This window comes from Streptomyces sp. NBC_00239 (assembly GCF_036194065.1).
Lineage (GTDB): Bacteria > Actinomycetota > Actinomycetes > Streptomycetales > Streptomycetaceae > Streptomyces.
This window is the reverse complement of sequence record NZ_CP108095.1, coordinates 4,117,729-4,173,220: the sequence shown is the minus strand read 5'-3', so window position 1 is coordinate 4,173,220 and position 55,492 is coordinate 4,117,729. Positions and strand designations below refer to the sequence as shown.

The following is a 55,492-nucleotide window of genomic DNA, read 5'->3' as shown; positions in this document are numbered from 1 at the left end:
CACGCGGACCTGGTGGCGGCGGTGCGGGCGGGCCGGGTGGCGGCGGAGGAGGGCGTCTGAGGAAGGTGCCCGGGGAAGGTGCCGGAGACGGGTCCGAGGAACGTGCCGGAGACGGGGGCTGGGGAAGGTGTCCGAGGGGTGGCGTCCGAGGAAGGTGCCCGGGGGGTGGCCGGGGGTCTGCCGGGGGCGGGAGGGCCTAGGCTGGACGGGTGAGTGACGAGGAGCAGCCCGAGGCGCGGCTGGGGCGGGCCGTGCGCGCCGCCGAGCAGGCGCTGATCGAGTTCGAGATCGCCGTGGAGACCTTCCGGGTGGAGGTCGAGAACTTTTCCCGGCTGCACCACCAGAAGCTCGGCCCCATGTACACCCGGCTCGACGAGCTGGACGCGCTGATCGCGGAGGCCCGGGCCGCCCGTACCGGCGATCCGGAGGACGTGCGCAAGGCCGCCGAGGCCCGGGCGCTGGTCATGCCCATGCCCGGCGTGGACGAGCTGTTCCAGGACTGGCTGGGCTCCGACGGGATCCCCGACGACGCCGCGGCGATGCTCGCGGGGAGCCCGGTGCGGCCGCCGGAGCGGGTGCGGCCCTCGGAGGAGGCCCGCAAGCTGTACCGCGAGCTGGTCCGCCAGGCCCATCCCGACCTGGCGCGGGACGAGCCGGAGCGGCAGCGCCGTGACGCCTTCATCGTGCGGGTCAATGCCGCGTACGCCCGGGGCGGCGAGGCGGAGCTGCGCGAGCTCGCCGAGGAGTGGGCGGCCGGGCCGGAGCCGGAGCAGCCGCAGCCGACCGAGGCCGAGGAGCTGTACGCCCGGCTGGAGTGGCTGGCGCGGCGCAAGGAGCTGCTGACGATGGTGGCCGCGGAGCTGGAGGACAGTGCGATCGGCGCGATGCTGAAGATGGCGCCCGACGACCCGGACCGGCTGCTGGAGGAGATCGCCGAGCAGCTGCTGGCGCAGGTCGCGGAGCGCGAGAGCGAGCTGGCCGGGCTCACCGGCTGACCGGTGGGCCGGGCGGCCGTCGGATAGGTTCGGACCGGCTGCCGAGCCCGGGATCCCGGGAGCCGGGGAGCCCCGGGTACGCAGCACAGGCTTCGAGCTACGAGCTACGAGAGAAGGCGTTATGAATTTCGGTCCGCTCCCCTCGGTGGACGCCGCCGCCGTGCCCGCCGACGGGTTCGTCCTGGACGTCCGTGAGGACGACGAATGGCAGGCCGGTCACGTCGAGGGCGCCCTCCACGTCCCGATGAGCGGTTTCGTGGCCCGCTTCGGCGAGCTGACGGAGGCCGTCGAGGACGGCCGCCGGGTGCACGTGATGTGCCGGGTGGGCGGCCGCTCGGCGCAGGTCACGCAGTACCTGCTCCAGCACGAGATCGACGCCGTGAACATCGACGGCGGGATGCAGGCCTGGGAGGCCGCCGGGCGCCCGATGGTCACCGACAGCGGCAGCCCGGCCTTCGTGCTGTAGGTCTGTCCCGCCTCGTCACGGGCCCGGTCGGCGCAGGTGCCGGCCGGGCCCGCGCGCGTGTCGGGGGCGGGCCCGCGGGCGTGGCGGGGGTGGGCCCGCGGGCGTGTCGGGGGCGGGCCCGCGGGCGTGGCGGGGCGGCGGTGTCAGGCGAGGGGGTGGGCCGCCAGGAGGTCGCCCAGGGCCTCTTCGTGGGCGGCGGCCGGGCCCAGCGACAGCTCCAGCTGCTTGGCCCAGGCGTGGTAGCGGTGCAGCGGGTAGTCGGTGTCCGCGCCGAAGCCGCCGTGCAGGTGCTGGGCGGTCTGCACGACCCGGCGCACGCCCTCCGAGGCCCAGATCTTGGCGACCGCGACGTCCCCGGCGGCGGGCAGCGGGCCGCCCGCGCCGCTGTCGAGGCGCCAGGCGGCCTGCCAGAGGGTGACCTCCATGGCCCGCAGGTCGATGTAGCGGTCCGCGGCCTGGACGGCGACGGCCTGGAAGGTGGCGACGGGGAAGCCGAACTGTTCCCGCTTGGCCGTGTACGAGCCGGTCATCGCGAGGACCCGCTCGCCCAGGCCCAGGGCCAGCGCGCAGGTGCCGGTGGTGAGCAGCAGGCGCAGCCGCTCCCACGCCCGGGCGTCCTCGATGACGTACGCGGCGGGGATCCGTACGGCGTCCAGGGTCAGCTCGGCCAGCCGTTCCCCGCTGGTGGAGAACTGGTCGGCGAGGTGCGTTCCGGGGGTGTCCCGGCGGACCAGGGCGAGGACCGCCGCGCCGTCGCCGGTGTGTGCGGGGACGGCCGTGAAGTCGGCGCCGTGCGCCCAGGGGACCGCGGTCTGCGCGCCGTCGAGCAGCCAGTGGTCGCCGTCCCGGCGGGCGGTGACGGCGAGCTCGGCCGGGTCGTGGCCGGTGCGGCCGGCGGCGGCCGCGGTCAGGACCAGTTCGCCGCGGCCGGCCCGGGGCAGCAGATCTCCGGCGAGTGCGGGGCCCGCGTGGGCCTGGACGGCCAGGGCGGTGGCGCAGTGCTCCAGCAGCGGCACCCGGGCCAGCACCCGCGCGGATTCGCGCAGGACCAGGCAGAGGGCGACGGTGTCGAGGCCGGCGCCGCCGTGCTCGGGGGCGAGGCCCAGGCCGAGCAGGTCGGAGCCGGCCAGCCGGGCCCACAGCGGCCGGTCGAAGTCGTCGGCGACCGCGCCGGGTGACAGCGCGGGGCTGGGGACCCGGTCGGGGGCGACGTCCGCGAAGACGGCCTTCGCCGCCTCGACGGCGGCCTGCTGCTCCTCGGTGAAGGTGAAGTCCACTGCCTGTCCTCCCGCGCGCACCGGAACCTGCTCCGTCGTGGCCTGCCCGTCGGGCGCACTGCGCCTGACGGTGCGTCAAGATAGAACAGGTTCTGGAAAAAGCACAGGGCCGGTGCGGCGGTCGGGCGTGGGGTCAGCGGTCGAAGTCGAGCTCCACCTCGTCCGTGAGCGGGTGCGACTGGCAGGCCAGCACGAAGCCGGCGTCGGTCTCCTCGTCCTCCAGCGCGAAGTTGCGGTCCATGCGGACCTCGCCCGAGACCACGAAGGCCCGGCAGGTGCCGCACACGCCGCCCTTGCAGGCGTACGGCGCGTCCGCGCGGTTGCGCAGCACGGCGTCGAGCAGGGACTCGCCGTCCTGGACGGGCCAGGTGCCGGAGCGGCCGTCGAGCCGGGCGGTGACCGTGCTGCCGACGGCGGCTGCGGCGCGCTCCGCCGGGGCCGGGGTGGCGGCGTCCGCGACGTGGAAGATCTCCTCGTGGATGCGGGTGCGGTCCACGCCCAGGCCGCGCAGGGCCCGCTCGGCGCCCTGCACCAGCCCGTAGGGGCCGCACAGGAACCAGCCGGCGACGGAGTCGACGGACAGCAGCGCGGGCAGCAGTGCGGTCAGCCGGTCCTCGTCGAGGCGCCCGGAGGGCAGCCCGGCCTCCTGCTCCTCCCGGGAGAGCACGGTGACCAGCTGGAAGCGGTCGGGGTAGCGGTCCTTGAGGTCGGCGACCTCCTCCAGGAACATCGTCGAGGCGGCCGTGCGGTCGGCGCGGACCAGGCAGAACCGGGCCTGCGGCTCGGCGGCCAGCAGGGTCGCGGCGATCGACAGCACCGGGGTGATGCCGCTGCCGCCGACGATCGCGGCGAAGTGTCCGGGGCGGGGTTCGAGGACGAACCGGCCGGCGGGGACCATCACGTCGAGGACGTCGCCGGCGGCGATGTCCTTGTGCGCGTACGTGGAGAAGGCGCCGCCCTCCACCAGGCGCACGCCGACCCGCAGGGTGTGCGGCCCGTCGGCGCCGGGCGCGGGCGAGCAGATCGAATACGTCCGGCGGACCTCGCCGCCGAGGGCGTCCTCGGCGTCCTTGCGCAGGGTGAGGTGCTGGCCGGGGGCGTGCCGGTACTCCTCGCGCAGCTCCGGCGGGACCCGGAGGGTGAGGGCCACCGCGTCCTCGGTGAGCCGGTCGACCGCGGCGACCGTCAGCTGGTGGAACGCGCCGTGGCGGGCCGCAGCCATCTACAACTCCTTGAAGTGGTCGAACGGTTCGCGGCAGGACGCGCAGCGTCGCAGGGCCTTGCACGCGGTGGAGGAGAAGCGGCTGAGCAGCTCGGTGTCGGTGGAGCCGCAGTGCGGGCAGCGCACCGACAGGGTGACCGGTACGGGTCCCTCGGCGCTGTGCGGGCGCGGCGGTGCGATGCCGAACTCGGCGAGCTTGCGCCGGCCTTCCGCGGTGATGTCGTCGGTGGACCAGGCCGGGGCCAGCACGGTGCGCACCGAGACCTCGGGTATGCCGTGGTCGTGCAGGACCCGCTCGATGTCGGCGGCCATGGCCTCGATGGCGGGGCAGCCGGTGTAGGTGGGGGTCAGGTCGACTTCGGCCCGGCCGTCGCCGAGGACCCGCACGCCGCGCAGGACGCCGAGCTCGGTGAGGGTGAGGACGGGCAGCTCGGGGTCGGGGACCGACCCGGCGAGCGCGGCCAGCTCCTCTTCCAGGCGGGTCGCGGTCACCATGTCGCGCCCGGGTGGCTGCGGTGCAGGTGCTGCATTTCGGCGAGCATCCGGCCGAAGGACTCGGTGTGCAGGCCCTGCCGGCCCGCGCCCGCGGCCCAGGCGCCGCTGCGCGGCCCCTCGGGCAGGGTCAGCCCGGCCCGCTCGACGATGTCGGTGACGGTGGCGAGCCAGCCGGCCTCCAGGGCGGCGAGGGCCGCCTCGTCCAGGCCCAGGCCGTCGACGGGCCGGAACATCTCGCCGGTGAACCGCCACAGCGCGGCGAGTCCGGCCTGCATGCGCCGGCTGCTCTCCTCGGTGCCGTCGCCCAGCCGCAGCGTCCACTGCTCGGCGTGGTCGACGTGGTAGGCGGTCTCCTTGACGGCCTTGGCCGCCAGCGGGGCGAAGGGTCCGTCGCCCGCGGCCAGTTCGGTGAACAGCAGCCGCTGGTACACGGAGAAGTAGAGCTGCCGGGCGATGGTGTGCGCGAAGTCGCCGTTGGGCTGCTCGACCAGCTGGAGGTTGCGGAACTCCCGCTCCTCCCGGAGGAAGGCGAGCTCGTCCTCGTCGCCGGCGAGCGACAGCAGGATCCGGGCCTGTCCGAGCAGGTCCAGCGCGATGTTGGCGAGGGCCACGTCCTCTTCGAGGACGGGGGCGTGGCCCGCCCACTCGCCGAGGCGCTGCGCGAGCACCAGGGCGTCGTCTCCGAGCGCGAGCGCGGCCCGGTCCACGGTGGTGGTCACAGGTGCCGCACCCCCTCGGGGATGTCGTAGAAGGTCGGGTGCCGGTACGGCTTGTCGCCCGACGGGGCGAAGAACGGGTCCCGTTCGTCGGGGGAGGAGGCGGTGACAGCGGTGGAGGGCACCACCCAGATCGACACGCCCTCGTTGCGCCGGGTGTAGAGATCGCGCGCATTGCGCAGCGCCATCTCCGCGTCCGGTGCGTGCAGGCTGCCGGCGTGCGTGTGCGAGAGCCCGCGCCGCGAGCGGACGAACACCTCCCACAGCGGCCATTGCGACGTGCTCATGCCTTCACCCCTCCGTGCTTGCGGGCGTACTCCGCCGCTGCTTCCCTCACCCAGGCGCCCTCTTCGTGGGCCCTGCGGCGCTGCCCGATCCGCTGCTCGTTGCAGGGGCCGTTGCCCTTGATGACCTCCCAGAACTCCGTCCAGTCGATCGGGCCGAAGTCGTGGTGTCCGCGCTCCTCGTTCCACCGGAGGTCCGGGTCGGGGAGGGTCAGGCCGAGGGCCTCGGCCTGCGGTACCGCGATGTCCACGAACCGCTGGCGCAGTTCGTCGTTCGAATGCCGCTTGATCTTCCAGGCCATCGACTGCGCCGAGTGCGCCGACTCGTCGTCCGGCGGGCCGAACATCATCAGCGAGGGCCACCACCAGCGGTCCACCGCGTCCTGGGCCATCGCGTGCTGGGCCTCGGTGCCCTGCGAGAGGGCCATCAGCAGCTCGAAGCCCTGCCGCTGGTGGAAGGACTCCTCCTTGCAGATGCGGACCATGGCGCGGGCGTACGGCCCGTAGGAGCAGCGGCAGATCGGGACCTGGTTGGTGATCGCCGCGCCGTCCACGAGCCAGCCGATCGCGCCGACATCGGCCCAGGTCAGCGTCGGGTAATTGAAGATCGACGAGTACTTCTGGCGGCCGCTGTGCAGCTTGTCGAGGAGTTCGTCGCGGCTGGTGCCGAGGGTCTCGGCCGCGCTGTACAGATACAGCCCGTGCCCGGCCTCGTCCTGCACCTTCGCCATCAGGATCGCCTTGCGCCGCAGGGAGGGCGCGCGGGTGATCCAGTTGGCCTCGGGCTGCATGCCGATGATCTCGGAGTGCGCGTGCTGGGCCATCTGGCGGACCAGGGTCGCGCGGTACTCCTCGGGCATCCAGTCCCGCGGCTCCACGCGCTCGTCGGCCGCCACGGCCGCGTCGAACGCGGCGACGAGCGCCGGGTCCGGCGCCTGTCCTGCCGCCGCGTCCTGGGTCATTGCCACCATGCCGGCCCCCTGCCGCTGTCCTGCCGAGTCCTGCGACCGGCCCTACCGACCGATCGTTCGGTTCATGCTCTTCAATGGTGAGTCGGCGGCCCGTAGGGTGTCAACCTCTGTGGATGGCTCTGTGGACAGATGAACGATCGGGGCGGGATGGATTCGAACGAGCACGAGGCCCCGCGCGGGCCCGTGACGGAGGGGGCGGAGGCGGCGGAAGGGGCTGAAGTTGCCGCCGACGAGGCCGCCGACGAGGCCGCCGAAGACGGCGTGCCCGCGCCGCGCGCTCCCGGGCTGGCCGGGCTCTCCGGGCCGTACCGGATCGCGGCGGCACTCGTCCTGGCGGCCGTCGCCGTCGCCGCCTGCTGGCACCTCGCCCTGGTCTTCCTGCACGTGGCACCGTCGAACACGCTGACCAAGGAGTACGGGCAGACGGTGGACGAATGGGTCTATCCGGAGTTCGAGCAGAACTGGAAGCTGTTCGCCCCCAACCCGCTCCAGCAGAACATCGCCGTCGAGGTCCGCGCCCAGATACGCACCCGCGGCGGCGACCGGGTCACCACCGGCTGGCGCGACCTCTCCGCCGAGGACGGCGCCGCCATCCGCCACAACCTGCTGCCCAGCCACGTCCACCAGAACGAGCTCCGCCGCGCCTGGGACTTCTACACCGGCTCGCACGACGACCAGAACCGCGCCACCGGCGACCGCGGCGAGCTCGCCGAGGCGTACCTGCGGCGGATCGTGCTGCGCCGGCTGACCGACCCGCGCCCCGGCGGCGCCCTGGACCAGGGGGGCGAGGTGCTGCGCGTCCAGCTGCGGTCCGCGACCGCCTCCGTCGCCGCGCCCCCGTGGAGCGACGAGAAGATCGACACCCAGACCTACCACCGCCAGCTGCCCTGGTGGCTCGTGACGGAGGCCGACCGATGAGCACCCGTCCGCCCGGAAGCGGGCCCGCCCCCGCCGCCCGCCCCCACGGCACCCTCCAGAGCCGCGCCCGTACGGCCTCCGCGGCCCTCGCGCGCGCCGTCGGGCAGATCACCGGCCGGGCGCTGGGCCCCTACCAGAGCGCCGTCATACGGATCGGCTTCGCCGCCACCTGGCTGTTCTTCCTGCTGCGCGAGTTCCCGCACCGGCACGAGCTGTACGGCCCCGACGGGCCGTGGAGCTGGGAGCTCGCCGAGCGGCTGGTCGCCTCCAACAACGCCTTCACCGTGCTGCTGTGGGGCAGCGGCGGCCTGTGGTTCGAGCTGGTGTACGCGGTGGCCGTGGTCTCGGCCCTGCTGCTGGCGCTGGGCTGGCGCACCCGCGCCACGTCCGTGTTCTTCATGATCGGCGTGCTGTCGCTGCAGAACCGGTCCGTCTTCATGGGCGACGGCGGCGACAACGTCATCCACCTGATGGCGCTCTACCTGGTGCTGACCCGCTGCGCGCAGGTCTGGTCGCTGGACGCCCGCCGGGCCGCCAGGGCCGCGGAACGGGAGGTTCCGGCCCGGGACGCGGCCGGTCCGCTGCTGTGGTTGGTCCTGGGCGTCGTCCTGGTGGTGACCGCGCAGAAGGGCGCCACCGGCAGCCTGCTGATCGTGCTGTTCGCGGCGCTGTGGACCGCGCACGCGGTGTGGTGGGTGGCGGACCGCAACGACCCGAAGGGCGAGGCCCGCGCCCTGTTCGACGTGATCGGCAACCTCGTCCACAACGCCGCGATGCTGATCATCATGGCCGAGGTCTGCCTGATCTACGCGACCGCCGGCTGGTACAAGATCCAGGGCTCCCGCTGGCAGGACGGCACCGCGCTCTACTACCCGCTCAACCTCGACTACTTCTCGCCCTGGCCGGCCCTGTCCACGCTGCTCGGCAGCAGCGGGGTGCTGGTCATGCTGCTGTCGTACGGGACGGTCGCCGTGCAGGTGGCGTTCCCCTTCACGCTCTTCAACCGGCGGGTCAAGAACGTCCTGCTCGCCCTGATGATGCTGGAGCACGCGGGCATCGCGCTGGTGCTCGGGCTGCCGTTCTTCTCGCTGGCGATGATCACCGCCGACGCGGTGTTCCTGCCGACGGCCTTCCTGCTGTGGCTCGGCTCGCGGACGGCCGCGGTCCGCGACCGGCTGCCGGCGCCGCTCCGCCGCCGGAACGCGGCAGCGGACGAGGACAGGGGCACGGACAGGGGCACGGACCCGGACGGGGAACCGGCGTCCGCGGAGCCGCAGCTCCCGGCCCCGTCCGCCCCGCCGCACGCCGAGGCCGGCCGGTCCGTGTCCTCGTAGGGTGGGGGCATGAGCGAGTACGGCGGGCGGCCGCAGCACGGTGACGGGGGCGCGGTCGCGGAGACCGTGCTGAGGTGGCGGGCGACCGCCGACGAGGGCGCCGTGCTGCTGGACGGCTTCCACGCGCTCAAGCACGCCCTGCGCTTCGGCGCGCAGGTGCGGACCGCGATCGCCGACGACCGGGCCGCGCTGCTGAGACTCGCCGCCGAACTCGCCCCGGACGTCGCCGACGAGGTCTCGGCCGTCGTCCGCGAGGTGCCCACACAGGTGCTCCACGAGCTGCTGCTGCGGGTCCACCCGACCGGGGTGGCCGCCCTGGCCGCCCGCCCGGACCGGGCCGCGAACCTCGACGCCCTGGCCCGGCTGCCGCGGCCCGCGCCGGTGGTCGTCCTCGACAACCCGCGCCACCTGGGCAACGTGGGCGCGGTGGTGCGCCTGGCCGCCGGATTCGGGGCCACCGGGGTGGTCACCACCGGCGACCTCGACCCCTGGCACCCCAACGTCGTGCGCGCCGGGGCCGGACTGCACTACGCCACGGCCGTGGAGCGGCTGGTGCTCGACGAGCTGCCGCCCGGGCCGCTCTTCGCCCTCGACCCGGAGGGCGCGAGCATCCGCTCCTTCACCCTCCCCGACGACGCGGTGCTCGCCTTCGGCTCCGAGCGCCACGGCATCTCGCCGCAGCTGCGGGCCCGCGCCGACCACCTGGTGTCCCTGCCGATGCGCCCGCAGGTCTCCAGCTACAACCTGGCCACCAGCGTGGCCATGACGCTCTTCCACTGGGGAGGTCCGGCGGAGCTGCCGCCGGACCTCCCGTAGTGCGGCTACGCCTGCCGGCGCACCTCGACGACCCGGAAGCGGTTGGCCACGAACGCCCCGTCGCACAGAGCGGCGTTCGCGGCCGGGTTGCCCCCGGAGCCGTGGAAGTCGGAGAAGGCCGCGGTCTGGTTCACGTACACCCCGCCGGTGAGGTTCAGCGAGAGCTGCGCCGACTCCTCCAGACAGACCTCCTCGACGGCCCGCTCGGTGTCGGGGGAGGTGGTGTACGCGCCGACGGTCATCGCGCCCTTGTCGCGGACGGTACGGCGCAGCAGGTCCAGCGCGTCGGCGGTGGAGTCCACCGCCACGGCGAAGGACACCGGGCCGAAGCACTCGGACATGTACGCGGCCGCGTCGTCCGGCTTGGCGGCGTCCAGCTTGACCATGACGGGCGTACGGACCACGGCGTCCGGGAACTCCGGGTTGGCGACCTCGCGGGAGGCGAGGGCGACCTCGCCGAGCCCGGCGGCGGCCGCCAGCCGCTCCTTGACCCCGGGGTTGACCAGGGCGCCCAGCAGCGCGTTCGCCCGGGCGTCGTCGCCGAGGAGCTTCTCCACCGAGCCGGCGAGGTCGGCGACGACCTCGTCGAAGGACTTGTGGCCGCCGTCGGTGGCGATGCCCTCGCGCGGGATCAGCAGGTTCTGCGGGGTGGTGCACATCTGGCCGCTGTACAGGGACAGCGAGAAGGCCAGGTTGGAGAGCATGCCGCGGTAGTCGTCGGTGGAGTCGACGACGACCGTGTTGACGCCCGCCTTCTCGGTGTACACCTGCGCCTGGCGGGCGTTGGTCTCCAGCCAGTCGCCGAACTCGGTCGAGCCCGTGTAGTCGATGATCTTGATTTCGGGGCGCAGGGCCAGGGTCTTGGCGATGCCCTCGCCGGGCCGCTCGACGGCCAGCGCGACCAGGTTCGGGTCGAAGCCGGCCTCCGCGAGGACCTCGCGGGCGACCTGCACGGTCAGCGCCAGCGGCAGCACGGCCCGCGGGTGCGGCTTGACCAGGACGGGGTTGCCGGTGGCCAGCGAGGCGAACAGGCCGGGGTAGCCGTTCCACGTCGGGAAGGTGTTGCAGCCGATCATCAGCGCGATGCCGCGGGGCACGGCGGTGAAGGTCTTGCCGAGGTTCAGCGGGTCCTTCTTGCCCTGCGGCTTGGACCAGTCGGCCGACCCGGGGACCCGGGTCTGCTCCGCGTACGCGTACGCCACCGCCTCCAGGCCGCGGTCCTGCGCGTGCGGGCCGCCGGCCTGGAAGGCCATCATGAAGGCCTGGCCGCTGGTGTGCATGACGGCGTGCGCGAACTCGTGGGTGCGGGCGGAGATGCGGGCCAGGATCTCGACGCAGACGAGCGCGCGGACCTCGGGTCCGGCGTCCCGCCAGGCGGCCATGCCGGCCTTCATCGCGGGCAGCAGCACGTCCGGGTCGGCGTGCGGGTACTCGACGCCGAGCTCGGGGCCGTACGGGGAGACCTCGCCGCCCGTCCAGCCGTCCGTGCCGGGCTGGCCGAGGTCCAGGCGGGTGCCGCGGACGGCCTCGTGCGCCGCCAGGCCGTCGGCCGGGGCGCTCTCGCCGTAGGCCTTGGGGTGCTCGGGGTGCGGGGACCAGTAGGCGCGGCTGCGGATCGCCTCCAGAGCCTGGTCGAGGGTGGGCCGGTGCTTCTCGGTGAGCACGGGGACGGTGAGCTCGGCGGCCATCAGGGACCAACTCCTCGTTGAGCCGGGCGGGATCGGGCCTGCTGCGGGCCGACCCCGGACCGGGCTGCGGGCTGAGATCAGGCAAGAGCAGGGTCGGCAGAGCAGACTGGAGTTAGAGTAACCGAACGATCGGTCGGGACAAGAGGGCCTGCCGCTCCTTGTGGACAAGTCATGCGAGAGGATCGGGGTCATGACAGGAATCGAGCGGTCTTCCACCGTGGCGGTCGTCGGCGCCGGAACGATGGGCCAGGGCATCGCCCAGGTCGCCCTTCTCGCAGGTCACCGCGTGGTGCTGTACGACGCGGCGGCCGGCCGCGCCCACGACGGCCGGGGCGAGGTGGCCGCCCGGGTCGAGCGTCTCGCCGCCAAGGGCCGCCTCGACCGCGCCGAGGCCGACGCCGCGATCGGCCGGATCACGGCGGTCGGCGACCTCGCCGAGCTGTCCGGGGCCGCGCTCGTCGTCGAGGCGATCGTCGAGGACGCCGCGGTCAAGCGCGAGGTGTTCGCCGCCCTCGAAGCCGTGGTCGCGCCGGACTGCCTGCTCGCCACCAACACCTCCTCGCTGTCGGTCACCGAAATCGCGGCGGGCCTCAAGCACCCCGGCCGCTTCGTCGGCCTGCACTTCTTCAACCCCGCGCCGCTGCTCCCGCTCGTGGAGGTGGTCAGCGGCGACGCGACCGCGCCCGAGAGCGCGCAGCTCGCCTTCGAGACCGCCGCGCAGTGGGGCAAGACCCCGGTCCGGTGCGCCGACACCCCCGGCTTCATCGTCAACCGCATCGCCCGGCCCTTCTACGCCGAGGCCTTCGCGGTGTACGAGGAGCGGGCCGCCGACCCGGCCACCATCGACGCCGTGTTCCGCGAGAGCGGCGGCTTCAAAATGGGCCCCTTCGAGCTGACCGACCTGATCGGCCAGGACGTCAACGAGGCCGTGACCCGCTCGGTGTGGGAGTCCTTCTTCCGCAGTCCCAAGTTCCTGCCGTCGCTGGCCCAGCGCCGCCTGGTGCAGTCCGGCCGGCTCGGCCGCAAGGCGGGCCGCGGCTGGTTCGCGTACGAGCCCGCCGCCGACGCGCCCGCCCCGCACACGGCCGGCCCCGAGGCGGCCCCGGCGGAGGTCACCGTCGTCGGCGACCTCGGGCCCGCGGCCGACCTGGTCGACCTGATGGAAGAGGCCGGCATCTCGGTGGCCCAGACCCCGTCGGGCGGCCCGTACATCCAGCTGCCGGGCGAGGGCCAGCTGGTGCTCGCGGACGGCAAGACCTCCGTCGAGTTCACCGACGTCGTCTACTTCGACCTCGCCCTCGACTACCGCGGCGCCACCCGGATCGCGCTGTCCGCCTCCGAGGACACCAGCCCGCAGACCCTCGCCGAGGCCGTCGGCCTGTTCCAGAAGCTCGGCAAGAAGGTCAGCGTCATCGGGGACGTCCCCGGCATGATCGTCGCGCGGACCGTGGCCCTGCTGATCGACCTCGCCGCCGACGCCGTCGCCAAGGGCACCGCCACCTTCGAGGACATCGACACCGCCATGCGGCTGGGCGTCAACTACCCCCTCGGACCCGGCGAATGGCACGCCAAGCTCGGCCAGGACTGGGCGTACGACCTCCTGCACCACCTCGACGAGCGCTGCCCCGGCGGCCGGTACGCGCCCTCCCTGGCGCTGTTCCGGCTGGGCTACGCGGCCGGCCCCGACGACGCGTACGAGGGCGACGAGAACGCGTACGGCGGCGGGGGCGCCGGGGGCGGGGTGAGCGCGCCGTGACCACCGTGAAGCGGGACACGTACACCCCCGAGACGCTGCTCACGGTGGCCGTGCGGGTCTTCAACGAGCGCGGCTACGACGGCACCTCGATGGAGCACCTGTCCAAGGCCGCCGGGATCTCCAAGTCCTCGATCTACCACCACGTCGCCGGCAAGGAGGAGCTGCTGCGCCGGGCCGTCAGCCGGGCGCTCGACGGCCTCTTCGGGATCCTCGACGAGCCGGGTGCCGGCCGCGGCCGGGCCATCGAGCGGGTCGAGTACGTGACGCGCCGCACCGTCGAGGTGCTGGTCGCCGAGCTGCCGTACGTGACGCTGCTGCTGCGGGTGCGGGGCAACACCCGCACCGAGCGGTGGGCGCTGGAGCGCCGCCGCGAGTTCGACCACCGGGTCGCCGACCTGCTCAAAGCCGCCCAGGCCGAGGGCGACCTGCGGGCCGAGGCGGACATCCGGCTGGCCACCAGGCTGCTCTTCGGCATGGTGAACTCGCTGGTCGAGTGGTACCGGCCGCACCCGGAGTCGGGTGCGGACACCGAGCAGGTCGCCGAGGCCGTCGTGGCCCTCGCCTTCGACGGCCTGCGCACCGCCTCCTAGCGCCGTCGGACGCCCATGACGCGCCTGCCCCCGCCCGGTTCCCCCGGACGGGGGCACGCGCGTCTCAGGGGCGCCCCGGGCAGCCCGCCGGCGGCCGCCCCCCGGGGCGCCCGGCGGCGGGGTCAGCCGGCCGTGAACGGGTCGAGGTCCGTCTCCTCGAAGACCAGCAGGGTGCGCGTCGACAGCACCTCCGGGATCGCCTGCAGCCGCGTCAGCACCAGCTCGCGCAGCGTCCGGTTGTCCGGCGTGTGCACCAGCAGCAGCACGTCGAAATCGCCGCTGACCAGCGCGATGTGCGCCGCCCCCGGCAGCTCCTGGAGCTGCTCGCGCACGGTGCGCCAGGAGTTCTGGACGATCCGGAGCGTGATGTACGCGGACGCGCCCTGACCCGCGCGCTCGTGGTTGACGCGCGCCGAGAAGCCGCGGATCACGCCGTCGTCGATCAGGCGGTTGATCCGGGCGTACGCGTTCGCCCGCGAGACGTGCACCTGCTCGGCGACCGACCGTATGGAGGCACGCCCGTCGTTCTGCAGCAGGCGCAGGATCGCCCGGTCGATGGAGTCCAGCGGACGCGGCGGCGCGGCCGGGACCGGGGCGTCCGCCGCCGGAACCGGCAGCGGAGCGTCGGGGCCGTTCCCCGCCGCCTCGGCCATTTGTTCATCGGTCACGGCCCCCGGCCTCCCTGTCCTGGACGTCCTGCACCCATCACAGGCTGTGGACATCCGTTTGTCCACAGCCTGAAGCCGCCTGTAGCCAAAATGCGTCCACGACCGAACAATCGGTAGGTGAGGCGCCTCACACAGCGCGCCGCCCTGCCCGCTTCCCACGAGGAGGTGTACGCCGCCATGACGGTCCAAGAGCTGCCCGGTGCCGGTGCGGACTACCGCCCGACCCCGCCGCCCGCCTGGAGGCCCCGCATCGACGCCGCCCCGCTGCTCCCGGACACCGAGCCCCACCGTGTGCTCGGCACGCCGGCCGCGGACCGCCTCGACCCGGCCCTGATGCGCCGGCTGTACGCGGAGCTGGTCCGCGGCCGCCGGTACAACGCGCAGGCCACCGCGCTGACCCGGCAGGGCCGCCTCGCGGTCTACCCCTCCACCGTCGGGCAGGAGGCGTGCGAGATCGCCGCCGCGCTCGTCCTGGAGGAGCAGGACTGGCTCTTCCCGAGCTACCGCGACACCCTCGCCGCGGTCGCCCGCGGCCTGGACCCGATGCAGGCCCTCACCCTGCTGCGCGGCGACTGGCACACCGGCTACGACCCGCGCGAGTGCCGGATAGCCCCGCTGAGCACCCCGCTCGCCACCCAGCTGCCGCACGCGGTCGGGCTCGCCCACGCCGCCCGCCTCAAGGGCGACGACGTGGTCGCGCTGGCCATGGTCGGCGACGGCGGCACCAGCGAGGGCGACTTCCACGAGGCGCTGAACTTCGCCGCCGTGTGGCAGGCCCCGGTGGTCTTCCTCGTGCAGAACAACGGCTTCGCGATCTCCGTACCGCTCGCCAAGCAGACGGCCGCCCCCTCCCTGGCCCACAAGGCCGTCGGGTACGGCATCCCCGGCCGGTTGGTCGACGGCAACGACGTGGCCGCGATGCACGAGGTGCTGTCCGAGGCCGTGCGCAAGGCGCGCGCCGGCGGCGGCCCGACCCTCATCGAGGCCGTGACGTACCGGATGGAGGCGCACACCAACGCCGACGACGCCACCCGCTACCGCACCGACGCCGAGGTCGAGGCCTGGCGCGCCCACGACCCGATCATGCTGCTGGAGCGCGAGTTGACGGAGCGCGGCTTCCTCGACGACGAGGGCATCCAGGCGGCCAAGGACGCGGCCGAGAGCATGGCGTCGGACCTGCGCGACGCGATGAACGCCGACCCGGTGCTGGACCCGATGGACCTCTTCACCCACGTGTACGCGGAGCAGACCGGTCAGCTCCGCGAGCAGGCCGCGCTGCTGCGGGCCGAGCTCGAAGCCGAGGAGCAGTGATGGCGACCGCGACCGCGGCCAAGCCCGCCACGATGGCGCAGGCCCTGAACCGGGCCCTGCGCGACGCGATGGCCGACGACCCGTCCGTGCACCTCATGGGCGAGGACGTGGGCGCACTCGGCGGCGTCTTCCGCATCACCGACGGCCTCACCAAGGAATTCGGCGAGGACCGCTGTACGGACACCCCGCTCGCGGAGGCCGGCATCCTCGGCACCGCCGTCGGCATGGCGATGTACGGGCTGCGGCCGGTCGTCGAGATGCAGTTCGACGCGTTCGCCTACCCGGCGTTCGAGCAGCTCTTCAGCCACGTCGCGAAGATGCGCAACCGGACCCGCGGCGCGATGCCGCTGCCGATCACCATCCGCGTGCCGTACGGCGGCGGGATCGGCGGCGTCGAGCACCACAGCGACTCCTCCGAGGCCTACTACATGGCCACCCCCGGCCTGCACGTGGTGACCCCGGCGACGGTCGAGGACGCGTACGGCCTGCTGCGCGCGTCGATCGCCTCCGACGACCCGGTGATCTTCCTGGAGCCGAAGCGGCTGTACTGGTCGAAGGCCGACTGGAACCCGGCGGCTCCGGCTCCGGTGGCCCCGATCGGCCGCGCCGCGGTGCGCCGCACCGGCGCCAGCGCCACCCTGATCACGTACGGGCCGTCGCTGCCGGTCTGCCTGGAGGCGGCCGAGGCCGCCCGCGAGGAGGGCTGGGACCTGGAGGTCGTCGACCTGCGCTCGCTGGTGCCCTTCGACGACGACACCGTCGCCGCGTCGGTCCGGCGGACCGGGCGCGCGGTGGTCGTCCACGAGTCGACCGGCTTCGGCGGGCCCGGCGGGGAGATCGCCGCCCGGATCACCGAGCGCTGCTTCCACCACCTGGAGGCGCCGGTGCTGCGGGTGGCGGGCTTCGACATCCCGTACCCGCCGCCGATGCTGGAGAAGCACCACCTGCCGGGCGTGGACCGGATCCTGGACGCCGTGGCACGCCTGCAGTGGGAGAACTGATGCCTCAGGTGCTGGAGTTCAAGCTGCCCGACCTCGGTGAGGGGCTCACCGAGGCGGAGATCGTGCGCTGGCTGGTCGAGGTCGGCGACGTGGTCGCCGTGGACCAGCCGGTGGTCGAGGTCGAGACGGCCAAGGCGATGGTCGAGGTGCCGTGCCCGTACGGCGGGGTGGTGACCGCCCGCTTCGGCGAGGAGGGCACCGAGCTGCCCGTCGGCGCGCCCCTGATCACCGTGGCCGTGGGCGCCTCCTCGGTGCCGGAGGAGGCGGCCGGTACGGCCGCCGCCGAGTCCGCGTCGGCGGGTTCGGGCAACGTGCTCGTCGGCTACGGCACGGACCACTCCCGGCCGGCCCGGCGCCGCCGGATCCACCCGGCGGGCGTCGCCCCGGCAGCCGCCCCGGCCGCAGCCGCCGCCGTCACGGCAGTGGCCGCCCCGGAGCCGGCCGCGGCTCCGGTCCGCACCCCCGCCGGGCGGACGGAGCCGGTCGCGGTGATCTCGCCGCTGGTGCGCAAGCTGGCCCGGGACCACGGGATCGACCTGCGGGCCCTGGCCGGCAGCGGGCCCGACGGCCTGATCATGCGGGCGGACGTCGAGGCGGCCCTGAAGGCCCCCGAGACGGTCGCCCCCGCCGCACCGGCCGCTGCCGCCGCGCCCGCGGGGCGCGCCCTCACCGGGGAGCGCATCCCGCTGAAGGGGCTGCGCGGCGCCGTCGCCGAGAAGCTCTCCCGCAGCCGCCGCGAGATCCCGGACGCCACCTGCTGGGTGGACGCCGACGCCACCGAGCTGATGGCCGCGCGGGCCGCGATGAACGCGGTGGGCGGGCCGAAGATCTCGGTGCTGGCGCTGCTGGCCCGGATCTGCACGGCCGCGCTGGCGAAGTACCCCGAGCTGAACTCCACTGTGGACACCGTGGCGAAGGAGATCGTCCGGCTGCCCGGCATCCACCTGGGCTTCGCCGCGCAGACCGAGCGGGGCCTGGTGGTTCCGGTGGTCCGCGAGGCGCACGGCATGAACCCGGAGGAGCTGTCGGCCGAGTTCGCACGGCTGACCGAGCTGGCCCGCACCGGCAAGCTCGCCCCCGCGGACCTGACCGGTGGCACCTTCACCCTCAACAACTACGGGGTGTTCGGGGTCGACGGCTCGACGCCGATCGTCAACCACCCGGAGGCGGCCATGCTCGGCGTCGGCCGGATCGTCCCCAAGCCGTGGGTGCACCAGGGCGAACTGGCGGTCCGCCAGGTCGTCCAGCTGTCACTGACGTTCGACCACCGCGTCTGCGACGGCGGCACCGCGGGCGGCTTCCTCCGGCACGTCGCGGACTGCGTCGAGAACCCGGCGGTGCTGCTGCGCTCGCTGTAGCCGAGGGCATCGCGCGTCCCAGCCCGCGCGGCGCTTGAGCGCACCGGCGCGGAGCTCCGGCCCGGGGGCCGGGGCGGAGCCCCGGGGAACGGCGGAAGGGCGGGTAGGGGAAGGCCCGGCAGGGCGCCCCCACCCGCCCCGCCGGGTCACCGCGTCAGCAACAGCTTCCCCACGTGCGTGCTCGCCTCCAGCACCCGGTGGGCCTCGGCGGCCTCCCCGAACGGGAAGGCCGCGTGCACCACCGGCCGCACCAGCCCGCTCTCGACCAGCGGCCAGACGTGCTCCCGTACGGCGGCGACGATGGCCGCCTTCTCCTCCAGAGGACGCGAGCGCAGGGTCGTCGCGGTGATCGCGGCCCGCTTGGCCAGCAGCGCCCCGAGGTTCAGCTCGCCCGTGCGGCCGCCCTGCAGGCCGATGACGGCCAGCCGCCCGTTGACCGCGAGCGCCCGCACGTTCCGGTCGAGGTACTTGGCGCCGATGATGTCGAGGATCACGTCCGCGCCCGCACCGCCCGTCGCCTCCTTGATCTCGGCGACGAAGTCCTGCTCGCGGTAGTCGATCAGGATGTCGGCGCCCAGCTCCGCGCAGCGCGCCAGCTTCTCCTTGCCGCCCGCCGTCACCGCCACCCGGGCGCCGACCGCCTTCGCCAGCTGGATCGCCATGGTGCCGATGCCGCTCGATCCGCCGTGCACGAGGAAGGTCTCGCCCGGACGCAGGTGCGCGATCATGAACACGTTCGACCACACCGTGCAGGCCGCCTCCGGCAGCGCGGCCGCCGTGGCCAGGTCCACCCCGGCCGGCACCGGCAGCAGCTGGCCCGCGGGCACGGCCACCTGCTCGGCGTAGCCGCCGCCGACCAGCAGGGCGCACACCTCGTCGCCGACCGCCCAGCCGGTGACGCCCGGTCCCAGGGCCGTGATGCGGCCCGAGCATTCGAGCCCGGGGTAGCGGGAGCTGCCGGGCGGCGGGTCGTAGAAGCCCTGCCGCTGGAGGAGGTCGGCGCGGTTCACGGCGCCGGCCGCGACCTCCACGAGGACCTCGCCGTCGCCGGGCACCGGGTCGGGCACCTCGGCCCACACCAGGGCCTCGGGCCCGCCGGGCTGGGGAATCGTGATCGCATGCATGGCCCGGAGGGTACGCCAGCCCGGCCCCGACTCCCGGCTCCCCCGGACCGGTTGGCCGGACCGGACGTACGGGCCGGACGCACGACCAGGATCCAGGAGCCGGACGCATGGCCGTAGACGCGAGCCGTGCACGAGCCGTGCGCACGAGCCGTATGTACGGCCGTCCCCACGCGCCGGACGCGCGGGAGCGGCCGGGGCTCGTACGCGCGGGAGCGGCCGGGGCTCGTACGCGCGGGAGCGGCCGGGGCTCGTACGCGCGCCCGGTCGCGCGGGCTACTCGGCCGGGCCCAGGGTGGTGGCGGGCGGGGCGGCGCGGACCACCGCGATCACCCGGTCCGTCAGCTGGAGCGGGCTCGCGTGCGGGTCGTCGTACGGCAGCAGCCGGTGGCCGCGCACCACGCTGACCACCAGGTCCGCCGTCTCCCGCACCCCGCGTCCGGCCTCCGCCCGGGTCACCGGGCGTTCGATGAGGTCGAGGCCGCTGCCCTGCTGGATCAGGTCCTCCATCACCGCGCCCGCGCTCGGGCTCAGCACCGACAGCCCCAGCAGCCGGCCGGCCGCACTCGCGCTCGTGATGACGGCGTCCGCGCCCGACTGCCGCAGCAGCGGGGCGTTCTCCTCCTCGCGCACCGCGGTGACGATCTTCGCGCCGCGGTTCAGCTGCCGGGCCGTGAGCGTGACCAGCACCGCCGTGTCGTCGCGCTGGGTGGCGATGATGACCTGGCGGGCCTTCTGCACCTCGGCCCGGATCAGGACGTCGGAGCGGGTGGCGTCGCCGACCACCCCGGTGAGCCCCTCCGCGTTGGCCATGTCGATGACCTTGGAGCTGGGGTCGACGACGACGACGGACTCCTTCTTCAGCCCGGTGGCCAGCAGGGTCTGGAGCGCCGAGCGGCCCTTCGTGCCGAAGCCGACGACGACGGTGTGGTCACGCAACTGCTTCCTCCAGCGGTTCAGCCGCCACTCCTCCCGGGTCCTCTCGGTGAGGACCTCAAGGGTGGTGCCGACCAGGATGATCAGGAACAGCACCCGCAGCGGAGTGATCAGCAGGATGTTCATCAGACGGGCGCTGTCGCTGTACGGGACGATGTCGCCGTATCCGGTCGTCGACAGGGTCACCGTGGCGTAGTAGACGCAGTCGAGGAGGTCGACGTTGTCGTTGGCGTTGTCGTGGTAGCCGGCGCGGTCGGCCCAGACGATCAGGACCGTCGTCAGCAGCACCATCAGGGCCATCACCAGCCGTTTGGTGACCTGCCGCAGCGGCCTTTCGACCTCGCGTCGGGGCAGTTTCACCCGGCGGGTGACGAGGCTCTCGTCGGCCTGGCGGGCCATCGCGTCGTGGCCGGGAAGTTTCACGTGAAACATCCCCCCGGCGCCCACGGCAGGTCGAGCACGTCCAGCTCCTCTCCCTCGTGCGCACCGTGCGGCGGCACCACGGCCATCGCGTCGGCGGCGGCGATACCGCGCAGCATCGCGGGCCCGTTGTAGTGCAGCGGTACGCAGCGGTCGGCGTGCAGCATCACGGGGATCAGCCGGGTGTCGTGCGGATGCCCCTGGACGTCGTCGTGGACCGGCGCCGGGTACGGGTCCCGGGGTGCGAGCCCCGCCCGGACCCGCAGCAGCGGCTCGGCCAGCGTGAGAAGTCCGGACACGGCGGCCAGCGGATTGCCCGGCAGCCCGACCAGATGGCGGCCCGGACCCAGCCGGGCCAGCAGCATCGGATGGCCGGGGCGTACCGCCACCCCGTCCACGAGCAGCTCGGCGCCGACCCGGCGCAGTACGGGGTGGACGTGGTCCACCGGCCCGGCGGCGGTGCCACCGGTGGTGACGACCAGGTCGGCGGTGGAGGCGGTGACGGCCTTGTAGAGCGCCTCGGCGTCGTCGCCCAGCCGGCGGGTGGCGACGACCTCGGCGCCGAGCGCGGCCAGCCACGGGCCGACCATCGGGCCGAGCGCGTCGCGGATCAGGCCGTCGTGCGGCAGCCCTTCGGTCAGCAGCTCGTCCCCGAGTACGAGGATCTCGGCGCGCGGCCTCGGCAGGGTCTCCAGGGCGTCGTAGCCGGCCGCGGCGGCCAGGCCGAGCACGCCGGGGGTGATCAGCGCCCCGGCGGGCAGCAGGACGTCACCGGACCGGCACTCCTGGCCGCGCGGCCGGATGTCCTGCCCGGTGACTACCTCGCGCTCCGGGTAGAGCTGCCCCTTGGCGTCGGTGCGGGAATGCTCGCTGCGGATCACGGCGGTGGTGTCGGCGGGGACGCGGGCGCCGGTCGCGATCCGGACGGCCTCGCCGTCGGCGAGCGGGGCGGGGCGGCTGCCGCCCGCGAGGACCCCGCCGTCCCGGACCCTCCAGGGGCCCGGTCCCGCGACGGCCCAGCCGTCCATGGCGGAGGTGTCGAAGGAGGGCAGGTCGGTCAGGGCGGTCAGGGGGGCGGCGAGCACTTCGCCCAGCGCCCGGTCCAGCGGCACCGACCGGGGCTTCGCCGGGTGCGCCTCGGCGCACCGCGCGGCGATGGCGCGGGCCCGGGGCCAGGGCGTGGCCCGGTGCGGGGTGGCGGCGGCCGGGGGGCGGGGGCCGCGGCTGACCAGGGCCAGGGCCTCCAGCACGGCGTCCTCGGCGTCGCCGGCGGCCGGGGACGCGTTCTGTCCGGTGCGGCCGTCGGCCCCGGCCTCCCGGCCCTGTGCGGTCATCCGGTGCCGGGCCCGGACTCGGCCGCCCAGCGGCCGGCAAGTGCGGCGGCGCGGCGGGTGGCCTCTTCCAGTGACAGGCCGCCCTGGCCGGCCGCGTATCCGACCAGGAAGGTCGTCAGCGGGGCGGCGGGGCGGGCCACGCCGTGGGCGGCGTCACGGGCGAGGTCGAGCAACGCGGGGATCTCGACGTCGAGGTCGATGCCCAGCTCGGTCTTGACTGCGGTCATCCATTCGTCCAGCACGTGCCCATGCTCCCTGATGCGGGACCGGGCGGCCGCGAGATCGTCCCAGGTGTCGCAGTCGAACGAGGCGAGGGGTGCCGCGGCGGAGGTCCAGCCGAGGTCCAGCTCCGCGGTCAGCAGCCGCAGCGGCAGGCCGCTCAGGGTGCCGTGCTCGGTGGCGATCAGCGCCAGTTCCCGGCGCAGCGGCTCCGCCCGGTAGGCGGCGACCAGCGGCTGGTCGCGGCCCTCGGCATCGGTGAGGAGCACCCCCTCCCGGCCGGACGGGCCGGCGCCGCCGGGCGCGTCGAGGGAGTCGAGGGAGTCGAGGAGGGTGCGTACGGTCTCCGGGCCGAGGAAGGGCAGGTCGGCGGAGAGGACGAGCACCCGGTCGGCACCGACGTGCCGCAGGCCGGCGTGCAGGGCGGCCAGCGGGCCGCCGCCGGGCGGCTGCTCCAGGGCCCAGGTCACCGGGCGGGCGGTGGCCCGGCGGCCGCCGACCACGACGGTCACGGCGGCGCCGCGGCAGGCGTCGAGCACCCGGTCCAGCAGGGCCCGGCCGCCGACGCTCAGGCCGGGTTTGTCGGCCCCGCCGAGCCGCCGGGCCGCGCCGCCGGCCAGCACGATCGCGTCAAAGGTCATGCCCCCGAGTATGCGGGTCCCGTCTGCCGCCCCCGCGGGCCGGTTCGGCCGGCCTTCGATCCGGCCCCCGCGCCCGTCACCAGGCCCCGGGAAGGACGAAGCCGGGGCCCGCACACGGCGGACCCCGGCATGATCGGTGGGACGGCCGGCCCGGGCGGGCTGACGGCCGGCTGCTGCTCGCTTACAGGTACGGGCCGGAGCGGATGGCGCCGTGCTGCCCGTCCTCGTCGTCGTGCGACGTACCGGGCGGCAGTGCGCGGCGCATCTGCTCCAGCTGGGCCCGCGCGGCCATCTGCTGCGCGAACAGGGCGGTCTGGATGCCGTGGAACAGGCCTTCCAGCCAGCCCACCAACTGCGCCTGGGCGATGCGCAGTTCCGCCTCCGAGGGGATCGCCTCGTCGGTGAACGGGAGCGACAGCCGCTCCAGTTCCTCGACGAGCTCGGGAGCGAGCCCGTCCTCCAGCTCCTTCACGGAGCTGGCGTGGATGTCCTTGAGCCGGACCCGGCTGGCCTCGTCGAGAGGAGCCGCTCGGACTTCTTCCAGAAGCTGCTTGATCATGCTGCCGATCCGCATGACCTTTGCGGGCTGTTCGACCATCTCCGTCACGGGGACCTCGCGCGACTCGTCATCGGCGCCGCCGACCTGCATCCCGTCCTGGCCCACGATCAGAACCTGCGGGGGGCTGTCCTGCGACCGTTCACTCCTCGGCATCTCCATGCCGCCATTGTCTCGCACACCTTCGTCAAGACACGGTGTGCCCCCGCGCGGGTGTGATCCACCCTGCACGGGGGCACGAGATCGTGCGCCGGCGGCTCAGGCGGCCGCCCGGCGGGCCAGTGCCCCGCCGGAACGCGTCACCAGGGCCGCGAGCACGGCCGCGCCCACCGGAACCGCGACGAGCAGCAGCGCCAGCGTCGACCAGGGCACGACCACCGGGATGTACGGCTCGCTGGTGTCCTGGCCGTAGCCCTGGGCCACCAGGTCGCGGAACCAGGCCAGCTGCTCGCGCCGTTCCGTCAGCCGCAGCCCCACCGCGGGCAGCAGGCCCGCCGCGGAGCCGAGGACCACGCCCATCGCGGCCACCACCCCGCACTGGAACCCGCTGAGCGTGCGCCGTACGCGCGGTGCGGCGCCCACCGCGGCCAGGGTCTTCAGGTCGGCCTCGGCGTCGGCCTGGGCCAGGCCCGTGGCGATGCCGGCCGCGCCGATCGTCACCAGCCCGGCGAAGATCGCCAGGGCCAGCAGGACGAGCGTGCCGGAGCTTTCGTAGCCGTTCTCGACGTACAGGTCCGGGTCGGCGCCCATCCGGTCGAACGCGCCGTCGGCCCGCTGCCGCTCCTGCGTCGACGGAGCCCGCTCCAGCGTGAAGTACGAGCCCAGGGGCACCGTCTTGAGGCCCGCGGCCTTCGCGGTCGCCGGCGGCAGGATCAGCTTCAGGCCGTACGCCTCGGCGGAGGTGGCCGCGTGCACGGCGAACTGCTTGCGCTCGCCCGGCGGCTCGCGGTCGGCCTGCCGGGCCGCCTCGGCCTTCTCCTGGTCGGCGATGACCAGCAGGCCGACCTTGCCGTTCTTGACGTGCCGTCGGTCGAAGGCGACCGGTGTGCCCGCCTTCAGCGCCCGGACGGCTGCCGGGTCGTCGATGCGCAGGGCGGCCAGCAGCTTCTCGTCCGCGACGGCGATCTCCTGCTCCGTGTAGTGGTTCACGGACGTGCAGCGCCAGTCCTTGCTGAAGTTGCGGCGCTCCTCGGGAGTGAAGGCGTCCGGGCCCTCCTTGCTGTTCCACAGCGGGCATTCCTGGTCCTTCGGGATGACCAGCTCGACCTGCCCGCAGCCCTTCGAGACCCCCCACCGGTCGCAGTCGGGCCGGCCGACGTACAGCCGCTCCACGTCCGCCCGTACGGCGACCGGGAGTTCCTTGCTGACCGCCTGGCGGACGGCGGGTATCTCCCGGTAGCCGCCCGCGTCCTTGGCCAGCACCCGGCCGCCGAGGTCGGGCAGCTGGGCGGTGTACTCGTGGCGGTACTGGGCGTCCCGGCTCTCCTGGTACGTCGCCACCGCGACGGTGCCGGCGACCGCGGCGAGCACCGCGGCCACGGCCGGAGCCGTACGGCCCCGGTTGCGGACGGCGTCGCGCAGCGCGAGCCGCGGGGACAGCGGGAGCCAGCGGCCCACCCGGCCGAACAGGCCGACCAGCACCGGGGTCAGGGCCACGACGCCCAGTTCGGCGAGCGCGCTGCCCGCCGCGACCACGGTGAAGCCCAGGTCGGTGGTGCTGCCGTAGAGCGCGATCGCGGCGCCCAGGGCGATGGCGATCAGGCCGGCCACCGGCAGTACCCGGCTGGCCCGGCGCACCCCGCGGCGGCCGGTGAGCGAGGCGAGCACGGTCTGCCGGGAGGCGGTGACGGCCGGCACGATCGCGGCGAGCAGGCCGGTCAGCACGGCGAGGCCGCCGATGCCGAGGATTTCCAGCGGGCGCAGGTCGAAGTGGCCCCAGCGGGCGCCCAGCTGCTCTTCCAGGACCGGCTGGAGGGCGAGCGTCAGCCCGATGCCGAGTCCGGTGCCGACGACCGCGGCCGCGACCCCGATGACCAGGCCGCCCGAGAGGACGATGGCCCGGATGTGCTTGCGGTCGCCGCCGTTGGCGCCGACCAGGCCCAGCTGGCGGCGCGAGCGCCGGGCGCCGACCGCGAAGGCGGGGCCGGCCAGCAGGCAGATCTCCAGCATCGCGAGGCCGACCACGGTGGCGAGCGCCGCCATCTCCGCGGTACGGCTGCCGATGCTCTGCTCGTAGCGCTGCTCCTGCCGGTAGTACGGCACCTCGGAGTCGGCGGGCGGGTCCAGGACCACGGCGCGCGAGGCGACGACGACGCCCTTGGCGTTGGCCGCCTTGACCATGTTCCACGTGAAACCTTCGCCGCCGACCGCGACGAGGTAGCTGCTGTTGAGGCCGACGCTGCCCAGTCCGGCCGCCTTGACCGCCTTGTCGAGCGGGGCGAGGAAGGTGCCGGGCGGGGCGATGAGGGCCTTGGCCTTGAGCTCGTTCGGCAGCTCGTACGCGCCGGTGATCACGTACGGCCGGTCCATGCCGCGTGCGACGACCGTGGAGCCGACGAACAGGCCGGAGGCGTCGAGGAAGGCCGTGGTCGCCGCGACCTCGCCGGCCTTGGCCGGGAAGCGGCCGCGGTCGAGCGCCGTCAGCCCCGCGGCCAGCGGGTTCGCGGTGTCGAGCTCCCGTACGGAGACCTCCAGCAGGCCGTGCCGGGTGCGGACCTTGGCGCTGCCTTCGGTGTCCTTCAGGAACTTCGCACCGGGCGGGAAGGCCGCCTCGACGTCGGTACGGCTGTCCGTGGGCGGCGTCCACTGGTCCGCGTAGCCGCCGACCGGGGCGTAGCTCTCCCCGTCGGGCTGCTGGTACACCGGCCCGCCGAGGCCGGGGTCGGAGATCCGGGCGTCGGCCGCGCCGAGCACGCGGTCCAGCTTCTGCCCGGTGGAGAGTTCGGCGCTGCGCAGGGTCAGGTCGGCGGCGCTGACGCCCAGGATGGGCAGGGCGATCATCGAGAGGACGAGGAGGCTGCGGCCCTTGGCGCGCACGGCGTCCCGCCGGGCGATCCGGATCGCGGCGACCCAGGAGTGGTACCAGGAGTTCACTGGGCGGCCGCCCGCCCGGTGAGCAGCGACTCGGCGTCGGTGCGCAGGGTCTCGTCGACGACGCGGCCGTCGCGCAGGAAGACCACCCGGTCCGCCCAGGCCGCGAAGCGGGGTTCGTGGGTGACCAGGACGCCGGCCGCGCCCGCGTCGCAGCGGGCCCGCAGCAGGGCGAGCACGGACTCGCCGGTCTCGGAGTCGAGGGCGCCGGTGGGCTCGTCGGCGAGCACCAGGCGGCGGTCGCCGACCAGGGCGCGGGCGATGGCGACGCGCTGCTGCTGGCCGCCGGACATCTCGTCGGGGAAGCGGTCGGCGAGCTGGGGCAGGTTCATCTCGGCGAGTGCCGCCAGGGCGTGGACGCGGGCCTTGCGGGCGGAGACGCCGTCGAGTTCGAGCGGCAGGGCCACGTTCTCGGCGGCGGTCAGGGCCGGGATGAGGTTGTAGTCCTGGAAGACGTAGCCGATGGAGCGCCGGCGCAGGGCGGCGAGCTGTTTGCGGTTCGCGGTGGTGATGTCGGTGCCTTCGACGATCACCTGGCCCCCGGTGGGGGTGTCGAGGCCCCCGGCGAGGGTGAGCAGCGTGGACTTGCCGGAGCCGGACGGGCCCATGACGGCGACGAGCTCGCCGGGATGGACCGCGAGGTCGATGCCGCTGAGGGCGTGCACCTCGGTGGCGCCGCTGCCGTGGACCCGGGTGAGCTGTCGGAGCTCCAGGACGGGTGAGCGGTGGGGCTGGTCGGGCATGAGGGGTCCCCCCTGGGACGTGGGTCAGCTCTGTGCGGGTCGGGTGGCGGCCGGTGCGGACGCGTGGGCCGGGTGCGGGCCGGCGGGCGGGGCGGCCGGAGGCGGCTCGGTGGTGGCTCCCCGTTCGGCCAGGACGGAGAGCCGCACCAGCCGGGATTCGGAGTGGTCCAGCCACCGTGCTTCGGCCTCGGTCTGGAAGATCAGCTGTTCGATGACGAGCAGCCAGGCCACGTCGTCGCGCTCGCGGGCCTGCCCGTTCTCGATCGCGGTGAGGGCCTGCGCCTTGAGGCGCGTGTAGTCCTGCATGGCCCGGATGGTGGCGACGCGCTGGGCCTGGATGACGGCGCGGATGTCGACGCCGGGTGCCCCGACGGCCATCGCGAGCTTGATCGACAGCTCGTCGCGGGGCGGGTTGGTGCGTTCGACGGGGCGCTCGTACCAGGAGTGGAGTTCGGTGCGGCCGGTCTCGGTGATGGCGTACAGCGTGTGGCCGGCCTCGTCCGCGCCGTCGGGCGCGACCAGCCCGTCGCGCTCCAGCCGGGCGAGGGTCGTGTAGACCTGCCCGACGTTGAGCGGCCAGGTGGAGCCGGTGCGGGATTCGAATTCGGTACGCAGCTGGGAGCCGTACCGGGGGCCTCGCTCAAGCAGGGCGAGGAGTCCGTGGCGGATCGACATACTCAGTATGTATACCGAGTATGTTCGCGAGCACAACCGTCTGGCGATCTACATCCTGAGGGGGACCCGCCGCTCCCGGTCCGCCGCCGGGGGGAGCCGGGGGGCCCGGGTCAGCGGCGCAGCCGCATCCCGAGGAAGGCCAGACCCAGGCCGATCAGGGCCAGCCCGGCGCCCAGCGGCACCATGTGCGCGGCCAGGTCGGCGACCCGCGAGCTCTGCTCCCCGCCCAGGGCGCTGACCGGCGGCGCCGCCGGACTGGGCTCGGCGCGCGGGGGCGGGGGTGGCGGCGGGGGCGGTTCCGGCTTCGCCTCGGGTACGGGCCGTACGGCCGGCACGGCCTGCGGGTTCAGCTCGGCCTCCTCGGCCGCCCGCCCGGGCCGCGCCCGCCCGGCCCCGGCGACGCTCCCGGCCAGCTCGTCCCCGCGGGGGGCGTCGGGCGCGTCGGGTGTACGGGGAGCCGTGGGAGTGGAGGACAGGGCCGCACGGGACAGGGCCGCACCCCGCAGGGCCGCACCGGACAGGGCCGCATCGGACAGGGCCGGACCCCGCAGGGCAGGACCGGGGCAGTGGGCCGGCGCCGCGGCGGCGTACCCGGGGCCGGCGGGCAGCAGTACGCCGAGGGCGCACGCCGCTCCGGCCGCCCATCGGAGCGAGCGAAGGCGTGAAGTCACGGGGCCCCTCCCGTCCCGACCTGCCGAGGTGTCAGGCTCAGACTCACACGACCGAACAATTCCGGCATCCCGGGCGGTCTGTGCGGGGAGGAGGCGGAGGGAGGGGCGCAGGGAGGGGCGGCGGCGACCGGGCCCGGACGGCCCGGTCGGACCCGGCGCCCGGGCCCGACGCCCGGACTCGCGCCGGGGCCCGGCGGTGCGGACGGGCCGTCAGGTCAGGCGGGGTTGCCCGTGGAGATCTCCAGGGTGAACTCGGCCTTGTCCGGGTCGACGTCCGTGCCGGGCGAGGGGAACTGGTCGAGGACCGTGTCCTCGCCGAACACCGCCTCGTCCTTCGGCTTCTCCTTGAGCGTCCAGCCCGCCGCCTGCAGGCACAGCTTCACCGAGTCGAGGTTCTTGTAGCGGAAGTCGGGTGCCCGGACCTTCTTCGCGTCGTCGTAGGACTCGGCGGCCTCGCTGCATTCCTTCGCCTCGATGGTGCGGGTCAGCTCCGGGCCCTTGTGCCCCGGCTTCTGGCTCGCCGGCGCGGACGAGGACGTGTTCGCCCGGATGGGGCCGTCCTTGTCCTTGTCGCCGTCCTTGGTCGTGACGTAGATCAGTCCGCCGATCGCCAGCAGCGCCACCGCGGCGGCGCCGGCCACCACGGGGGTGTTGCGCCCGCCGCGGCGGGCCGGGGCGCGGCCGCCCGCGGGCGGCGTGGGCGCGGACATCGCGTACGGCGGCGGGGTCTGCACCTGCTGCGGGTAGGCCTGCTGCGGCGGGTACGCGTAGCCGCCGGTCTGCTGCGGGGCCGGGGCGTGCTGCGGGGCCGGGGTGTGCGCCTGGGGCATCGGCGCGTGCTGCTGCGGCTGGGGGTGCGGCGTGTGGGCCGGCTGCGCGTACGGCGCGCCGGTGCCCGCGCCGGAGTACGGACCGGGCTGGTACGGCTGTTGCAGCGCCTGCGGCGGCGGGGCCTGGAGGGAGGCGTCCACCGGCGGGAAGACGGTCGAGCCGACGCCGGCGCCGCTGTTCACGGGCCCGCCCTGGACGATCACGGGAGCGGCGGTCCGGCCGGCCGACAGCACCCGGTCGCACGCGTCGCGCATCGCCGCGGCCGTGGGGAAACGCTCGTTCGGGTTCTTCTTCAGCGCCCGGGCAACCAGGGCGTCCATCGCCGGAGTCAGGGCTCGGTTGACGCTCGACGGCGCGACCGGCTCCTCCTGCACGTGCGCGTACGCGATGGCCAGCGGCGAGTCCGCCTCGAAGGGCAGCCGGCCGGTCAGCAGCTGGAAGAGCATGATGCCGACGGAGTAGAGGTCGGAGCGGGCGTCCACGCCGCGGCCGAGCGCCTGCTCGGGGGAGAGGTACTGCGGGGTGCCCACGACCATGCCGGTCTGGGTCATGGAGGTGACCCCGGACTGCATCGCGCGGGCGATGCCGAAGTCCATCACCTTGACCAGGCCGCGCTTGGTGATCATGACGTTGCCGGGCTTGATGTCGCGGTGCACCAGCCCCATCTCGTGGCTGGCCTCCAGCGCCGCCAGCACGTCGGCCGTCACCTTCAGCGCGCGGTCCGCGGGCATCGCCCCGTGCTGCGCGATGTCGGCCTGGAGCACGGAGCCCAGCGGCCGGCCCTCCACGTACTCCATGACGATGTACGGCATGGGGCCGCTGTCGGTGTCCGTCCCACCCATCGAGACGGTGTCCTCGCCGGTGTCGAAGACCGAGACGATATTGGTGTGCGACAGTTTGGCAACAGCTTGGGCCTCACGCCTGAAGCGCTCGCGGAACGACTGCTCGCGGCCCAGCTCGGTGTGCATCGTCTTGATGGCCACCTGGCGGTCGAGCGAGGCGTCGTAGGCCAGGTACACCGAGGCCATGCCGCCCTCGCCCAGCAAGTCCCGTAGCTGGTAACGGCCACGGGCCAGGGAACCGCCTGCGTACCGGCCCTGAGTGCCGTCCTGGCTCATGACTGTGCTTCCCCTCGGGCGCTACCTGCGGGACCTGGCGATCCGTATGACGCGGCCCAGTCTGCCGGAGGGCAAGCACACGTCAAGCCGGGGTTCCCGTTCCGTGACCACACCCGGACCGCGCGTAGACCTTGCGCGGACGACGCCTCAATCTCTGACCGGTCGGCCGCGCCGAGGCTGTAGCGTTCGTCGGAGCACCCTGCACAACACCACCGCGACCCCCGCTGGGAGCGGCCAGAAACGACGGCGAGGACTGATGTCACCCGAACCCGAGGGAAACGGCTCCGGGATGTCGGATGTTCCTGAGCAGTTCGGCGCGGGCGGCCTCGTCGGAGAGGGCCGCTACCGGCTGACGCACCGTCTCGGCCGCGGCGGCATGGCCGAGGTGTTCGCCGCCGAGGACGTCCGGCTGGGCCGCACCGTCGCCGTGAAGCTGCTGCGCGCCGATCTCGCCGAGGACCCGGTCTCCAAGGCCCGGTTCACGCGCGAGGCGCAGTCCGTCGCCGGCCTCAACCACCATGCCGTCGTCGCCGTGTACGACTCGGGCGAGGACCGCGTCGGCCAGAACGTCGTCCCCTACATCGTCATGGAGCTCGTCGAGGGCCGGACGATCCGGGATCTGCTGATCAGCGCCGAGGCGCCGGGCCCGGACCAGGCCCTGATCATCGTGTCGGGCGTCCTGGAGGCGCTCGCGTACTCGCACCAGCACGGCATCGTGCACCGCGACATCAAGCCCGCGAACGTCATCATCACCAACACGGGCGCCGTGAAGGTGATGGACTTCGGCATCGCGCGCGCCCTGCACGGCGCGCAGTCGACGATGACCCAGACCGGCATGGTCATGGGCACCCCGCAGTACCTCTCCCCGGAGCAGGCGCTGGGCAAGGCCGTCGACCACCGCTCCGACCTGTACGCGACCGGCTGCCTGCTGTACGAACTCCTCGCGCTGCGGCCCCCGTTCACCGGTGAGACCCCGCTGTCGGTGGTGTACCAGCACGTCCAGGACGCGCCGGTGCCGCCGTCGCAGGTGGCGACCGTCCCGGCGGAACTCGACGGCCTGGTGATGCGTTCGCTCGCCAAGGACCCGGACGACCGCTTCCAGAGCGCCGAGGAGATGCGCGGGCTGGTCCAGTACGCGCTCCAGATGCTCCACGAGCAGGGCCCCAACACCGGTACGTGGAACACCGGCCCGGTCGCCATGGCGCTGCCGCACGGTCAGGGCGGCGGGCACGCGCCCACCACGGCGATGTCCCACCCCGGCTCCGGCCCGCAGCCGCACTACCCGCAGCACAACACGACGTCCCAGTTCGGGCAGCCGATGGTGCCGCCGCTGAACCCGGACGACGGCTCGGCCTTCGGCGGCGGTGGCGGCTACCACGACGGCAACGGCGGCCGGGGCTCCGGCGGCTGGAAGATGTGGCTGTTCGCGGCGCTCGCCGTCGTCGCCATCGCGGCCGGTGTCGTGTACGCGCTGGACAAGGCGGGCGGCGGCAAGAGCAACAACGAGACGCCGCCGAAGTCGCCCGGCGTCTCCGCGCCGAAGAGCCCGTCAGCGGACTCGCCGAGCCCCGAGGAGCAGTCGCCGACCGAAGAGGAAGAGACGCCGACGGAGGAGCAGCCCACGTGGGAGGAGACGCGGGAGCCCACGCGTCAGCCGACGCACGAGCCGACGCCGACCCCGTCGACCGAGCCTCCCACCACGGAGCCGACGGAGACCACGGAGCCGACGGACGAGCCCACGGACGAGCCGACCACGCCGGAGAGCCCCGACACGGGCGGCGGCGGCGAGAGCCCCGGCGCGAACGGCGACCCGGCCGGCGAGGGCCAGGGCCACGCCCAGTAGCGCGCGTCAGAGGGCGTGCTGGAACTGGCGTTCCACGGCGGTCTCCAGCGTGTGCACGGTGACGAACTGGGGCTCGATGCGCAGGTAGACGGGGTCGAACAGGTCCCCGTCCACGTAGTGCGGGCCCGGCCCGAAGAGGTGCAGCTCGGCCGTGGTCGGCTCGACGATCTCGGCCGTGCCCGTGAACTGCACGGACCACAGCGCGGCGTCGCCGCTGTTGAAGTTGTCGGCGCCGTAGGCGACGACGCTGCCGCCGCACGCCCGGTGGTGGTCGAAGCCGGCGTGCATGCGCAGGACGACCCTGCCGTCCACCACGATGTGGCGGGCCGCGGCGAGGAACGGCAGCGCGCGCATGCTGGTGGCCACGCGGCCGTAGGGCACCCGGCGCAGCAGTTCGATGGCGTGGAGTTCCTCGGGGGACATGATCCCCACTCTCCGGCACCCGCCCGGCGCCGGAAAGAGGATCCCGCCCCGATGATCGAGGACGTTGGTCCCGATACCCGCCCGGCGTGTCGGGGAATCAGCCCGGAGCGGCCCGGCTGACCGGGGCCGGCTGGGTGCGCGGGGGGACCGGCGCCGGAAGAGCGCTCGGGGCACGCGGGGGGACCGGCGCCGGCAGGGTCAGCGCTTCTCCGCCTGGATCCGGGCGACGTAGGCCGCGGCCTGCGAGCGGCGTTCCATGCCGAGCTTGGAGAGCAGGCTGGAGACGTAGTTCTTGATCGTCTTTTCGGCCAGGTGCAGCCGCTCGCCGATCACGCGGTTGGTGAGGCCCTCGCCGATCAGGTCGAGGATCTTCCGCTCCTGCTCGGTGAGGTTCGAGAGCCGGTCGTCGCCCTTGCCGTTCTTGCCGTCGCGCAGCCGCTCCAGCACCCGGGCCGTGGCCACGGGGTCGAGCAGGGACCTGCCCGCGGCGACGTCGCGGACGGCGTTCAGCAGCTCATTGCCGCGGATCGCCTTCAGCACGTACCCGGAGGCGCCCGCCATGATCGCGTCGAACAGCGCCTCGTCGTCCGCGAACGAGGTGAGCATCAGGCATTTGATGTCCTCGTCCTGGGAGCGGACCTCGCGGCAGACCTCGACACCGCTGCCGTCCGGCAGCCGTACGTCGAGGACCGCCACATCGGGGCGGGTGGCCGGAATGCGCACCAGGGCGTCAGCGGCGGTACCCGCTTCACCCACGACTTCGATGTCCGATTCGCTGGAGAGGAGCTCATAGACGCCCCGACGTACCACTTCGTGGTCGTCAAGGAGGAATACAGTGATTTTTCCATCTTCGCGCACTACGTCAGTTTCACATACTCACCCCTTCCCTGCCGCAGTTACCCGGGATAACGTGCCGTTGTTCCGGCCCCCTGCAAGGCTGTGACCAGTGGTTGTTCCAGAAACCTCGGATTTACTTGGAAATCCAAGTAAAAACGCAGGTCAGATGGGGTTTCGCAGTTATGCGGAGCACTGGGTAGCGTGCTTAGTGCAGGGCACTCGCCGGGGCGACTGTCACGCCTGAATCCCGCCGAGTCGCACCCACCCCGTGCGCGAGTACGGATCAGGCGAGCCGCACTGGTCCCCGGACGACCCCGGGTGCCGGACCGACGGAGGAGCACACGTGACCGTGGAGAGCACTGCCGCGCGCAAGCCGCGACGCAGCAGCGGCACCAAGCGAGCGACGGGCGCCGACGCCCGCAAGAGCGCCGCTGCCACCCAGAGTGCCGAGCCCCAGCTCGTACAGCTGCTGACGCCTGAAGGGGACCGGGTCGAAGACGCCACGTCTTCGGAGTTCGCCCCCTACGTCGCCGACATCACCGCCGACGACCTGCGCGGGCTGTACCGCGACATGGTCCTGACCCGCCGCTTCGACTCCGAGGCCACCGCCCTGCAGCGCCAGGGCGAGCTCGGACTGTGGGCCTCGCTGCTCGGCCAGGAGGCCGCGCAGATCGGTTCCGCCCGCGCCCTGCGCGACGACGACTACATCTTCCCGACCTACCGCGAGCACGGCGTGGCATGGTGCCGCGGGGTCGACCCGACCAACCTGCTCGGGATGTTCCGCGGTGTGAACCACGGTGGCTGGGACCCGACCACCAACAACTTCCACCTGTACACGATCGTCATCGGCTCGCAGACGCTGCACGCGACCGGTTACGCCATGGGCATCACCAAGGACGGCGCCGACTCGGCCGTCATCGCGTACTTCGGCGACGGCGCGTCCAGCCAGGGCGACGTCAGCGAGGCCTTCACGTTCTCGGCGGTCTACAACGCCCCCGTGGTGTTCTTCTGCCAGAACAACCAGTGGGCGATCTCCGAGCCCACCGAGCGCCAGATGCGCGTGCCGCTGTACCAGCGCGCCGCCGGCTTCGGCTTCCCGGGCGTCCGCGTCGACGGCAACGACGTCCTGGCCTGCCTGGCCGTGACCCGCTGGGCCCTGGAGCGGGCCCGCAACGGCGAGGGCCCCACGCTGGTCGAGGCCTTCACGTACCGGATGGGCGCGCACACCACCTCCGACGACCCGACCCGCTACCGGGCCGACGAGGAGCGCGCGGCCTGGGAGCACAAGGACCCGATCGAGCGCCTGAAGGCCCACCTGCTGGCCTCCGGCCACGCCGACGACGCCTTCTTCGCCGAGCTGGAGACCGAGAGCGAGACCCTCGGCAAGCGGGTCCGCGAGGTCGTACGCGCCATGCCCGACCCGGACACCATGGCCATCTTCGAGAACGTCTACGCGGACGGACACGCGCTCGTCGACGAGGAGCGCGCCCAGTTCGCCGCCTACCTCGCGTCCTTCGAGGGGGGCAACTGACCATGGCCATCGAAAAGATGTCGATCGCGAAGGCGCTCAACGAGTCGCTGCGCAAGGCCCTCGACACGGACCCGAAGGTCCTGATCATGGGCGAGGACGTCGGCAAGCTCGGCGGCGTCTTCCGCATCACCGACGGACTCCAGAAGGACTTCGGCGAGGAGCGGGTCATCGACACCCCGCTCGCCGAGTCCGGCATCGTCGGCACCGCCATCGGCCTGGCCCTGCGCGGCTACCGGCCGGTCGTGGAGATCCAGTTCGACGGTTTCGTCTTCCCCGCGTACGACCAGATCGTCACGCAGCTCGCGAAGATGCACGCCCGCGCCCTCGGCAAGATCAAGATGCCGGTCGTCGTGCGCATCCCGTACGGCGGCGCGATCGGCGCGGTCGAGCACCACTCCGAGTCGCCCGAGGCGCTGTTCGCGCACGTCGCAGGCCTCAAGGTGGTCTCGCCCTCGAACGCCTCCGACGCCTACTGGATGCTCCAGCAGGCGATCCAGAGCGACGACCCGGTGATCTTCTTCGAGCCGAAGCGCCGCTACTGGGACAAGGGCGAGGTGGACGTCGAGGCGATCCCGGGCGAGCTCCACAAGTCCCGGGTGGCGCAGGCCGGCACCGACCTCACCCTGGCCGCGTACGGCCCGATGGTGAAGCTGTGTCTGGAGGCGGCCAAGGTCGCTGCCGAGGAGGGCAAGTCGATCGAGGTCGTGGACCTGCGCTCGATGTCCCCGGTGGACTTCGACGGCATCCAGGCCTCGGTCGAGAAGACCCGCCGCCTGGTCGTCGTGCACGAGGCCCCGGTGTTCCTGGGTGTCGGTTCGGAGATCGCCGCTCGCATCACGGAGCGCTGCTTCTACCACCTGGAGGCGCCCGTGCTGCGCGTCGGCGGATTCCACTCGCCGTACCCGCCGGCCCGCCTGGAGGACGAGTACCTGCCGGGCCTGGACCGCGTGCTCGACGCCGTCGACCGCTCGCTGGCGTACTGAGGAGAAGGTCAGTGACGACGATGACGACGAATACGGCGAACGGCGCGTTCAGCGAGTTCAAGATGCCCGACGTGGGCGAGGGCCTCACCGAGGCCGAGATCCTCAAGTGGTACGTCCAGCCCGGTGACACCGTCACCGACGGCCAGGTCGTGTGCGAGGTCGAGACGGCGAAGGCGGCCGTCGAGCTGCCGATCCCCTTCGACGGGGTGGTGGCCGAGCTGCGCTTCCCCGAGGGCACCACGGTCGACGTCGGCCAGGTGATCATCACGGTGGACACCGGTGGCTCCGGCGCCGTTGCCGCGGCCGTGCCGGCGCCCGCCTCGGAGCCCGCGCCCGCCGCGGCGGAGGAGGCTGCTCCGGAGGGCCGCCAGCCCGTCCTGGTCGGCTACGGCGTCGCCGCGAGCTCGACCAAGCGGCGCCCGCGCAAGGGTGCCGAGGCGCCGGCCGCCGCGGCCCCGGCCGCTCCGGTCGCCCCCGTGGCCCCGGCGGCTCCCGCGGCACCGGCCGCGCCGGCTCCGCTGAGCGGCCAGAACGGTCACCACGCGGTGCCGGCCGGGGAGCGTCCGCTCGCCAAGCCGCCGGTCCGCAAGCTCGCCAAGGACCTGGGCATCGACCTCGCGGCGGTCGTCCCCACCGGCCCCGGCGGGGTCATCACCCGCGAGGACGTCCACGCGGCGGCCGCCCCGGCGCCCGCCCCGGTCGCCGCGGCCCCGGCTCCCGCGGTGCCGGCCGAGGCCCCCGCAGCGGCTCCGGTCTCCGTACCGGACGCCGCCGCCCGGGAGACCCGTATCCCCGTCAAGGGCGTACGGAAGGCCACCGCGCAGGCGATGGTCGGCTCGGCCTTCACCGCGCCGCACGTCACGGAGTTCATCACCTTCGACGTGACGCGCACGATGAAGCTCGTCCAGGAGCTCAAGGACGACCCGGACCTCGCCGGGCTGCGGATCAACCCGCTGCTGCTCATCGCCAAGGCGGTCCTCGTCGCGATCCGCCGCAACCCGGACGTCAACGCGTCCTGGGACGAGGCGAACCAGGAGATCGTGCTCAAGCACTACGTGAACCTGGGCATCGCGGCGGCGACCCCGCGCGGCCTGATCGTCCCGAACATCAAGGACGCGCAGGCCAAGACCCTGCCGGAGCTCTCCGAGGCACTGTCCGCGCTGGTCGGCACGGCCCGCGAGGGCAAGACCTCCCCGGCGGACATGCAGGGCGGCACGATCACCATCACCAACGTCGGCGTCTTCGGCGTCGACACCGGTACGCCCATCCTGAACCCGGGTGAGTCCGCGATCCTCGCGGTCGGGGCGATCAAGGCGCAGCCGTGGGTCCACAAGGGCAAGGTGAAGGCGCGCCAGGTCACCACGCTGGCGCTGTCGTTCGACCACCGGCTGATCGACGGCGCGCTCGGCTCGAAGTTCCTCGCGGACATCGCGGCCGTGCTGGAGCAGCCGAAGCGCCTGATCACCTGGGCGTAGCGCGCATCCCGTCCGGCCGGCGTGCCGGACGAACGGAAAGGCCCCTGCCAGATGTGGCAGGGGCCTTTCCGCGCCTTGCGCGCCCCCTCCGGCCTTCGCCGGTGCCCTGGGGGCAACTCCGGGCTGGCCGGCGCCGCGTGCGGCAAATCCAGCCTCGCCGGCGTTTGAGGCGCGGGGTTTGGGGCGGAGCCCCAAGGCAACCCGGCTCCGCCGGGCACCGGGCTCCGCCCGGACCCGCGCCTCAAACGCCGGAGGGGCTGGACGTGCGCAGCGTAAGGCGGCGGGGGTGGGAAACGGGGTTGCGGTGGGGGCGGGTATGGCGATCATGAAGGCTGATATTCATCGTTGCCCCGGAGGCCGCATGCTGTTCCGCTCCACCACCGCCGAAGAACTCGACCGCGTCGCCACGTACCCGGCGCACGGGCCGGTCCCGGCGATCGCCGAGGTCCGCTGCCGGGAGGAGTTCGCCGCTCGGCAGTACCGACCCGAGTGGACCTGGGTCGCCGAGGCCGAGGACGGCGAGATCCTCGCGCGGGCCCTGTGGTGGGGCCGGGAGGACGCCGAGCATCCGATCGCGCTCGACTGCCTGCACGTGCGCGACGCGGTGGCCGACCCCGTCAGGGTGGCCGCGGGCCTGCTCACCGCCGCCCACGCGGCGTTCCGCGCCGCCGGCGCGAAGAAGCTGCCGCTGTACAACATCCTCGCGCTGCCCGGCGACTGGCGCGAGCAGCCCCTGATCGTGGAAGGCGTGACCTGGCGGCAGGAGGCCGCCCGCGCGGCGGGCCTGACGCAGGAGAACGAGCGGCTGCGGCTGGAGTGGACCCCCGAGTCCCCGCTGCCGCCCGCCCCGACCCGGCTGGTGTTCTCCGAGGCCGGCGACGACGCCTTCCTGGACGTCTTCGCCCGCATCGCGCAGGGCAGCCTCGACGTCAACACGCAGCGCGAGCTGGCGGAGATGGGCGTGGCGGAGCAGGCCCGGGAAGACCTGCGGTTCTACCTGGACTGCCCGGGCGAGCGCTCCTGGTGGCGGCTGGCGCACCTGCCCGACGGCACCCTCGCCGGTCTCGCGCTGCCCTCCCGTACCCCGTACCACCGCAACGTCGGCTACCTGGGCGTGGTCCCCGAGCTGCGCGGCCAGGGGCTGATCGACGAGATCCTCGCCGAGATCACCCGCTTCCACGCGGCCGAGGGCGCCGACCGCATCACGGCCACCACCGACACCGTCAACGTCCCGATGGCGGCGGCCTTCCGCCGGGCCGGCTACCAGGTCCCCGAGGTCCGCCTGATCATGGAGCCGGAGCCGGAGCCGACGGCGGTCTGAGGCCGGGGCGGCCCGGTCACGCGGCCTGATCACGCGGGGTCTGATCACACGGGGTCTGATCACACGGTCGGAGCCGGCCCGGGGGCCGGGTCCGGCCGCGTGACAGGTGGCGGCGGGCGGCTACTCCCAGGGCAGGTTGCGCCAGGGGCTCGCCGGGTCCGTCGTCAGGGCCCGGTGGGTGGCGAGGGCGGACTCGTACCAGGTGCCGAACTCCTCCTCGTCGAAGTGCAGGCAGCGGCCGAGGACGTACGCGGCGGAGAAGTCCTCCCAGGACCGGTAGTTGGTGCGTACGAGCCTGCCGGCGCGCAGCACGGCAGCCTCGGTCTCGGCGAGCGTGCAGTAGCCGGCGGCCAGTCCCCAGCGGGCCATGCCGGAGGCCCGGCCGTAGTCCCAGCCCTCGGCGGTGCGGACGAAGCCGTCCTCGGGGAGCAGGCCGTCCGCGCGGAACCGGGCCTCGTAGCGCGCGATCCGTCCGATCAGCCGCTGCACGCCCGCGATCTGCCCGTCGATCTCGGCGGCGCTGCGCGGCCGTCCCTGGGTGACGCCGTCCGGGGTGATCTGCGGCTGGGCGGCCTCTTCGGCGCCCTGCCGGATGATGTGCCCGGCGGTCTCCCGCCAGTGGTCGAGGCCGACCGGGCCGGCGAAGTCGCGGGCCATCCGGTGGCGCAGTCCGAGCACGAACTCCCAGACGCCGCTGACCATGTCGGCTTCGAGGAGGCGTTCCTGGGTGCGCATCCACTCGGCGCGGCTGTCGACGCCCCACCATTCCTTGAGGGTCCGCTTCTCCAGTTTGTAGCCGATGCCGTGGTACGCGAGGGCGTTCCAGTAGCGGCCGTTGGTCACCGCGATGTGCGCGCCGCAGGCCAGCCCGAAGGCGACCGGGCCCTGGAGCGGGCCGCCCACGGCGAGGGTGTGCACCTGCCCCTTGGCGAGCCCCGGCTCGGGCGTCCGGGCGGCGTGGAAGCGCCACAGCTCCCGCGCCTCGGGCCCGGTGGGCAGTACGGCTTCGCAGGGGCTGCCCGGGTTGACCACCAGCCACGGCGGGTCGGTGTCGTCCCACGCCTTCGCGAACCACTCCAGGTCGTACACGCAGTAGACGGGGTCGGCGACGGGCGGCGGCAGCATCCCGCCGGTGTACACGGCCAGGCACGTGGTGCGGGTCTGCGGGTTCCAGTACGGGTGGAACACGGTGGTCCGGGGCCGCTCGTCGACGTCGGCGCGCGCCTGCATCATGTAAAGGTCCGCGGCGCCGAGCACGTCGTAGTACGCCGGCCAGTCCCCGCGCACCTTCGCCTCGTACAGCGCCTGCTCCACGGAGCTGGGCGCCGTCCACACCGAGGCCGCCTGCTCCTGGTTAGTCCACCCCATACCCGCAGCCTAAGCGCTGCCCGCGCACCACCAGGAGAGCGTCCCCGGCCGGGGGCCCCGGCCGGGGACCGGGAGTCAGTGCAGCCTGAGGAGGCTCTTGAGGCCGGCGTGGTCGGAGGGCCACAGGCCGGACGGGGTGCGGTCGGCCTGCCGGGCGCCGACCCGCTGGGTCGCCCGTGCGGTGATGTCGCCGCGGTAGAGCACGTAGTCGATGCGCTGGGTGAGCTGCGAGGCGAGGTTGCGCAGGTCGGGGGCCTGGCAGCAGGTGAAGCCGGGGTCGCGGGGGCGGGTGGCGGTCCAGGCGTCCTTGAAGCCGGCGGCCAGGAGGTTGGCGTGGCTCTGGGTGGCCGACGACGGCGTGGCGCCGACTCCGCCGGCGGCCGAGTTGAGGTCGCCGAGCAGGACGGCGGGGAGCGTGGTGTTCAGCGGCCCGGTGAGCAGCTCGGCGGCCTGTGCCTCCTGGACGGTGCGGGAGGCGGGTTCGAGATGCGTGCTGACCACCCGGGCGGTGCGGCCGTGCAGGGTGGCGTCGGCCGCGACCCAGCCGCGCTTCACCTGGAGGGGCGGATTCGGCGGGCACCCGAGCAGCGCGAGGCACAGGGGCACGAAGTTCTGGAACTGGGCGGACTGCGCGTTCGTCACGGAGAAGGCACGGGTGGGCAGGTCGGTGCGGGCCAGGAGCACGTCGCGGTCGGTGAGGCGGATGTCCTGGAGGCCGGTGGGTGTGGACCGCGGCGCCTCGAAGTCGCTGCCGACGGTCACCTCGGCGACGGCCCTGTAGTGCTTGCCGCGGGCGGACAGCTCGCGGAGAAGGATCTTCAGGAAGTCGTACTCGACGTGGGTGGCGCTGCTGCTCGGATCGGCGGGGGTCTGGCTGCGCCAGAGCGCGGCCTCCTGGAGGCCGACGAGGTGGGGGTCCCCGTCGGCGATCTCGTCCGCCAGGACCTTGGCGCGCTCGGGGAAGTTCGTCGCCTGCACGTTCGCGTACACGGCGGTCACCGCGGCGACCAGCGCCTGCTGGCCGGTGGCGGCGAGGACGGGCGCGAGGTCGGCGCCGAGGTACAGGTTGCGGGTCATGACCCGCAGCGGGGACCGGCCCCCGGCGGCCGTGACCGCATCTGAGGCCGGGTCTGAGGCCGACTCTGAGGCCGAGTCCGAGGCGGCGGCTTCGGTGAGTGACCCGGGTGCGAGCAGCGCGAGCGCGCACACGGCGGACGTGAACCAACGACGGCGAGTCATGCAGGCAGCCCTTTCGGTAGAAATGTGGGCATATGCCCGCATTCCCGGCCAACCTAGGGCGGCCGCAGGGATGCGGCGATCCACGTGTAGGCCGCCTGGCCGCCTGCCGCCTGCCGTCTGCCGCCTGCCGCCTGCCGTCAGGCGGGCGCGGGTGCCCGGTTGCGTGAGCTGTGGGTGCGTAGTCGGTGCACGGGGGGCGCAAGGCAGCTCTACGAGCACGTGTCGTAACCAAATGTTACTTTCATTGGGCGCACGATATCCTGCGCCCAATGAAAGTTTCCCCGAGCCTGCTGCCCCTGCTGCGGTCGCCTTTGCAAGGTGAGCTCCTGGCGCTCCTGCTCCTTCACCCGGAACGCGAGTACGCCATCACGGAGCTCGCCAACGACTTCGGCGCGTCGCCCTCGACCGTCCTCCGTGAGATCGGCCGGCTCACGGAGGCGGGAATTCTGGCGGACCGGAAGGTCGGCCGGAACCGCCTCGTCACGGCGCGCACGGACACGCCGCTGTACCGCCCGCTGAGCGATCTCATGTCTGTCACCTTCGGCCCCGTACCCGTGCTCGCCGAGGCGCTGGCCGGCCTCGCCGGGGTGCGGCAGGCGTTCATCTACGGTTCCTGGGCCGCCCGGTACAACGGTGAGCCGGGCCCGCCCCCGGCCGACGTCGACGTCCTCGTGGTGGGTGACCCCGACGCGGACGAGCTCTTCGACCTCGCCGAGGAGGCGTCCCGCCGGCTGCGCCGCGAGGTCAACACCCACCGGCTCTCTCCCGAGGCGTGGGCGAGCCCCTCGGCCGATCCGTTCCTCACCAGCGTGCGCGAGCGTCCGCTGATCCCCCTGGACCTGAACCGGGAGACACCGTGACCCGCTGGAACCAAGGCCGAGCGACGATCGACGCACTGATCGACAGTGGTCGCCTTGAGCGCGTCCCCGCGTCCCGGGAGGCCGCCGCGGCCGAACTGGTCCGGTCGCGCACACACATCCGCTCCGCGCGCCAGCTGCTGGCCGGCGACCCGGAAGGTGCGTACACGCTGGCGTACGACGCCGCCCGCCGTGCGCTGGCCGCAGTGCTGCAGAACCAAGGGCTTCGCTCCACGAGCCGGGGCGGGCACACGACCGTCTACGAGGCCGTCCGCGCCCAACTGGATCCGCCGCTGGGGTCCATCCTGCGACCGTTCAACCGCATGCGCGCCCGGCGCAACGAAGTCGAGTACCGGTCGTCGGAAGCGCCGGAAGTGACCGCTGACGAGGTGGCGGCCGACATCCCCAAGGTGGAGGCGTTGATCGAGCTCGCGGAGAAGGCGATCCCGAACATGCCCCGCTACTGAGGCACGTCCAGGACCCGCGCCGGACCGGGGGCCGGCCCCCGGTCCGGGGTCCCGCGGCGGGCGTGCAGCAGGAGGCCGATGTACACCAGGTCGAAGACGCTGCACAGGATGCCGAGGCCGAGGATGAACGGGGAGTCCTCCAGCACGCCGAAGAGGATCGTGGGGGCCAGGGTGCCGAGCCATTTGGCGACGGCGAGGGTCAGGTTCTGGCCGCGGGCGCCGCCGCGGGCCGCGAACACGCCGATGAACAGGCCGGACATCAGCAGGTTCTGGAGGAAGGCCGCGTTGCGGGTCGCGTCGTGCAGCCCGAAGTGCGCGAGGAACAGCCACTGGACGGCGAATCCGGCCCCGAACACGAGCACGCTCCAGGCCGCGAACATCGGCCGCGTGACGAAACCGGGCAACTCGGCTCGCCCGTACGCGAGATACGTCCAGATGATGGCGACGTCCGCACCCGCCCACACCACGTTCACGACGCCTTGGAGCGAGACCCCGTCCATGGCGGCGGTGACCGCGTACGTCGTCTCCCAGGCGAAGTTCAGCGCCAGCGCGGCCACCGGCATGGCGTAGGTCCGCTCCCGGAACCCGGTCCGGATCGCCACCACGTACACGACCGTCCACGCCAGCCCGCTGACAGCGGTCAGGAACAGCTCCATGCGGCAACTCCGTTGGGGAATCCACGACACCGGGCGTCGCACCCTAACCAACACGTCCCCCGGACGGAACGGCTCACGGGGAGTCGGTGGGGAGGGCGAGGTCGGCCCAGACGGTTTTTCCGACCGTGCGGTCTGTTACGTCCCAGCACTGGGAGAGGGCGTACACGATGTGCAGGCCGCGGCCGTAGCGCTCGTCCGAGGCGGGCTGGCGCAGGCGGGGGCGGCGCTCGCCCTTCGGGTCGGTGACGGAGACCCGCAACAGCTTGCCCTGGAGGCTGAGTTCGACCCGGATGTACCGGTCGCTGATGCTGCCGTGCAGCAGGGCGTTGGTGGCGAGTTCGCTGGTCACGAGCGCCGCGTCCGCGGCGATCGAGGGGTGACCCCAGGCCACGGCGAGCCAGGCGGCTCGGCGCCGGGCCGCGGTGACCGACTCCTGTAGTGGGGCGTAGTTCCGTACGTCGTACCGCGTGATGTCTGCATTCACTGCGCGCACCTCCGTGTGCGGCGGGGCGCCGTCCCGGCCGGTGGCCTGCCGCGCCCGGGCATGCGGGCGCGGTGCACTTCCGCCAAGTGGCGCCATGCGGTGAGTAGTTCGCTCATCACCGACGGTAGGGGAGTAATCGATCTGGGGGCAAGCGATTCCGGGGATATCTATCCCCATGGGGTATGTCAGACTGGCCCGGCAACCGAAAGGTGGGCCAAGTGGCGGTAAATCAGGCGGCGATGGGCAACCGGGTGTCGACCGTGCTCGCGCGCCGGCTCGGTGGGGAGTTGCTGCGGCTACGCGATGCCGCCGGTCTCACGCAGCCGCAGGCGGCGCAGGCTCTGAGTGCGACGGCGGCGAAGATCGCCAAGATGGAGCACGGCTGGGTTCCGTTCCGGGACCCGGACATCAAGGCGTTGTGCGTCCTCTACGGCGTGGACGATGAGGAGCGTGTCACCCGACTCCTCGACCTGGCGCGGCTGGATCGCGAACGACGCAAGGCCAAGGGTTGGTGGCAGGAGGTCCCCTACATGCGGGACTTCACCGAGTACGTGGCGATGGAGGATGTCGCCACCCACATCCGTACCTGGCAGCTGTCCCTCGTGCCCGGCCTCTTGCAGACGGCAGAGTACGTGCGTGCCCTCGGCGTGAACTCGGATGCGTGGCGGAACCCCGACGAGATCGAAGCATTGGTGGCGACGCGGATCAAGCGCCAGGCGCGTCTACGGGGAGACGATCCGCTGCATCTCCACGCGGTGATCTGGGAGGCGGCCCTACGCCAGCAGATCGGAGGCGCCGACGTGATGCGGGCCCAGATGCGCCACCTCGTGGAGATGGCCCAGCTGCCGCACGTGCACGTACAGGTGCTGCCCTTTCGGGTTGGTGCGCACCATGGTGCGGCAGGGGCGTTCAACCTGCTGTCGTTCGCGGAACCCGACGCGATCGACGTCGGCTATGCCGAAGGCGTCGCGGCTACTCTGTGGGTTGAGAGCGAGGTCGGAAATGCGGCCTACGCGCGTGCGTTCGACCGGCTGTCGCGGCTCAGCCTCGCTCCTCACGATTCCGTGAACCTGATCAACAGCATCAGCGAGGGTATGTAGCCATGGCCGAGTTCGAATTCATAAAGTCCAGCTACAGCGCCGACACGCTGAGCTCCGACTGCGTCGAAGTCGCCCGCAACGTCCCCGGGACGGTCGCCGTGCGGGACAGCAAGCGGCCCGACGGGCCCGTGCTGCGGGTCGGGGCCGCGGCCTGGGGGGTCTTTGCCGACGGCGTGAAGTAGCGCGCGGTCTTCCACCGGGCGGCCGGCGGAAGACCCGCAGCAATGACCGCTACGGCGAGGCGGTGGTGTGGAGGGTGGCCACGCCCTTCTCGTCGATCATGCAGCTCTCGTCGGCGGACTTGTTCCTCAGGCGACGGAGGACGTCGCTCTGGTCGCCCGCGATGCAGAACTCCGCGCGGAGCGGCGGCGTGCCGTAGTACACGCCGTTGTCGCCGGGGCAGTCGAACACGGCGGGGTTGGGGTTCGCGCAGCTCTGGCCGGCGGGGGCGTCACGCCGTTTGGGGTGGGTGAAGCCCGCGCAGTGCATCATTTCGTGGATGAGGGTCTGGGAGATCTCCTCGTCGCCCTGTGGGAACAGAACCCCGAAGTTGACGTTCAGCTGCGACCCCCCGACGGTCGCACTCGCATTCACGCCGGCCTCGTTGTTGGTCGTGTGGTGAATGGCGCGATCGTAGGCCTGGTGGAGCTTCTGCTTCTCCTGCGCCGACAGGTTGTTGCACGCCGAGAAACGCGTCAGCGCGAACCTGTGCCGGTCGAGCGTCCTGTTCCGGTTCGCCGCGGAGATGTCGCTCGCGAACGTGAAATGCGAGAGGACGAAGTTCATCGGGAAGGCCGGCCCGATGGTGTTGCCGTTGACGTCGTGGGCGAAGACGCCACCGTCCTGCGTCGTGACGATGATGCGGTTGCCGACCGTGATGACGAAGCGGTCGAACGAACCGTTGAAGGCCACCTTCGATCCACCGAACGCGAAGCCCGGCCCGATGGTGTTGCCGTCGACGTCGTGGCCGAAGACCTTGCCGTCTTGTGTGATGACGATGATGCGGTTGCCCATGGTGACGACGAAGCGGTCGACGGCACCGTTGAAGGCGACCTTCGAGCCGGCGAATCCGAATCCGTTCCCGATGGTGTTGCCGCTGACGTCGTGGCCGAAGACGCTGCCGTTCTGGGTGAAGACCATGATGCGGTTGCCCATGGTGGCCACGAAGCGGTCGACGGCACCGTTGAAGGCGACCTTTGATCCGGCGAATCCGAATCCGTTCCCGATGGTGTTGCCGCTGACGTCGTGGCCGAAGACGCTGCCGTTCTGGGTGAAGACCATGATGCGGTTGCCCATGGTGGCCACGAAGCGGTCCACGGCACCGTTGAAGGCGACCTTCGAGCCGCCGAACGCGAATCCCAGCCCGACCGTATTGCCATTGATGTCGTGGCCGAAGACGCCACCGTTTTGTGTGGTGACGATGATGCGATTGCCCATCGTGACGACGAACCGGTCCACGGAACCGTTGAACGCGACGGGGAAGGGGGCGGAAACAGGCATGATCCGTTGCCTCCTGAGCGGGGCTACTCGAAAGTCCCCTGTGAAGCCGGCCGCGGCAGGACGACCGGCGTGCCATCCGACGGTAAATATGCCGCCGCACGTTGGCGACCCGAAACGGCTGTGTGGGTGACTTCCCGGCCCCCGCCGTCGATCCGGCCTGATCAGGGGCGTTTCACGGGTGCCCGGCGCGGCAGGCGCGGATCTTCTCGCACCGGAGTGCCCCTGACCGGGCAAAGGAGAAGGGGCCTGCGATGCCCCCGTGGCACCGCAAGCCCCTTCCCTGGCAGCCCCGTTGGCGGGCTACCCGTTGAGGATTAGTCCTCGTTGTCCGTTATGGGCCGCATCGGCATGCGGTACTGCGAGCCGAAGGTCCAGTTGGACAGCTTTATGGCGTCGGTGTAGCGGCTCGCGTCGTTCAGCAGGACGCCGATGACGGTCTTGCCGTTGCGGGTGACCGCGAAGACCAGGCAGGGGCCGGCCGGCGTGTTGGTGCCCGTCTTGACGCCGATGGCGCCCGGGTACGCGTAGCCCGGGTCCGCGTCGGTCTTCGGGCGGATGAGCATGTTGGAGTTCTTCCACGTGTACCAGCGCGGGTTGCCGTTGGGGGCAGTCGCCGTCGCCTTGGCGTACGGGGTCTTCACGATCCCCGCGAACGTGGTGTTCTTCAGCGCGGTCCGCGTGAGCTTGGCCAGGTCGCGCGGGGTGGTCCAGTTGTTCTTGGTCGGCGAGTTGCCGTCGAACGAGTCGAACTTCGTGTTCGTCAGGCCCAGCGCCTTGGCCTTGGCGTTCATCTGCGCGATGAAGTTCGTCTTGCGCGCGGTGTAGGTCGTGCCCTTGCCGTACGCGTCGGCCAGCGCGGCAGCCGCGTCGCAGCCCGACGGCGCCAGCATGGCGTTGAGCATGCCCGCGGTCGTCAGCTTGTCGCCGACGTAGATGTAGGCGCTGCTGCCCGAGACCGACGTCTGGTGGTTCCGGTGGGTCTGGGTGAGCGTGATCTTGCGGCTCAGGTTCAGGCCCGGCGTCTGGAGGACGACGAGCGCAGACATGATCTTCGTGGTGCTGGCCATCGGACGCTTGGTGTCCGCGGCCTTGCTGAAGAGGGTGGCGCCGGTGGTGCTGTTGAACATGAACGCGCCCGAGGCGGTCACGGTCGGAGTGGCGGCCTGGGCGGGCGCGGTCGCCAGCACCGTGCCGGCCATGACGGCCCCGGCGGTGAGCGTGACGGCCGCGGCTCGGCGCACACGCGGGAGGCTGAGTATCAAAATACGTCCCCGAGTTCAGTGGCACCTCAGCGAAAGCAGTGAGGTGAGGGACCGCCTGCGGTGCGGGCCCTTGATCAGAAGACGCTCTCGGCTCGCGAAATGGTGCGCTGCAATCGTCATTCTTGACCGTTCCGCAACCTTCCGTGTCCGATCAGTCACTTACGTGCGGGTTCGGGTAACCCGAAGCGGTGGTCCTCCGGTCAACACCCGCGTGCGGCCGTCCGGATGGCGATACGGTGCGGCGGCCTGAGTGCTGTTGTATCTATGCTGTGTGCATGCCACCGGTCAGCGCCTCCACCTCCACCTCCACGTCTGCGTCTGCGTCGCCGTCGTCGTCCGCCGCCACCGCCGTCGCGGCCCCCCGGCAGCCGCCCGCCGCCGACCGCGTCTACCGGCACGTGAAGCAGGGCGTCCTGGACCGGCGCTACGAAGGCGGCAGCCTGCTGACCGAGGGCGAGCTGGCCGAGGCGGTCGGCGTCTCCCGGACGCCGGTGCGCGAGGCCCTGCTGCGGCTGGAGACCGAGGGGCTGATCCGGCTCTACCCCAAGAAGGGCGCGCTGGTCCTGCCGGTCTCGGTGCAGGAGATCACCGACGTGGTCGAGACCCGGCGGCTCGTCGAGGAGTACACCGCCCGCCGCGCCGTCCCGGCCCCGCCCGCCCTCCTCGAACGCCTCGAAGAGCTGCTGAGCAGCCAGCGGGAGCACGCCGGGGCCGGAGACCTGGCCGCCTTCGCGGTGGCCGACCGCTGCTTCCACGCCGAGATCGTGCGCAGCGCCGGCAACGAGATCCTGTCCCGCCTCTACGACCAGCTGCGCGACCGCCAGCTGCGGATGGGCGTGGCCGTCATGCACATGCACCCGGACCGGATCGACCGGAACCTGACCGAGCACACCGAGATCTACGAGGCGCTGCGCGCCGGTGACCCGGACCGGGCCGCCGCCGCCGTCCTCGCCCACCTGGGCCGCGTCGACCTGCTGGTCCGCGGCGGTGAGGTCCGATGACCGCCGTCCCGGAGCCGACCGGCGCTCCCCGGCCGACCGCCGTCCCCCGGCCGACCGTCGCCCCCGAGCCGCTCGGCGGCCGGCGGGCCGTCGCCGTGTGGTCGATCGCCGTCGCCGTGTACTTCGTCGCGGTCATCTTCCGTACCAGCCTGGGCGTGGCCGGGCTGGACGCCGCCGACCGCTTCCACGTCAACGCCTCCGCCCTCGCGACCTTCTCGCTGCTCCAGCTGATGGTCTACGCGGGCATGCAGATACCCGTCGGCCTGATGGTCGACCGGCTCGGCACGAAGAAGGTCCTGACGCTCGGCGCCGTCCTGTTCACCGCCGGGCAGCTCGGCTTCGCGCTCTCCCCCTCGTACGGGATGGCGCTCGCGGCGCGGGCGCTGCTCGGCTGCGGCGACGCGATGACGTTCATCTCCGTACTGCGCCTGGGCACCCGCTGGTTCCCGCCGCACCGGGGGCCGCTGATGGCGCAGCTCGCCGGGCTGGTCGGGATGGCGGGCAACCTGGTGTCCACGCTCGTCCTGGCGCCCGTGCTGCACGGGGTCGGCTGGACCGCGGCCTTCGCGGGCAGCGCGGTCGCCGGCGTCGTCGTCATCGTCCCGGTGCTGCTGTTCCTGCGCGACCACCCCGAGGGCCACGAGCCGGAGCCCCACGCGCCGGAGCCCGACGCGGGCGCGCCCGGCCGCGGCTTCGTGCGCGAACAGATCGCCCGGTCCTGGCGGGAGCCCGGCACCCGGCTCGGGCTGTGGGTGCACTTCACCACGCAGTTCCCGGCGATGGTCTTCCTGCTGCTGTGGGGGATGCCGTTCCTCGTCGAGGCGCAGGGCCTGTCCCGGACCACCGCCGGCGCGCTCCTGACCCTGGTCGTCGCCTCGAACATGGCGCTGGGCCTGGTCTACGGGCAGCTCGTCGGCCGCCGGCAGAGCGCCAGGATCCCCCTCGCGCTCGGCACGGTCGCGGCGACCGCCCTGCTGTGGGGCGCGACGCTGGCCTACCCGGGCGAACACGCCCCGATGTGGCTGCTGGTCGCCCTGTGCACGGTGCTCGGGGGCTGCGGGCCGGCCTCGATGGTCGGCTTCGACTTCGCGCGGCCCGCCAATCCGGCCGCCCGCCAGGGCACCGCCTCCGGGATCACGAACATGGGCGGCTTCCTGGCGTCCATGACCACACTGCTGGCCGTGGGCGTCCTGCTCGACGCGACCGGCGACAACTACCGGATCGCGTTCTCCTCGGTCTTCGTCCTCCAGGCCCTGGGCACGGCCCAGATCCTGCGCCTGCGCCCGCACGCCCTGCGCCGCGAACGCGAACGGGCCGCCGAGCGCGAGCGCGACGCCGCGCTCGCGTCCGACCGCGCCGCCGGTCAGGGCGTGACGGAGAACTCCCGCAGGATCGCGTCGGCCAGTTCCTGATCGCCCTCGATCTTGATGCGGTCGCCCGCGGTCTGCGGCCGGATCCGGCCCGCGGCCAGCCGGGAGTACGTCTCCCAGTCCATCGCCAGGGTCACGGCCGGGCCCAGCGACGGGGTCCCGTCTATGCTGCCGCGGCCCTCGGCGTCCACCCGTACCGTCCGCATGAACTCCAACGGGCCGTGCACGTCGAGGACGACCGCGGTGCCGGCGGGCGCGCCCGCCTTCTTCGCGACGACCTTCGGCAGGCCCGACAGCATCAGGTCGCGGGCGATGTGCGCGCCGGGGGAGTCGAGGTTGCCGGGGGCGCCGAGCGCGACGCGCAGGTCCTGCTCGTGCACCCAGATGTCGAACGCGCGGATCATCATCGCGTGGTGCAGGGTGACCTGGTCGCCGAGCGGGCCGCGGACCATGGTGGTCTGCGGGTCGCGCTTCTCGTTGCGCAGCTGGCGGGCCCGCCGGATCGTCACGTACTCCAGCTCCGAGGTCATCTCGGGCGCGGTGTGGTGCCGGCGGACGTCGACCTGCACCTCCATGTACCGGCTGAACTCGTCCACCACGTGCCGCAGATCGCGCGGCAGCGAGTGGATGGGCCGCGGATCGCCGAGCTGCTCGGTGTCTATCCCGATGACGTGTGACACCACGTCACGCACCGACCAGCCGGGGCACGGCGTGGGCCGGTTCCACTCGCCCTCCGTCAAGGGTCCGACGAGTTCGGATATCGCCTCGATGGAGTGGGTCCATGCGTCGACATAGGGCTGGATGCTGGGATGGACGGTCACGGGACCCCTCGTGCTGCTGATCAGTGGCGACTTGAGCTCGTAGCGGAGTGGGAGGCTTGATTCTCAAATTTACGCTGCTGAGGAGCACCCCGGCAGTGCTTTCGTGTGACGATCGTAGGCCCGAGTTGACGGCTTCCCGGCCAGGACGGTGGTACTGTGCGCGCTTCGCTGATCCAAATCGCTGTGAACGACGGGGAGTCGGCGGATTCCCGGCGGGCCCGCACCGCCGGGCTGGTGCGCGAACAGAGCGGCGCGGACCTGGTCCTGCTGCCCGAGCTGTGGCCGGTCGGAGCCTTCGCCTACGAGGACTTCGAGGCGGAGGCCGAGGAGCTCGACGGGCCCACGCACGAGGTGATGTCCAAGGCCGCCCAGGACGCCGGGGTGTGGCTGCACGCCGGCTCGATCGTGGAACGCGGCGCCGACGGCACCCTGTACAACACCACCCTCGTCTTCGCGCCCGACGGCGCCCTCGCCGCCTCCTACCGCAAGATCCACCGCTTCGGCTTCGACCAGGGCGAGGCCGTCATGATGGGCCGCGGCGACGAACTGCGGACCGTCGAGCTGCGCCCGGACTTCGTCCTGGGCCTGTCCACCTGCTACGACCTGCGCTTCCCCGAGCTGTACCGGGGGCTCGTGGACGCCGGCGCCACCGCCCTGGCCGTCTCGGCGGGCTGGCCGGCCCGCCGCCGGGGGCACTGGACGCTGCTGTCGAAGGCCCGGGCCGTCGAGAACCAGGCGTACGTCCTCGCCGTCGCGGAAGCCGGCACCCACGCGGGCGTGGAGATGGCCGGGCACAGCATCGTCGTCGACCCGTGGGGCGAGGTCCTCGCCGAGGCTGGCCCGGGGGAGGAGGTCCTGACCGTGGACCTCGACCCGGCGAAGGTGGCCGCGACGCGCGAGCAGTTCCCGGCGCTGAAGGACCGCCTGCTCGGTCTCACTCCCCCGCCCGGCCGCCCGTGACGTCATGACAGGGGTGTGTCCCGGGGCCGCCGCTCCGAGCACGGTGTTCACCGGGCTCGGAGCGGGGGCCGGGGCCGGGGCGGGGGATCCCCGGGCCTTGGGGCACCGGGGTGAGACGCCCGGTGGGCAGTACTGTTCCAGACACCGCTGATGTTCAGCTGACGCGCGCTTATGGCCCGCTGACGTGGAAGGCCCAGCCGCTGCTCAGTCGTCGCCGCCGGGCTCGCGTTCCTTTTCCGCCATCCGGATCACGCACACCGCGACGGCGATCAGCAGCGCCGGGTCGGCGTCCTCCCGGACGAGGTTCACGGCGTACGTCTCCCGCAGCTGGAACCATTTGCGGGAGACGTGCGCCAGCAGTTCGCCGTCGTACTCGATCGTGAACTCGCGGTCCAGGATGCGGCCGCTGACGTCCAGTTCGGTCCCTTCGACCAGTGACACCCGGAAGTGGTTGCGCAGCAGCGACAGCCGCTTGCGGCGGATGACGGCGAGCCGGCGGCCGTCGTGCTCCAGCGTCATCGCGTCGCGCAGGCTCAGCATCTTCTCCCGCACGGTGATCAGGATCCGCCCGTCGGGGTCCTTCAGCTCGAAGGTGTCACGCAGCCGCAGCGCCTTCCCGTCCACGAGGAAGGCGTGCCGGCCCGCCTCGTCCTCGATCCAGTAGTCGTCCCCGACGGCCAGCAGTTTGTCCCGAACCAGGTATTTCATGCCGGTAGAACTGCCCGGGATAGCGTGGGGCCATGTCACCCCGGCTTCTGTACGTCACCGACCTCGCCTACCCGGCCCAGGGCCGCCGGTACTGCGACGAGGACATATTCCTGACCGCCAGGCTCCGCGAGGAGTTCGCGCTCGCGCTGTGCCACCCCCGGGACGCCGCCGCGCTGATGGACGGCTACGACGCGGTCGTGGTCCGCAACAGCGGCCCGGTCCTGCACTACCAGGAGGTCTACGACGACTTCCGGACGCGGGCCCTGGAGCGCGGCACCCGCGTCTACAACCCGCTGACCGGCCGCGCCGACCAGGCCGGCAAGCAGTACCTCGTGGACCTGACGGCCGCCGGGCTGCCCGTCATCCCCACCGTCGACCGCGCCGAGGACGTCCACCTGCTGCCCGCCGCCCCGCAGTACGCGGTCAAGCCCAAGCAGGGCGCCGACTCCGTGGGCCTGGTCTTCACCGCCGAACCGTCCGGCCCGGCCGGGGAGATCCTGATCCAGCCCCGCATCGACTTCTCGTACGAGGTGTCCTTCTACTTCGTGGACCGCGACCTCCAGTACGCCCTGTACGCGCCCGACCCGGCCCGGCGCTGGGTCCTGGAGCCGTACGCGCCCACCCCGGCCGACCTGGCCTTCGCCCGCCGCTTCGTCGACTGGAACGGCCTCGACCACGGCATCCAGCGCGTCGACGCCTGCCGCGCCCCCTCCGGCGAGCTGCTCCTGGTCGAGCTGGAGGACCTCAACCCGTACCTGTCGCTGGACCTCCTCCCGGACCACACCCGGGGCTCCTTCGTGGCCGCACTGAAGAACTCCCTGCACGCCTTCCTCGGCGCCTGACGGCGGGGCACCGGAGTACGGGCCGGGGTGCGGCGGGGCACGGCGGCGGGGGCACGGGCGCCCCGGCGGGGGCACGGGCGCCGGGGTGCTCGTCACAGCGCGTTCACACGCGGATGGCAAGCTTGAAGGATGAACGATGCCGCCCCGGCGCCCACCCCCGCGCCCGAGCCCCGCCGCCGTGCCCGTGTCCGTGCCCCCGAGCTGATCGGCAAGGGGGGCTGGCTGAACACCGGCGGGAAGGACCTCACCCTCGCCGACCTGCGAGGACGGATCACGATCCTCGATTTCTGGACGTTCTGCTGCATCAACTGCCTGCACGTCCTCGACGAGCTGCGCGAGCTGGAGGAGAAGCACCGGGACACCGTCGTGATCATCGGCGTGCACTCCCCGAAGTTCGTGCACGAGGCCGAGCACCAGGCCGTCGTCGACGCCGTCGAGCGGTACGAGGTCCACCACCCCGTCCTCGACGACCCCGACCTCGCCACCTGGAAGCAGTACGCCGTCCGCGCCTGGCCCACCCTCGTCGTCATCGACCCCGAGGGGTACGTCGTCGCCCAGCACGCCGGCGAGGGCCACGCCCACGCCATCGAGCGGCTCGTCGAGGAGCTGGAGGCCGAGCACGAGGCCAAGGGCACCCTGCGGCGCGGCGACGGCCCGTACGTGGCGCCCGAGCCCGTCGCCACCGACCTGCGCTTCCCCGGCAAGGCCCTGCTGCTGCCGTCCGGGAACTTCCTGGTCTCCGACTCCACCCGGCACGCCCTCGTGGAGCTCGCGCCCGACGGCGAGAGCGTCGTACGGCGCATCGGCAGCGGCGAGCGGGGCTTCGGCCCGGACGCCTTCAGCGAGCCCCAGGGCCTCGCGCTGCTGCCCGACGGAGACGTGATCGTCGCCGACACCGTCAACCACGCGCTGCGCCGCCTCGACCCCGCCACCGGCGAGGTGACCACCGTCGCCGGCACCGGACGGCAGTGGTGGCAGGGCTCGCCCACCTCCGGCCCGGCCCTGGAGACGGACCTGTCCTCGCCGTGGGACGTCGCCTGGTGGCAGGGCAAGGTGTGGATCGCCATGGCCGGCGTCCACCAGCTGTGGACGTACGACCCCGAGGCGGGGACCGTGCAGGTCGCGGCCGGCACCACGAACGAGGGCCTGGTCGACGGGCCCGCCGCCGAGGCCTGGTTCGCCCAGCCCTCCGGACTCGCCGCCGCCGGGGACCGGCTGTGGATCGCCGACTCCGAGACCAGCGCCCTGCGCTACGTCGAGCGCACCGAGGACGGCGAAGACGGCGGGTACGCCGTGCGGACCGCCGTCGGCACCGGCCTCTTCGACTTCGGGCACCGGGACGGCCCGGCCGGGCAGGCGCTGCTCCAGCACCCGCTCGGCGTGACCGCCCTGCCCGACGGGTCCGTCGCGGTCTGCGACACGTACAACCACGCGCTGCGCCGCTACGACCCGGCGACCGGCGAGGTCACCACGCTGGCCACCGATCTGCGCGAGCCGAGCGACGCCGTGCTCGTCGGCGGCGACATCGTGGTCGTGGAGTCCGCCCGGCACCGCCTCACGCGGCTGCGGCTGCCCGAGGAGGCCGTACGGGTCCCGGAGGTCGCGCACCGCACGCGGCGGGCCGCGACCGAGGTGGCGCCGGGCAGCCTGCGCCTCGACGTGGTCTTCCAGGCGCCCAGCGGCCAGAAGCTCGACACCCGCTACGGGCCCTCCACCAGGCTGCTGGTCTCCTCGACCCCGCCCGAGCTGCTGGCCGAGGGCGCCGGCCAGGGCACCGACCTGGCCCGCGACCTGGTCTTCGCGGACGGCGTCGGCGAGGGCGTGCTGCACGTCTCCGCGATGGCCGCGTCCTGCGACGACGACCCGGCCAACGAATATCCGGCCTGCCACGTCCACCAGCAGGACTGGGGCGTTCCCGTCACGCTCACGGCCGGCGGCGCGACCCGGCTGCCGCTGGTCCTCGCCGGCCTGGACGAGGACGGCCCGCAGGCCTGACCGCACCGCCCGCGCACGCGAAGGCCCGCCCGGTCACGACCGGGCGGGCCCTTTCGCGCGCGTACGCCGTGGAGAGGTCAGCCCTCCAGGAAGGCGACCAGCGCGTTCGCCAGCAGGAACGGGTCGTCGGCGCCGCACAGTTCACGGGCGCTGTGCATCGACAGGATCGCCACGCCGATGTCCACGGTCTGGATGCCGTGCCGGGCGGCCGTGATCGGGCCGATCGTC

At 73.0% G+C, this 55,492-nt stretch carries 54 protein-coding genes (2 of these 54 running past the window's edge); 25 read left to right on the top strand and 29 right to left on the bottom strand.

What is annotated here, in order from left to right; all coding sequences use genetic code 11:
- The 3 genes from OG764_RS18400 to OG764_RS18390 all read left to right on the top strand — a co-directional run.
- Positions 1-60, top strand: partial view of a DUF2252 domain-containing protein gene (locus OG764_RS18400; protein WP_328969516.1) — the 3' end only. 1,329 nt of this gene lie to the left of the window's left edge; only the last 60 of its 1,389 coding nucleotides appear in the window; the start codon falls outside the window, past its left edge; it ends in the stop codon at positions 58-60.
- Between the two features lie 149 nt (positions 61-209).
- Complete coding sequence (locus OG764_RS18395) at positions 210-995, top strand: hypothetical protein (RefSeq protein ID WP_328969515.1); 786 nt, start codon at positions 210-212, stop codon at positions 993-995.
- 121 nt (positions 996-1,116) lie between these two features.
- Positions 1,117-1,461 carry a rhodanese-like domain-containing protein gene (locus OG764_RS18390; RefSeq protein WP_328969514.1) on the top strand — a complete coding sequence of 115 codons (345 nt, stop codon included), beginning with the start codon at positions 1,117-1,119 and terminating at the stop codon, positions 1,459-1,461.
- Positions 1,462-1,604: 143 nt separating this feature from the next.
- On the opposite strand, the gene OG764_RS18385 is transcribed toward OG764_RS18390, so the two are convergent.
- The 6 genes from OG764_RS18385 to paaA form a co-directional block, all read right to left on the bottom strand.
- Positions 1,605-2,738 carry an acyl-CoA dehydrogenase family protein gene (locus OG764_RS18385; RefSeq protein ID WP_328969513.1) on the bottom strand — a complete coding sequence of 378 codons (1,134 nt, stop codon included), beginning with the start codon at positions 2,736-2,738 and terminating at the stop codon, positions 1,605-1,607.
- A 133-nt stretch (positions 2,739-2,871) separates the two neighbouring features.
- Positions 2,872-3,960, bottom strand: a complete 1,089-nt coding sequence (locus tag OG764_RS18380; protein ID WP_328969512.1) for a 2Fe-2S iron-sulfur cluster-binding protein — start codon at positions 3,958-3,960, stop codon at positions 2,872-2,874.
- Entirely contained in the window at positions 3,961-4,455 is a 495-nt protein-coding gene (gene paaD / locus OG764_RS18375) for a 1,2-phenylacetyl-CoA epoxidase subunit PaaD (protein ID WP_328969511.1), read from the bottom strand.
- A complete protein-coding gene (gene paaC / locus OG764_RS18370; RefSeq protein ID WP_328969510.1) occupies positions 4,449-5,174 on the bottom strand; it encodes a 1,2-phenylacetyl-CoA epoxidase subunit PaaC in 726 nt (241 codons plus the stop codon). The genes paaD and paaC overlap by 7 nt, the downstream gene beginning before the upstream one ends.
- A complete protein-coding gene (paaB, locus tag OG764_RS18365) occupies positions 5,171-5,458 on the bottom strand; it encodes a 1,2-phenylacetyl-CoA epoxidase subunit PaaB (RefSeq protein ID WP_328969509.1) in 288 nt (95 codons plus the stop codon). The genes paaC and paaB overlap by 4 nt, the downstream gene beginning before the upstream one ends.
- On the bottom strand, positions 5,455-6,426 hold the full coding sequence (gene paaA, locus OG764_RS18360) for a 1,2-phenylacetyl-CoA epoxidase subunit PaaA (protein ID WP_443055974.1): 972 nt from the start codon (positions 6,424-6,426) through the stop codon (positions 5,455-5,457). The genes paaB and paaA overlap by 4 nt, the downstream gene beginning before the upstream one ends.
- Positions 6,427-6,573: 147 nt before the next feature.
- Here paaA and OG764_RS18355 point away from each other — a divergent pair, with 147 nt between their 5' ends.
- The 3 genes from OG764_RS18355 to OG764_RS18345 are packed head-to-tail and all read left to right on the top strand — an operon-like array spanning position 6,574 to position 9,494.
- The gene (locus OG764_RS18355; RefSeq protein ID WP_328969508.1) at positions 6,574-7,344 is read left to right on the top strand and encodes a DUF5819 family protein; all 771 of its coding nucleotides are present in this window, start codon (positions 6,574-6,576) and stop codon (positions 7,342-7,344) included.
- Positions 7,341-8,678, top strand: a complete 1,338-nt coding sequence (locus tag OG764_RS18350; RefSeq protein WP_328969507.1) for an HTTM domain-containing protein — start codon at positions 7,341-7,343, stop codon at positions 8,676-8,678. Before OG764_RS18355 ends, OG764_RS18350 begins: the two co-directional genes overlap by 4 nt.
- Before the next feature lie 9 nt (positions 8,679-8,687).
- Positions 8,688-9,494, top strand: a complete 807-nt coding sequence (locus OG764_RS18345) for a TrmH family RNA methyltransferase (protein WP_328969506.1) — start codon at positions 8,688-8,690, stop codon at positions 9,492-9,494.
- 5 nt (positions 9,495-9,499) lie between these two features.
- Here the strand turns inward: OG764_RS18345 and paaN are convergent, their stop codons facing one another.
- Positions 9,500-11,182, bottom strand: a complete 1,683-nt coding sequence (paaN, locus tag OG764_RS18340) for a phenylacetic acid degradation protein PaaN (protein ID WP_328969505.1) — start codon at positions 11,180-11,182, stop codon at positions 9,500-9,502.
- A gap of 190 nt (positions 11,183-11,372) precedes the next feature.
- On the opposite strand from paaN, the gene OG764_RS18335 reads away from it, so the two are divergent.
- A complete protein-coding gene (locus OG764_RS18335) occupies positions 11,373-12,938 on the top strand; it encodes a 3-hydroxyacyl-CoA dehydrogenase (protein ID WP_328969504.1) in 1,566 nt (521 codons plus the stop codon).
- Complete coding sequence (locus OG764_RS18330; RefSeq protein ID WP_328969503.1) at positions 12,935-13,528, top strand: TetR/AcrR family transcriptional regulator; 594 nt, start codon at positions 12,935-12,937, stop codon at positions 13,526-13,528. The genes OG764_RS18335 and OG764_RS18330 overlap by 4 nt, the downstream gene beginning before the upstream one ends.
- A 122-nt stretch (positions 13,529-13,650) precedes the next feature.
- Here OG764_RS18330 and OG764_RS18325 read toward each other — a convergent pair whose 3' ends face one another.
- Complete coding sequence (locus tag OG764_RS18325) at positions 13,651-14,181, bottom strand: Lrp/AsnC family transcriptional regulator (RefSeq protein WP_328973059.1); 531 nt, start codon at positions 14,179-14,181, stop codon at positions 13,651-13,653.
- Between the two features lie 192 nt (positions 14,182-14,373).
- On the opposite strand from OG764_RS18325, the gene pdhA (OG764_RS18320) reads away from it, so the two are divergent.
- Genes pdhA (OG764_RS18320) through OG764_RS18310 form a run of 3 tightly spaced genes read left to right on the top strand, consistent with a single transcriptional unit; the run spans position 14,374 to position 17,866 of the window.
- Positions 14,374-15,507, top strand: coding sequence for a pyruvate dehydrogenase (acetyl-transferring) E1 component subunit alpha (gene pdhA, locus OG764_RS18320; RefSeq protein WP_328973058.1), 1,134 nt, complete (start codon positions 14,374-14,376; stop codon positions 15,505-15,507).
- Positions 15,507-16,508: an alpha-ketoacid dehydrogenase subunit beta gene (locus tag OG764_RS18315; RefSeq protein WP_328969502.1), complete on the top strand. Its 1,002-nt coding sequence runs from the start codon at positions 15,507-15,509 to the stop codon at positions 16,506-16,508. The genes pdhA (OG764_RS18320) and OG764_RS18315 overlap by 1 nt, the downstream gene beginning before the upstream one ends.
- Complete coding sequence (locus OG764_RS18310) at positions 16,508-17,866, top strand: dihydrolipoamide acetyltransferase family protein (RefSeq protein WP_328969501.1); 1,359 nt, start codon at positions 16,508-16,510, stop codon at positions 17,864-17,866. Before OG764_RS18315 ends, OG764_RS18310 begins: the two co-directional genes overlap by 1 nt.
- A gap of 146 nt (positions 17,867-18,012) precedes the next feature.
- Here OG764_RS18310 and OG764_RS18305 read toward each other — a convergent pair whose 3' ends face one another.
- From OG764_RS18305 to OG764_RS18260, 10 genes are all read right to left on the bottom strand, one after another.
- Positions 18,013-18,990: an NAD(P)H-quinone oxidoreductase gene (locus tag OG764_RS18305; protein WP_328969500.1), complete on the bottom strand. Its 978-nt coding sequence runs from the start codon at positions 18,988-18,990 to the stop codon at positions 18,013-18,015.
- A 273-nt stretch (positions 18,991-19,263) separates the two neighbouring features.
- Entirely contained in the window at positions 19,264-20,355 is a 1,092-nt protein-coding gene (locus OG764_RS18300; RefSeq protein WP_328969499.1) for a potassium channel family protein, read from the bottom strand.
- Complete coding sequence (locus OG764_RS18295; RefSeq protein WP_328969498.1) at positions 20,343-21,677, bottom strand: molybdopterin molybdotransferase MoeA; 1,335 nt, start codon at positions 21,675-21,677, stop codon at positions 20,343-20,345. The genes OG764_RS18300 and OG764_RS18295 overlap by 13 nt, the downstream gene beginning before the upstream one ends.
- Positions 21,674-22,537 carry an NTP transferase domain-containing protein gene (locus tag OG764_RS18290; protein WP_328969497.1) on the bottom strand — a complete coding sequence of 288 codons (864 nt, stop codon included), beginning with the start codon at positions 22,535-22,537 and terminating at the stop codon, positions 21,674-21,676. The genes OG764_RS18295 and OG764_RS18290 overlap by 4 nt, the downstream gene beginning before the upstream one ends.
- Positions 22,538-22,718: 181 nt before the next feature.
- Positions 22,719-23,255, bottom strand: coding sequence for a bacterial proteasome activator family protein (locus OG764_RS18285; RefSeq protein WP_328969496.1), 537 nt, complete (start codon positions 23,253-23,255; stop codon positions 22,719-22,721).
- 96 nt (positions 23,256-23,351) lie between these two features.
- Positions 23,352-26,186, bottom strand: coding sequence for an ABC transporter permease (locus OG764_RS18280; protein WP_328969495.1), 2,835 nt, complete (start codon positions 26,184-26,186; stop codon positions 23,352-23,354).
- Complete coding sequence (locus OG764_RS18275) at positions 26,183-26,926, bottom strand: ABC transporter ATP-binding protein (RefSeq protein ID WP_328969494.1); 744 nt, start codon at positions 26,924-26,926, stop codon at positions 26,183-26,185. The genes OG764_RS18280 and OG764_RS18275 overlap by 4 nt, the downstream gene beginning before the upstream one ends.
- Positions 26,927-26,950: 24 nt before the next feature.
- Positions 26,951-27,601: a PadR family transcriptional regulator gene (locus tag OG764_RS18270; protein ID WP_328969493.1), complete on the bottom strand. Its 651-nt coding sequence runs from the start codon at positions 27,599-27,601 to the stop codon at positions 26,951-26,953.
- A 110-nt stretch (positions 27,602-27,711) separates the two neighbouring features.
- Positions 27,712-28,272: a hypothetical protein gene (locus OG764_RS18265; protein WP_328969492.1), complete on the bottom strand. Its 561-nt coding sequence runs from the start codon at positions 28,270-28,272 to the stop codon at positions 27,712-27,714.
- A 215-nt stretch (positions 28,273-28,487) separates the two neighbouring features.
- Positions 28,488-30,221: a Stk1 family PASTA domain-containing Ser/Thr kinase gene (locus OG764_RS18260; protein WP_328969491.1), complete on the bottom strand. Its 1,734-nt coding sequence runs from the start codon at positions 30,219-30,221 to the stop codon at positions 28,488-28,490.
- Between the two features lie 256 nt (positions 30,222-30,477).
- Between OG764_RS18260 and OG764_RS18255 the strand changes: the two genes are divergently transcribed.
- Entirely contained in the window at positions 30,478-32,064 is a 1,587-nt protein-coding gene (locus tag OG764_RS18255) for a protein kinase domain-containing protein (protein WP_328969490.1), read from the top strand.
- A 6-nt stretch (positions 32,065-32,070) separates the two neighbouring features.
- Here the strand turns inward: OG764_RS18255 and OG764_RS18250 are convergent, their stop codons facing one another.
- Complete coding sequence (locus OG764_RS18250; RefSeq protein WP_328969489.1) at positions 32,071-32,487, bottom strand: pyridoxamine 5'-phosphate oxidase family protein; 417 nt, start codon at positions 32,485-32,487, stop codon at positions 32,071-32,073.
- Positions 32,488-32,685: 198 nt separating this feature from the next.
- Positions 32,686-33,345, bottom strand: a complete 660-nt coding sequence (locus tag OG764_RS18245) for a response regulator transcription factor (protein WP_328969488.1) — start codon at positions 33,343-33,345, stop codon at positions 32,686-32,688.
- A 322-nt stretch (positions 33,346-33,667) separates the two neighbouring features.
- Between OG764_RS18245 and pdhA (OG764_RS18240) the strand changes: the two genes are divergently transcribed.
- The 4 genes from pdhA (OG764_RS18240) (at position 33,668) to OG764_RS18225 (ending at position 38,634) form a co-directional block, all read left to right on the top strand.
- Positions 33,668-34,855, top strand: a complete 1,188-nt coding sequence (pdhA, locus tag OG764_RS18240) for a pyruvate dehydrogenase (acetyl-transferring) E1 component subunit alpha (RefSeq protein WP_328969487.1) — start codon at positions 33,668-33,670, stop codon at positions 34,853-34,855.
- 2 nt (positions 34,856-34,857) lie between these two features.
- Positions 34,858-35,838: an alpha-ketoacid dehydrogenase subunit beta gene (locus OG764_RS18235; RefSeq protein ID WP_328969486.1), complete on the top strand. Its 981-nt coding sequence runs from the start codon at positions 34,858-34,860 to the stop codon at positions 35,836-35,838.
- 20 nt (positions 35,839-35,858) lie between these two features.
- A complete protein-coding gene (locus tag OG764_RS18230; RefSeq protein ID WP_328973057.1) occupies positions 35,859-37,313 on the top strand; it encodes a dihydrolipoamide acetyltransferase family protein in 1,455 nt (484 codons plus the stop codon).
- Positions 37,314-37,674: 361 nt separating this feature from the next.
- A complete protein-coding gene (locus OG764_RS18225) occupies positions 37,675-38,634 on the top strand; it encodes a GNAT family N-acetyltransferase (protein ID WP_328969485.1) in 960 nt (319 codons plus the stop codon).
- Between the two features lie 120 nt (positions 38,635-38,754).
- On the opposite strand, the gene OG764_RS18220 is transcribed toward OG764_RS18225, so the two are convergent.
- Positions 38,755-40,002: a DUF1266 domain-containing protein gene (locus tag OG764_RS18220; RefSeq protein ID WP_328969484.1), complete on the bottom strand. Its 1,248-nt coding sequence runs from the start codon at positions 40,000-40,002 to the stop codon at positions 38,755-38,757.
- 75 nt (positions 40,003-40,077) lie between these two features.
- Positions 40,078-41,079 carry an endonuclease/exonuclease/phosphatase family protein gene (locus tag OG764_RS18215; RefSeq protein ID WP_328969483.1) on the bottom strand — a complete coding sequence of 334 codons (1,002 nt, stop codon included), beginning with the start codon at positions 41,077-41,079 and terminating at the stop codon, positions 40,078-40,080.
- Between the two features lie 431 nt (positions 41,080-41,510).
- On the opposite strand from OG764_RS18215, the gene OG764_RS18210 reads away from it, so the two are divergent.
- Together OG764_RS18210 and OG764_RS18205 are read left to right on the top strand one after the other, a co-directional pair.
- Positions 41,511-42,101 carry an ArsR family transcriptional regulator gene (locus tag OG764_RS18210; protein ID WP_328969482.1) on the top strand — a complete coding sequence of 197 codons (591 nt, stop codon included), beginning with the start codon at positions 41,511-41,513 and terminating at the stop codon, positions 42,099-42,101.
- On the top strand, positions 42,098-42,565 hold the full coding sequence (locus tag OG764_RS18205; protein WP_328969481.1) for a hypothetical protein: 468 nt from the start codon (positions 42,098-42,100) through the stop codon (positions 42,563-42,565). Before OG764_RS18210 ends, OG764_RS18205 begins: the two co-directional genes overlap by 4 nt.
- Here the strand turns inward: OG764_RS18205 and OG764_RS18200 are convergent.
- A complete protein-coding gene (locus tag OG764_RS18200; RefSeq protein ID WP_328969480.1) occupies positions 42,559-43,221 on the bottom strand; it encodes a transmembrane-type terpene cyclase in 663 nt (220 codons plus the stop codon). The genes OG764_RS18205 and OG764_RS18200 overlap by 7 nt on opposite strands.
- A gap of 73 nt (positions 43,222-43,294) precedes the next feature.
- Complete coding sequence (locus tag OG764_RS18195) at positions 43,295-43,705, bottom strand: ATP-binding protein (protein WP_328969479.1); 411 nt, start codon at positions 43,703-43,705, stop codon at positions 43,295-43,297.
- A gap of 218 nt (positions 43,706-43,923) precedes the next feature.
- On the opposite strand from OG764_RS18195, the gene OG764_RS18190 reads away from it, so the two are divergent.
- Together OG764_RS18190 and OG764_RS18185 are read left to right on the top strand one after the other, a co-directional pair.
- Positions 43,924-44,805, top strand: coding sequence for a helix-turn-helix domain-containing protein (locus OG764_RS18190; protein WP_443055970.1), 882 nt, complete (start codon positions 43,924-43,926; stop codon positions 44,803-44,805).
- Between the two features lie 2 nt (positions 44,806-44,807).
- Entirely contained in the window at positions 44,808-44,987 is a 180-nt protein-coding gene (locus tag OG764_RS18185; RefSeq protein WP_328969478.1) for a DUF397 domain-containing protein, read from the top strand.
- Positions 44,988-45,036: 49 nt separating this feature from the next.
- Here the strand turns inward: OG764_RS18185 and OG764_RS18180 are convergent, their stop codons facing one another.
- Together OG764_RS18180 and OG764_RS18175 are read right to left on the bottom strand one after the other, a co-directional pair.
- On the bottom strand, positions 45,037-46,305 hold the full coding sequence (locus OG764_RS18180; RefSeq protein ID WP_328969477.1) for a hypothetical protein: 1,269 nt from the start codon (positions 46,303-46,305) through the stop codon (positions 45,037-45,039).
- A 314-nt stretch (positions 46,306-46,619) separates the two neighbouring features.
- A complete protein-coding gene (locus tag OG764_RS18175) occupies positions 46,620-47,504 on the bottom strand; it encodes a D-alanyl-D-alanine carboxypeptidase family protein (protein WP_328973055.1) in 885 nt (294 codons plus the stop codon).
- 338 nt (positions 47,505-47,842) lie between these two features.
- Here OG764_RS18175 and OG764_RS18170 point away from each other — a divergent pair, with 338 nt between their 5' ends.
- Complete coding sequence (locus tag OG764_RS18170) at positions 47,843-48,568, top strand: GntR family transcriptional regulator (protein ID WP_328969476.1); 726 nt, start codon at positions 47,843-47,845, stop codon at positions 48,566-48,568.
- Complete coding sequence (locus OG764_RS18165) at positions 48,565-49,980, top strand: MFS transporter (RefSeq protein WP_328969475.1); 1,416 nt, start codon at positions 48,565-48,567, stop codon at positions 49,978-49,980. Before OG764_RS18170 ends, OG764_RS18165 begins: the two co-directional genes overlap by 4 nt.
- On the opposite strand, the gene OG764_RS18160 is transcribed toward OG764_RS18165, so the two are convergent.
- On the bottom strand, positions 49,932-50,759 hold the full coding sequence (locus OG764_RS18160) for a maleylpyruvate isomerase family mycothiol-dependent enzyme (RefSeq protein WP_328969474.1): 828 nt from the start codon (positions 50,757-50,759) through the stop codon (positions 49,932-49,934). The two genes, OG764_RS18165 and OG764_RS18160, sit on opposite strands and share 49 nt — an antisense overlap.
- Before the next feature lie 156 nt (positions 50,760-50,915).
- On the opposite strand from OG764_RS18160, the gene OG764_RS18155 reads away from it, so the two are divergent.
- Positions 50,916-51,719, top strand: a complete 804-nt coding sequence (locus OG764_RS18155) for a carbon-nitrogen family hydrolase (RefSeq protein ID WP_328969473.1) — start codon at positions 50,916-50,918, stop codon at positions 51,717-51,719.
- Positions 51,720-51,923: 204 nt separating this feature from the next.
- Here OG764_RS18155 and OG764_RS18150 read toward each other — a convergent pair whose 3' ends face one another.
- On the bottom strand, positions 51,924-52,427 hold the full coding sequence (locus OG764_RS18150; protein ID WP_328969472.1) for an LURP-one-related/scramblase family protein: 504 nt from the start codon (positions 52,425-52,427) through the stop codon (positions 51,924-51,926).
- A gap of 32 nt (positions 52,428-52,459) precedes the next feature.
- Here OG764_RS18150 and OG764_RS18145 point away from each other — a divergent pair, with 32 nt between their 5' ends.
- Both OG764_RS18145 and OG764_RS18140 read left to right on the top strand, forming a co-directional pair.
- Positions 52,460-53,269, top strand: a complete 810-nt coding sequence (locus OG764_RS18145; RefSeq protein ID WP_328969471.1) for a hypothetical protein — start codon at positions 52,460-52,462, stop codon at positions 53,267-53,269.
- Positions 53,270-53,398: 129 nt separating this feature from the next.
- Positions 53,399-55,264 carry an NHL domain-containing thioredoxin family protein gene (locus OG764_RS18140; protein WP_328969470.1) on the top strand — a complete coding sequence of 622 codons (1,866 nt, stop codon included), beginning with the start codon at positions 53,399-53,401 and terminating at the stop codon, positions 55,262-55,264.
- Positions 55,265-55,341: 77 nt separating this feature from the next.
- Here the strand turns inward: OG764_RS18140 and OG764_RS18135 are convergent, their stop codons facing one another.
- Positions 55,342-55,492 carry the end of a M18 family aminopeptidase gene (locus OG764_RS18135; RefSeq protein WP_328969469.1) on the bottom strand. It continues 1,142 nt past the right edge of the window, so only the last 151 of its 1,293 coding nucleotides appear in the window; the start codon falls outside the window, past its right edge — the gene reads right to left on this strand; it ends in the stop codon at positions 55,342-55,344.

Excerpts from the sequence above, each read along its gene's own strand:
- OG764_RS18390 (WP_328969514.1), top strand. The coding sequence starts at position 1,117 with ATGAATTTCGGTCCGCTCCCCTCGGTGGACGCCGCCGCCGTGCCCGCC.
- OG764_RS18380 (WP_328969512.1), bottom strand. The coding sequence starts at position 3,960 with ATGGCTGCGGCCCGCCACGGCGCGTTCCACCAGCTGACGGTCGCCGCG.
- paaD (WP_328969511.1), bottom strand. The coding sequence starts at position 4,455 with ATGGTGACCGCGACCCGCCTGGAAGAGGAGCTGGCCGCGCTCGCCGGG.
- paaB (WP_328969509.1), bottom strand. The coding sequence starts at position 5,458 with ATGAGCACGTCGCAATGGCCGCTGTGGGAGGTGTTCGTCCGCTCGCGG.
- paaA (WP_443055974.1), bottom strand. The coding sequence starts at position 6,426 with ATGGTGGCAATGACCCAGGACGCGGCGGCAGGACAGGCGCCGGACCCG.
- OG764_RS18355 (WP_328969508.1), top strand. The coding sequence starts at position 6,574 with ATGGATTCGAACGAGCACGAGGCCCCGCGCGGGCCCGTGACGGAGGGG.
- OG764_RS18350 (WP_328969507.1), top strand. The coding sequence starts at position 7,341 with ATGAGCACCCGTCCGCCCGGAAGCGGGCCCGCCCCCGCCGCCCGCCCC.
- OG764_RS18345 (WP_328969506.1), top strand. The coding sequence starts at position 8,688 with ATGAGCGAGTACGGCGGGCGGCCGCAGCACGGTGACGGGGGCGCGGTC.
- paaN (WP_328969505.1), bottom strand. The coding sequence starts at position 11,182 with ATGGCCGCCGAGCTCACCGTCCCCGTGCTCACCGAGAAGCACCGGCCC.
- OG764_RS18335 (WP_328969504.1), top strand. The coding sequence starts at position 11,373 with ATGACAGGAATCGAGCGGTCTTCCACCGTGGCGGTCGTCGGCGCCGGA.
- OG764_RS18325 (WP_328973059.1), bottom strand. The coding sequence starts at position 14,181 with ATGGCCGAGGCGGCGGGGAACGGCCCCGACGCTCCGCTGCCGGTTCCG.
- pdhA (WP_328973058.1), top strand. The coding sequence starts at position 14,374 with ATGACGGTCCAAGAGCTGCCCGGTGCCGGTGCGGACTACCGCCCGACC.
- OG764_RS18315 (WP_328969502.1), top strand. The coding sequence starts at position 15,507 with ATGGCGACCGCGACCGCGGCCAAGCCCGCCACGATGGCGCAGGCCCTG.
- OG764_RS18310 (WP_328969501.1), top strand. The coding sequence starts at position 16,508 with ATGCCTCAGGTGCTGGAGTTCAAGCTGCCCGACCTCGGTGAGGGGCTC.
- OG764_RS18305 (WP_328969500.1), bottom strand. The coding sequence starts at position 18,990 with ATGCATGCGATCACGATTCCCCAGCCCGGCGGGCCCGAGGCCCTGGTG.
- OG764_RS18300 (WP_328969499.1), bottom strand. The coding sequence starts at position 20,355 with ATGTTTCACGTGAAACTTCCCGGCCACGACGCGATGGCCCGCCAGGCC.
- OG764_RS18295 (WP_328969498.1), bottom strand. The coding sequence starts at position 21,677 with ATGACCGCACAGGGCCGGGAGGCCGGGGCCGACGGCCGCACCGGACAG.
- OG764_RS18290 (WP_328969497.1), bottom strand. The coding sequence starts at position 22,537 with ATGACCTTTGACGCGATCGTGCTGGCCGGCGGCGCGGCCCGGCGGCTC.
- OG764_RS18285 (WP_328969496.1), bottom strand. The coding sequence starts at position 23,255 with ATGGAGATGCCGAGGAGTGAACGGTCGCAGGACAGCCCCCCGCAGGTT.
- OG764_RS18275 (WP_328969494.1), bottom strand. The coding sequence starts at position 26,926 with ATGCCCGACCAGCCCCACCGCTCACCCGTCCTGGAGCTCCGACAGCTC.
- OG764_RS18270 (WP_328969493.1), bottom strand. The coding sequence starts at position 27,601 with ATGTCGATCCGCCACGGACTCCTCGCCCTGCTTGAGCGAGGCCCCCGG.
- OG764_RS18260 (WP_328969491.1), bottom strand. The coding sequence starts at position 30,221 with ATGAGCCAGGACGGCACTCAGGGCCGGTACGCAGGCGGTTCCCTGGCC.
- OG764_RS18255 (WP_328969490.1), top strand. The coding sequence starts at position 30,478 with ATGTCACCCGAACCCGAGGGAAACGGCTCCGGGATGTCGGATGTTCCT.
- OG764_RS18250 (WP_328969489.1), bottom strand. The coding sequence starts at position 32,487 with ATGTCCCCCGAGGAACTCCACGCCATCGAACTGCTGCGCCGGGTGCCC.
- OG764_RS18235 (WP_328969486.1), top strand. The coding sequence starts at position 34,858 with ATGGCCATCGAAAAGATGTCGATCGCGAAGGCGCTCAACGAGTCGCTG.
- OG764_RS18230 (WP_328973057.1), top strand. The coding sequence starts at position 35,859 with ATGACGACGAATACGGCGAACGGCGCGTTCAGCGAGTTCAAGATGCCC.
- OG764_RS18225 (WP_328969485.1), top strand. The coding sequence starts at position 37,675 with ATGCTGTTCCGCTCCACCACCGCCGAAGAACTCGACCGCGTCGCCACG.
- OG764_RS18220 (WP_328969484.1), bottom strand. The coding sequence starts at position 40,002 with ATGGGGTGGACTAACCAGGAGCAGGCGGCCTCGGTGTGGACGGCGCCC.
- OG764_RS18215 (WP_328969483.1), bottom strand. The coding sequence starts at position 41,079 with ATGACCCGCAACCTGTACCTCGGCGCCGACCTCGCGCCCGTCCTCGCC.
- OG764_RS18210 (WP_328969482.1), top strand. The coding sequence starts at position 41,511 with ATGAAAGTTTCCCCGAGCCTGCTGCCCCTGCTGCGGTCGCCTTTGCAA.
- OG764_RS18200 (WP_328969480.1), bottom strand. The coding sequence starts at position 43,221 with ATGGAGCTGTTCCTGACCGCTGTCAGCGGGCTGGCGTGGACGGTCGTG.
- OG764_RS18185 (WP_328969478.1), top strand. The coding sequence starts at position 44,808 with ATGGCCGAGTTCGAATTCATAAAGTCCAGCTACAGCGCCGACACGCTG.
- OG764_RS18180 (WP_328969477.1), bottom strand. The coding sequence starts at position 46,305 with ATGCCTGTTTCCGCCCCCTTCCCCGTCGCGTTCAACGGTTCCGTGGAC.
- OG764_RS18175 (WP_328973055.1), bottom strand. The coding sequence starts at position 47,504 with ATGGCCGGCACGGTGCTGGCGACCGCGCCCGCCCAGGCCGCCACTCCG.
- OG764_RS18170 (WP_328969476.1), top strand. The coding sequence starts at position 47,843 with ATGCCACCGGTCAGCGCCTCCACCTCCACCTCCACGTCTGCGTCTGCG.
- OG764_RS18165 (WP_328969475.1), top strand. The coding sequence starts at position 48,565 with ATGACCGCCGTCCCGGAGCCGACCGGCGCTCCCCGGCCGACCGCCGTC.
- OG764_RS18150 (WP_328969472.1), bottom strand. The coding sequence starts at position 52,427 with ATGAAATACCTGGTTCGGGACAAACTGCTGGCCGTCGGGGACGACTAC.
- OG764_RS18145 (WP_328969471.1), top strand. The coding sequence starts at position 52,460 with ATGTCACCCCGGCTTCTGTACGTCACCGACCTCGCCTACCCGGCCCAG.
- OG764_RS18140 (WP_328969470.1), top strand. The coding sequence starts at position 53,399 with ATGAACGATGCCGCCCCGGCGCCCACCCCCGCGCCCGAGCCCCGCCGC.